At 72.1% G+C, this 55,232-nt stretch carries 49 protein-coding genes and 1 pseudogene (1 of these 50 cut by a window edge); 39 read left to right on the top strand and 11 right to left on the bottom strand.

Annotation, left to right across the window (positions count from 1 at the left end; translation table 11 throughout):
* The first annotated feature begins 141 nt into the window (after positions 1-141).
* On the top strand, positions 142-756 hold the full coding sequence (locus AC07DF_RS16685; protein WP_478971290.1) for a DUF6328 family protein: 615 nt from the start codon (positions 142-144) through the stop codon (positions 754-756).
* An 84-nt stretch (positions 757-840) separates the two neighbouring features.
* On the opposite strand, the gene AC07DF_RS16680 is transcribed toward AC07DF_RS16685, so the two are convergent.
* On the bottom strand, positions 841-1,299 hold the full coding sequence (locus tag AC07DF_RS16680) for an ATP-binding protein (protein ID WP_478971288.1): 459 nt from the start codon (positions 1,297-1,299) through the stop codon (positions 841-843).
* A gap of 213 nt (positions 1,300-1,512) precedes the next feature.
* Here AC07DF_RS16680 and AC07DF_RS16675 point away from each other — a divergent pair, with 213 nt between their 5' ends.
* The gene (locus tag AC07DF_RS16675; protein WP_478971286.1) at positions 1,513-2,373 is read left to right on the top strand and encodes a helix-turn-helix domain-containing protein; all 861 of its coding nucleotides are present in this window, start codon (positions 1,513-1,515) and stop codon (positions 2,371-2,373) included.
* Positions 2,374-2,382: 9 nt separating this feature from the next.
* Complete coding sequence (locus AC07DF_RS16670) at positions 2,383-2,613, top strand: DUF397 domain-containing protein (protein ID WP_478971284.1); 231 nt, start codon at positions 2,383-2,385, stop codon at positions 2,611-2,613.
* Positions 2,614-2,679: 66 nt separating this feature from the next.
* Here AC07DF_RS16670 and AC07DF_RS16665 read toward each other — a convergent pair whose 3' ends face one another.
* A complete protein-coding gene (locus tag AC07DF_RS16665) occupies positions 2,680-3,807 on the bottom strand; it encodes an 8-amino-7-oxononanoate synthase (protein ID WP_478971282.1) in 1,128 nt (375 codons plus the stop codon).
* Positions 3,808-3,957: 150 nt separating this feature from the next.
* Here AC07DF_RS16665 and bioB point away from each other — a divergent pair, with 150 nt between their 5' ends.
* From bioB to AC07DF_RS16635, 6 genes are all read left to right on the top strand, one after another.
* Positions 3,958-5,130: a biotin synthase BioB gene (bioB, locus tag AC07DF_RS16660; protein WP_478971280.1), complete on the top strand. Its 1,173-nt coding sequence runs from the start codon at positions 3,958-3,960 to the stop codon at positions 5,128-5,130.
* Complete coding sequence (locus tag AC07DF_RS16655) at positions 5,123-6,418, top strand: adenosylmethionine--8-amino-7-oxononanoate transaminase (protein ID WP_478971278.1); 1,296 nt, start codon at positions 5,123-5,125, stop codon at positions 6,416-6,418. Before bioB ends, AC07DF_RS16655 begins: the two co-directional genes overlap by 8 nt.
* 1 nt (position 6,419) lies before the next feature.
* Positions 6,420-7,145, top strand: coding sequence for a dethiobiotin synthase (bioD, locus tag AC07DF_RS16650; protein ID WP_478971276.1), 726 nt, complete (start codon positions 6,420-6,422; stop codon positions 7,143-7,145).
* Positions 7,146-7,227: 82 nt separating this feature from the next.
* Complete coding sequence (bla, locus tag AC07DF_RS16645) at positions 7,228-8,127, top strand: class A beta-lactamase (RefSeq protein WP_478971274.1); 900 nt, start codon at positions 7,228-7,230, stop codon at positions 8,125-8,127.
* A gap of 8 nt (positions 8,128-8,135) precedes the next feature.
* Positions 8,136-9,065, top strand: a complete 930-nt coding sequence (locus AC07DF_RS16640; RefSeq protein ID WP_478971272.1) for an endonuclease/exonuclease/phosphatase family protein — start codon at positions 8,136-8,138, stop codon at positions 9,063-9,065.
* 78 nt (positions 9,066-9,143) lie between these two features.
* The gene (locus AC07DF_RS16635; protein ID WP_478971270.1) at positions 9,144-9,818 is read left to right on the top strand and encodes a class I SAM-dependent methyltransferase; all 675 of its coding nucleotides are present in this window, start codon (positions 9,144-9,146) and stop codon (positions 9,816-9,818) included.
* Here AC07DF_RS16635 and AC07DF_RS16630 read toward each other — a convergent pair whose 3' ends face one another.
* Together AC07DF_RS16630 and AC07DF_RS16625 are read right to left on the bottom strand one after the other, a co-directional pair.
* Complete coding sequence (locus AC07DF_RS16630) at positions 9,819-10,193, bottom strand: fic family toxin-antitoxin system, toxin component (RefSeq protein WP_478971268.1); 375 nt, start codon at positions 10,191-10,193, stop codon at positions 9,819-9,821.
* Between the two features lie 4 nt (positions 10,194-10,197).
* Positions 10,198-10,437, bottom strand: a complete 240-nt coding sequence (locus AC07DF_RS16625; protein ID WP_086560028.1) for a toxin-antitoxin system HicB family antitoxin — start codon at positions 10,435-10,437, stop codon at positions 10,198-10,200.
* 135 nt (positions 10,438-10,572) lie between these two features.
* On the opposite strand from AC07DF_RS16625, the gene AC07DF_RS16620 reads away from it, so the two are divergent.
* The 3 genes from AC07DF_RS16620 to AC07DF_RS16610 are packed head-to-tail and all read left to right on the top strand — an operon-like array spanning position 10,573 to position 14,929.
* Positions 10,573-11,415 (top strand): ABC transporter ATP-binding protein, encoded by an 843-nt coding sequence (locus AC07DF_RS16620; RefSeq protein ID WP_478971265.1) that lies wholly within the window; start codon positions 10,573-10,575, stop codon positions 11,413-11,415.
* Positions 11,416-11,418: 3 nt separating this feature from the next.
* Positions 11,419-13,986 carry an ABC transporter permease gene (locus AC07DF_RS16615; RefSeq protein ID WP_478971263.1) on the top strand — a complete coding sequence of 856 codons (2,568 nt, stop codon included), beginning with the start codon at positions 11,419-11,421 and terminating at the stop codon, positions 13,984-13,986.
* Positions 13,987-14,032: 46 nt separating this feature from the next.
* Positions 14,033-14,929, top strand: a complete 897-nt coding sequence (locus AC07DF_RS16610) for an LLM class F420-dependent oxidoreductase (RefSeq protein ID WP_478971261.1) — start codon at positions 14,033-14,035, stop codon at positions 14,927-14,929.
* On the opposite strand, the gene AC07DF_RS16605 is transcribed toward AC07DF_RS16610, so the two are convergent.
* The 3 genes from AC07DF_RS16605 to AC07DF_RS16595 form a co-directional block, all read right to left on the bottom strand.
* Positions 14,926-15,486, bottom strand: a complete 561-nt coding sequence (locus tag AC07DF_RS16605) for a dihydrofolate reductase family protein (protein WP_478971259.1) — start codon at positions 15,484-15,486, stop codon at positions 14,926-14,928. The two genes, AC07DF_RS16610 and AC07DF_RS16605, sit on opposite strands and share 4 nt — an antisense overlap.
* Positions 15,487-15,595: 109 nt before the next feature.
* Positions 15,596-16,273 carry a hypothetical protein gene (locus tag AC07DF_RS16600; RefSeq protein WP_478971257.1) on the bottom strand — a complete coding sequence of 226 codons (678 nt, stop codon included), beginning with the start codon at positions 16,271-16,273 and terminating at the stop codon, positions 15,596-15,598.
* A gap of 48 nt (positions 16,274-16,321) precedes the next feature.
* The gene (locus AC07DF_RS16595; protein WP_478971255.1) at positions 16,322-18,364 is read right to left on the bottom strand and encodes a protein kinase domain-containing protein; all 2,043 of its coding nucleotides are present in this window, start codon (positions 18,362-18,364) and stop codon (positions 16,322-16,324) included.
* A gap of 769 nt (positions 18,365-19,133) precedes the next feature.
* Here AC07DF_RS16595 and AC07DF_RS16590 point away from each other — a divergent pair.
* The 21 genes and pseudogenes from AC07DF_RS16590 (at position 19,134) to AC07DF_RS16490 (ending at position 46,531) form a co-directional block, all read left to right on the top strand.
* Entirely contained in the window at positions 19,134-20,612 is a 1,479-nt protein-coding gene (locus AC07DF_RS16590; protein ID WP_478971253.1) for a sugar transferase, read from the top strand.
* Positions 20,613-20,694: 82 nt separating this feature from the next.
* Positions 20,695-22,020: a nucleotide sugar dehydrogenase gene (locus AC07DF_RS16585; protein ID WP_478971251.1), complete on the top strand. Its 1,326-nt coding sequence runs from the start codon at positions 20,695-20,697 to the stop codon at positions 22,018-22,020.
* A pseudogene (locus AC07DF_RS16580) lies at positions 22,010-23,289 on the top strand (glycosyltransferase family 4 protein). The gene AC07DF_RS16585 and the pseudogene AC07DF_RS16580 overlap by 11 nt, the downstream one beginning before the upstream one ends.
* Entirely contained in the window at positions 23,286-24,653 is a 1,368-nt protein-coding gene (locus AC07DF_RS16575) for a YveK family protein (protein WP_478971249.1), read from the top strand. The pseudogene AC07DF_RS16580 and the gene AC07DF_RS16575 overlap by 4 nt, the downstream one beginning before the upstream one ends.
* The gene (locus tag AC07DF_RS16570) at positions 24,650-26,194 is read left to right on the top strand and encodes a Wzz/FepE/Etk N-terminal domain-containing protein (protein WP_478971247.1); all 1,545 of its coding nucleotides are present in this window, start codon (positions 24,650-24,652) and stop codon (positions 26,192-26,194) included. Before AC07DF_RS16575 ends, AC07DF_RS16570 begins: the two co-directional genes overlap by 4 nt.
* A gap of 3 nt (positions 26,195-26,197) precedes the next feature.
* A complete protein-coding gene (asnB, locus tag AC07DF_RS16565; protein WP_478971245.1) occupies positions 26,198-28,114 on the top strand; it encodes an asparagine synthase (glutamine-hydrolyzing) in 1,917 nt (638 codons plus the stop codon).
* Positions 28,111-30,282: a bi-domain-containing oxidoreductase gene (locus AC07DF_RS16560; RefSeq protein ID WP_478971243.1), complete on the top strand. Its 2,172-nt coding sequence runs from the start codon at positions 28,111-28,113 to the stop codon at positions 30,280-30,282. The genes asnB and AC07DF_RS16560 overlap by 4 nt, the downstream gene beginning before the upstream one ends.
* Complete coding sequence (locus tag AC07DF_RS16555; protein ID WP_478971241.1) at positions 30,279-32,222, top strand: heparinase II/III family protein; 1,944 nt, start codon at positions 30,279-30,281, stop codon at positions 32,220-32,222. Before AC07DF_RS16560 ends, AC07DF_RS16555 begins: the two co-directional genes overlap by 4 nt.
* 8 nt (positions 32,223-32,230) lie before the next feature.
* Positions 32,231-33,754, top strand: a complete 1,524-nt coding sequence (locus AC07DF_RS16550; protein WP_478971239.1) for a right-handed parallel beta-helix repeat-containing protein — start codon at positions 32,231-32,233, stop codon at positions 33,752-33,754.
* A gap of 1 nt (position 33,755) precedes the next feature.
* A complete protein-coding gene (locus tag AC07DF_RS16545) occupies positions 33,756-35,012 on the top strand; it encodes an O-antigen ligase domain-containing protein (RefSeq protein ID WP_478971238.1) in 1,257 nt (418 codons plus the stop codon).
* Positions 35,013-35,014: 2 nt separating this feature from the next.
* Complete coding sequence (locus tag AC07DF_RS16540) at positions 35,015-36,235, top strand: glycosyltransferase (RefSeq protein WP_478971236.1); 1,221 nt, start codon at positions 35,015-35,017, stop codon at positions 36,233-36,235.
* Positions 36,236-37,471 (top strand): class I SAM-dependent methyltransferase, encoded by a 1,236-nt coding sequence (locus tag AC07DF_RS16535; protein ID WP_478971234.1) that lies wholly within the window; start codon positions 36,236-36,238, stop codon positions 37,469-37,471.
* Positions 37,468-38,262 carry a glycosyltransferase family protein gene (locus AC07DF_RS16530; protein ID WP_478971232.1) on the top strand — a complete coding sequence of 265 codons (795 nt, stop codon included), beginning with the start codon at positions 37,468-37,470 and terminating at the stop codon, positions 38,260-38,262. The genes AC07DF_RS16535 and AC07DF_RS16530 overlap by 4 nt, the downstream gene beginning before the upstream one ends.
* Positions 38,259-38,906: a PIG-L deacetylase family protein gene (locus AC07DF_RS16525; RefSeq protein WP_478971230.1), complete on the top strand. Its 648-nt coding sequence runs from the start codon at positions 38,259-38,261 to the stop codon at positions 38,904-38,906. The genes AC07DF_RS16530 and AC07DF_RS16525 overlap by 4 nt, the downstream gene beginning before the upstream one ends.
* A gap of 3 nt (positions 38,907-38,909) precedes the next feature.
* Positions 38,910-39,944 (top strand): NAD-dependent epimerase/dehydratase family protein, encoded by a 1,035-nt coding sequence (locus AC07DF_RS16520; RefSeq protein WP_478971228.1) that lies wholly within the window; start codon positions 38,910-38,912, stop codon positions 39,942-39,944.
* Positions 39,932-41,215: a DUF4910 domain-containing protein gene (locus tag AC07DF_RS16515; RefSeq protein ID WP_478971226.1), complete on the top strand. Its 1,284-nt coding sequence runs from the start codon at positions 39,932-39,934 to the stop codon at positions 41,213-41,215. Before AC07DF_RS16520 ends, AC07DF_RS16515 begins: the two co-directional genes overlap by 13 nt.
* Before the next feature lie 5 nt (positions 41,216-41,220).
* Complete coding sequence (locus tag AC07DF_RS16510) at positions 41,221-42,510, top strand: hypothetical protein (protein WP_478972696.1); 1,290 nt, start codon at positions 41,221-41,223, stop codon at positions 42,508-42,510.
* The gene (locus AC07DF_RS16505; RefSeq protein WP_478971224.1) at positions 42,507-43,454 is read left to right on the top strand and encodes a glycosyltransferase family 2 protein; all 948 of its coding nucleotides are present in this window, start codon (positions 42,507-42,509) and stop codon (positions 43,452-43,454) included. The genes AC07DF_RS16510 and AC07DF_RS16505 overlap by 4 nt, the downstream gene beginning before the upstream one ends.
* Positions 43,451-44,650, top strand: coding sequence for a polysaccharide pyruvyl transferase family protein (locus AC07DF_RS16500; RefSeq protein ID WP_478971222.1), 1,200 nt, complete (start codon positions 43,451-43,453; stop codon positions 44,648-44,650). The genes AC07DF_RS16505 and AC07DF_RS16500 overlap by 4 nt, the downstream gene beginning before the upstream one ends.
* Positions 44,647-45,198 carry a dTDP-4-dehydrorhamnose 3,5-epimerase gene (rfbC, locus tag AC07DF_RS16495; protein WP_478971220.1) on the top strand — a complete coding sequence of 184 codons (552 nt, stop codon included), beginning with the start codon at positions 44,647-44,649 and terminating at the stop codon, positions 45,196-45,198. The genes AC07DF_RS16500 and rfbC overlap by 4 nt, the downstream gene beginning before the upstream one ends.
* 7 nt (positions 45,199-45,205) lie before the next feature.
* Positions 45,206-46,531 (top strand): glutamate-1-semialdehyde 2,1-aminomutase, encoded by a 1,326-nt coding sequence (locus tag AC07DF_RS16490; protein ID WP_478971218.1) that lies wholly within the window; start codon positions 45,206-45,208, stop codon positions 46,529-46,531.
* 40 nt (positions 46,532-46,571) lie between these two features.
* Here the strand turns inward: AC07DF_RS16490 and AC07DF_RS16485 are convergent, their stop codons facing one another.
* Complete coding sequence (locus AC07DF_RS16485; protein WP_478971216.1) at positions 46,572-47,234, bottom strand: phosphatase PAP2 family protein; 663 nt, start codon at positions 47,232-47,234, stop codon at positions 46,572-46,574.
* A gap of 159 nt (positions 47,235-47,393) precedes the next feature.
* Between AC07DF_RS16485 and AC07DF_RS16480 the strand changes: the two genes are divergently transcribed.
* The gene (locus tag AC07DF_RS16480) at positions 47,394-47,819 is read left to right on the top strand and encodes a GNAT family N-acetyltransferase (RefSeq protein WP_478971214.1); all 426 of its coding nucleotides are present in this window, start codon (positions 47,394-47,396) and stop codon (positions 47,817-47,819) included.
* On the opposite strand, the gene AC07DF_RS16475 is transcribed toward AC07DF_RS16480, so the two are convergent.
* The 3 genes from AC07DF_RS16475 to AC07DF_RS16465 are packed head-to-tail and all read right to left on the bottom strand — an operon-like array spanning position 47,816 to position 50,019.
* Complete coding sequence (locus AC07DF_RS16475) at positions 47,816-48,373, bottom strand: TetR/AcrR family transcriptional regulator (protein WP_478972693.1); 558 nt, start codon at positions 48,371-48,373, stop codon at positions 47,816-47,818. The genes AC07DF_RS16480 and AC07DF_RS16475 overlap by 4 nt on opposite strands.
* A 58-nt stretch (positions 48,374-48,431) precedes the next feature.
* The gene (locus AC07DF_RS16470) at positions 48,432-49,823 is read right to left on the bottom strand and encodes an amidase (protein WP_478971212.1); all 1,392 of its coding nucleotides are present in this window, start codon (positions 49,821-49,823) and stop codon (positions 48,432-48,434) included.
* Positions 49,810-50,019 (bottom strand): hypothetical protein, encoded by a 210-nt coding sequence (locus AC07DF_RS16465; RefSeq protein WP_478971210.1) that lies wholly within the window; start codon positions 50,017-50,019, stop codon positions 49,810-49,812. Before AC07DF_RS16465 ends, AC07DF_RS16470 begins: the two co-directional genes overlap by 14 nt.
* Positions 50,020-50,138: 119 nt before the next feature.
* Here AC07DF_RS16465 and AC07DF_RS16460 point away from each other — a divergent pair, with 119 nt between their 5' ends.
* From AC07DF_RS16460 to purB, 5 genes are all read left to right on the top strand, one after another.
* Positions 50,139-51,020 carry an MBL fold metallo-hydrolase gene (locus tag AC07DF_RS16460; protein WP_478971208.1) on the top strand — a complete coding sequence of 294 codons (882 nt, stop codon included), beginning with the start codon at positions 50,139-50,141 and terminating at the stop codon, positions 51,018-51,020.
* 156 nt (positions 51,021-51,176) lie between these two features.
* The gene (locus AC07DF_RS16455; protein ID WP_478971206.1) at positions 51,177-52,517 is read left to right on the top strand and encodes a hemolysin family protein; all 1,341 of its coding nucleotides are present in this window, start codon (positions 51,177-51,179) and stop codon (positions 52,515-52,517) included.
* A complete protein-coding gene (locus AC07DF_RS16450) occupies positions 52,514-53,527 on the top strand; it encodes a hemolysin family protein (protein WP_478971204.1) in 1,014 nt (337 codons plus the stop codon). The genes AC07DF_RS16455 and AC07DF_RS16450 overlap by 4 nt, the downstream gene beginning before the upstream one ends.
* A 60-nt stretch (positions 53,528-53,587) precedes the next feature.
* Entirely contained in the window at positions 53,588-54,361 is a 774-nt protein-coding gene (locus tag AC07DF_RS16445; protein ID WP_478971202.1) for an SGNH/GDSL hydrolase family protein, read from the top strand.
* Positions 54,362-54,545: 184 nt separating this feature from the next.
* A protein-coding gene (gene purB, locus AC07DF_RS16440; RefSeq protein WP_478971200.1) for an adenylosuccinate lyase crosses the window boundary here: on the top strand, positions 54,546-55,232 show its beginning. The gene runs 756 nt beyond the window's last position; 687 of the gene's 1,443 nt are visible here — the first part of the coding sequence; it begins with the start codon at positions 54,546-54,548; the stop codon falls past the right edge of the window.

Raw genomic sequence — 55,232 nt, 5'->3', positions numbered from 1 at the left:
CCTACCCCCCCCACACCCCCCCCCCCCCCCCCCTTCCCCCCCCCCCCCCCCCCCCCCCCCCCCCCCCCCCCCCCCCCCCCCCCCCCCCCCCCCCCCCACGCCGGGAGCGTGACACGCGCTTAAGTGGTTACTCGTCACGTCATGGCCGAGCACAGTCCCTGCACCGCACGCGGCGAGACCCCACTGCAGCGCGCCGACCGCAACTTCGTCGAGCTGCTCCAAGAGCTGCGGGTCACTCAGACGGGTGTACAGATCCTGTTCGCCTTTCTGCTGTCGCTCGCCTTCACCTCGCGCTTCTCGTCCCTCGACACCACCCAGCGGGTCACCTATGTCAGCACGCTGTTGCTGGCGGTCCTGGCCGCGGCGCTGTTCACCGCGCCTGCCGCGCTGCACCGCTCGCTCTTCCAGCAGGGTGCGAAGCCCCGCATCGTGCAGGTCTCTTCGCGACTGGCCACGACCGGCCTGATCGTCCTGGTGTTCGCCTTCAGCGGTTCCGTGCTGCTGGTGGTGGACGTGACGACCAGCAGGGCCGGAGGGATCGCCGCGGGGGTGGCGACCTTCCTGGTCTGCGTCGGACTGTGGGGTGTGCTCCCCCGGCTGGTGCGGCGGGCGGAGCTGCGGGAGGAGACGGACGGCGGCTGCGAGGAGCCGGAGCCCGCCGCTGTCGAGGAGACGGCGCCCCAGGGCACCGGCAGGATCCCCGCACCGCGTCGAGGAGGAGCGTCACGCCGGGAGGTGTCGCCGCGGCGCCGGTGACAGGCTCTGCGGGGAGGGGGCGCGGAGGACGTCGGTCGCGCCGGTGGGGGTGCGGGCGCTGAGGGCCGGCACGCCGCGCTGAGGCTACGGTTCCTGCTGTCCCGCCGCCGTCACGGGCTGGGCCGGGACGGTCCACGGAAGTTCGACGGAGATGGTCTTGCCGCCCTCACGGGTGGGGCGGATCCTGAGCCTGCCGCCGCATTCGGCGGTCAGCCAGCGGATGATGACCAGACCGCGGCCGTTGTCCTGCTGGACCGCGGCGGGGAGCCGTCTGGGCAGCCGCGGGTGGCTGTCCGTGACACCGATGCGCAGCCGTTCGTCGCGGTCGAGCGCGAGGTCCACCGTGAACGTGGGTGACTGCCCGAAGGTGTGCTGGACGGCGTTGGTGGCGAGCTCGGAGATGATGAGCCGGATGGTGTCGGACACTTCCGTGCCCGCCGGCAGGCCCCACTCCGCCAGCGTGTCCACCACGTGGGCACGCGCTGCGGAGACCGAGGCGGGATCGCTCGGCAGAGTGACGGATGTTTCCAAATGGTCTGCCATGGCGACGTCGTCCCTTTCCCACGGGACCGCAGCCCGACACGGAGCGGACGGTTCGAGTACGGTCCCGGACTGGTGCTTCGCCGCCAGAGTGCCACCAGAACACCCGCGAAGGGCGGCGATCCACCAAGATATGCATATATCTGTCGCTCAAAGCGGTGAACTCTACGACGCGAGACCGTATTTGGGTGGCTCGGAAGGAGTAAGGAGAAGCCCATGCAGCACGGTCCCGCGGTGCGCCGCCGGAAACTGGGCGCCGAACTGCGCGCGCTGCGCACCTCGGCGGGCCTCACCAGCGGTGAGGCGGCCCGGCTGGTGGGCTGGCACCAGTCCAAGGTCAGCCGGATCGAGACGGGCACGAGCGGGGTGAAACCGGCCGATGTGCGGTTACTCCTCGACGCCTACGGTGTGACGGACTCCCAACTTCGCGAGCTGCTCCTGGTATTGGCGGGGTCCGACGACAGGGGCGGCAGACACCACTGGTGGCACGCCTACCGCGGGGTGCTGCCGCCGACCTACCGGGACTTCATCAGCCTGGAGTCCCAGGCCACCACGATGCGCACGCTGGAGACCACCGTCGTCCCGGGCCTGCTCCAGACGCCCGAGTACGCGCGTGCGGTGACGAAGGCGGCGGTGGAGGGGCTGCCGGAGGACCGGCTGGACACGCTGGTCGAGGTGCGACTGGCCCGGCAGGACGTACTGCGCGCGGATCCGCCGCTGGAACTGAGCGCCGTCCTGGACGAGGCCGTGCTGCGGCGGGAGGTGGGCGGGCCCGGAGTCATGACCCGGCAGCTGGAACGGCTGGTCGAGGCGGCGCGCCTGCCCCAAGTGCGGCTCCAGGTACTGCCGTTCGCCGCGGGGGCGCACATCGGCGTCACCGGCCCTTTCGTTATTTTCTCATTTTCGAGCACTTCTGATCTGAACGTAGTTGTTCTCGACCACTTGACGAGTAGCCTCTACCTCGAACGGAAAGAAGACCTCCAGGCCTACACGGAGGCCTTCAACGCCCTTCAGATCCACGCCCTTTCGCCCGAGGACTCGTTGGATTACATCGCCGGGACAGCCGCCGGCGCGTAAGGAGGCACCATGCGTGCACTGCCTCGTCATGTTCCCTCAAGCATCGAACTGCACGGTGTGCGGTGGTTGCGCAGCAGCTACAGCACCGGCGCGAACAACTGCGTCGAGACCGCGTGTCCGCAGACCCCACCCTGGGCCGGACTGCTCGCCGTGCGCGACTCCAAGGACCCGGCCGGGCCCGCGCTGCTCTTCTCACCGAGGAGCTGGGCGGAGTTCACGGCCACGGTCGACCGCATCTGACCGTTTTTGATCGGTCCCTCACCGTTCAGTCCGTCATCGTGCGACGCCCGGCCGTGTCACGCCGACTCATGGCCGCGTCTCGCCGATCAGCCGTACAGCGCGTTCGATCTGTTCCCCGGTCAGGTCCGCGCGGGCGGTCAGCCTGAGTCGTGAGATGCCGTCGGGCACGGAAGGAGGACGGAAACAGCCCACGGCCAGGCCCGCCGCGCGGCACTCGGCCGCCCAGCGCACGGCGTCCTCGGGGGAGGGCGCACGCACCGAGACCACCGCGGCGTCCGGACGTACCGCTTCCAGGCCCGCGGCGGTCAGGCGTGCGTGCAGTTCGCTCGCCACCGCGCGGGCCCGTGCCGCCTGTTCCGGTTCGCGGCGCAGCAGTCGCAGGGCCGCCAGGGCCGCCCCCGCCGCCGCGGGGGCGAGTCCGGTGTCGAAGATGAACGTCCGCGCCGCGTTGACCAGGTGGTCGATGACCCGGGCGGGGCCGAGGACGGCTCCGCCCTGGCTGCCGAGCGACTTGGACAGCGTGAGCGTGACGACGAGGTCGTCGGCGCCCGCGAGCCCCGCGGCGTACGGGGCGCCGCGGCCGCCGTCGCCGAGGACACCCAGGCCATGGGCGTCGTCGACGACCAGACCTGCCCCGTGCTCCCGGCAGGCCGCGGCGAGGGCCGCGAGCGGGGCCGCGTCGCCGTCGACCGAGAAGACCGTGTCGGACACCGTGATCGCCGTGCCCACGTGTGCCGAGAGCGCCTTGCGCACGGCGTCCGGTTCGGCGTGCGCCACCACCTGGGTCGAGCCGCGGGCCAGCCGGCAGCCGTCGATGAGCGAGGCGTGGTTGCCCGCGTCGGAGACGATCAGTGAGCCGTGCGGGGCCAGCGCGGTGACCGCCGCGAGGTTGGCCGCGTAGCCGGAGGAGAAGACGAGGGCCGCCTCGGCACCGCAGAATTCGGCCAGTTCCGCTTCCAGTTCCGCGTGCAGTTCGGTACTCCCGGTGACGAGCCGGGAGCCGGTCGAACCGCCGCCCCAGACCCGCGCGGCACGGGCCGCGCCTTCGGTGACCTCGGGGTGCCGGGCCAGTCCCAGGTAGTCGTTGCTCGCCAGATCGAGGAGCGGTGAGGCCGCCGGACGGGGGCGCAGAGTCCGAACGAGTCCGGCGCGGCGGCGCACTCGCGCCTGCTCGTCGATCCAGCCGAACGCCATGGGTGGTCCTCCGGGAATTTTGTAGGCAGTGCACAGACACTAGCGGGACCACCAGCAGGTCAGTATGTGGCAATACCCACACCTCGAAGCGACTCTGTTGTGCGAACTCTCCTTGGCCCGGAGCGGGTCCGTAGGACAGGATCGGCTCTCATGGACCTGCTGAACACGCTGGTGGACAAGGGGCTTCGGCGCGAGCTGCCGACCCGCGAAGAGGCACTCGCCGTCCTCGCGACGTCCGACGACGACCTGCTCGATGTGGTGGCCGCGGCCGGGAAGGTGCGCCGGCACTGGTTCGGCCGACGGGTGAAACTCAACTATCTCGTCAACCTGAAGTCCGGCCTGTGCCCCGAGGACTGCTCCTACTGTTCGCAGCGGCTCGGCTCCCAGGCCGGGATCCTGAAGTACACCTGGCTCAAACCCGACCAGGCCTCCGACGCGGCGGCGGCCGGTGTGGCCGGGGGCGCCAAGCGCGTGTGCCTGGTGGCCAGCGGGCGCGGTCCGACCGACCGGGACGTGGACCGGGTCTCCGACACGATCAAGGCGATCAAGGAGAACAACGAGGGCGTCGAGGTGTGCGCCTGCCTCGGGCTGCTCTCCGACGGGCAGGCCGAGCGGCTGCGCGAGGCGGGAGCCGACGCCTACAACCACAACCTCAACACGTCCGAGGCGACGTACGGGGAGATCACGACCACGCACACGTACGCCGACCGGGTCGACACGGTCGGCAAGGCGCACGCGGCGGGCCTGTCGGCCTGCTCCGGGCTGATCGCCGGCATGGGCGAGAGCGACGAGGACCTCGTGGACGTCGTCTACTCGCTGCGCGAGCTGGACCCGGACTCGGTTCCGGTCAACTTCCTGATCCCGGTCGAGGGCACCCCGCTGGCCAAGGAGTGGAACCTCACCCCGCAGCGCTGCCTCAGGATCCTGGCGATGGTGCGCTTCGTGTGCCCGGACGTCGAGGTGCGCATCGCGGGCGGCCGGGAGGTCCATCTGCGCTCGATGCAGCCGGTCGCCCTGCACCTGGCCAACTCGATCTTCCTCGGCGACTATCTGACCACCGAGGGCCAGGCGGGCAAGGCCGACCTGGAGATGATCGCGGACGCCGGGTTCGAGGTGGAGGGCACCGACCAGGTGACGCTGCCCGAGCACCGGTCCGGCGGCTGCCACGACGGCGGCGGGGTCTGCGGCTCCGAGAATTCCGGAAGCTGCGGCTCCGGCGCCGCCCCGCAGGATTCCGAGCCCCGTACGGCCGCCGATGCCCGGACCGACCTGGTCGCGGTCCGCCGCCGGGGCGCCGGTACGGACCTCGCGCCCAATGCCTGAGCGGACGGCGCCCGAGCTGACGGTGCCCGAGCTGCTGGAGCTCGACCGGCGGCATGTGTGGCATCCGTACGGCCCGATGCCCGGACGGCAGGAACCACTGGTCGTGGAGTCGGCGAGCGGGGTGCGGATGCGGCTCGCCGACGGCTCGGGAGAACTGGTCGACGGCATGTCGTCCTGGTGGTCCGCGATCCACGGCTACAACCACCCGGTGCTCAACGAGGCCGCGCGCGGGCAACTGGGGCGGATGAGCCATGTGATGTTCGGCGGGCTCACCCACGAGCCCGCCGTACGGCTGGCGAAGCTCCTTGTCGACATGTCTCCCGAAGGCCTCGAGCACGTCTTCCTCGCCGACTCGGGGTCCGTGTCGGTCGAGGTCGCGGTCAAGATGTGCCTGCAGTACTGGCGTTCGCTGGGCCGTCCCGGCAAGCGGCGGCTGCTGACCTGGCGCGGCGGCTACCACGGGGACACCTGGCAGCCGATGTCGGTGTGCGATCCCGAGGGCGGGATGCACGACCTGTGGACCGGGGTGCTCCAGCGCCAGGTGTTCGCGGACGCGCCGCCCGCCGAGTACGACGAGGCGTACGCCGAGCACCTGCGCGGCATGGTCGAGCGGCACGCCGACGAGCTGGCCGCGGTGATCGTCGAGCCGGTGGTGCAGGGAGCGGGCGGGATGCGCTTCCACTCCCCCGCCTATCTGCGGGTACTGCGCGAGGCGTGCGACGCGCACGAGGTGCTGCTCGTGTTCGACGAGATCGCGACCGGTTTCGGCCGTACGGGCGCGCTGTTCGCGGCGGAGCACGCGGCCGTGACGCCGGATGTGATGTGCCTGGGCAAGGCGCTGACCGGCGGCTATCTGACCATGGCGGCGACGCTGTGCACCGCGCGGGTGGCCGACGGCATCTCGCGGGGCGAGGTGCCGGTGCTCGCGCACGGCCCGACCTTCATGGGCAATCCGCTGGCGGCGTCCGTGGCCTGTGCCTCGATCGAGCTGCTGCTCGGCCAGGACTGGCTCACGGAGGTCAAGCGGATCGAGGCGGGGCTGCGGGACGGGCTCTCGGCGGCCTCGGAGCTGCCCGGTGTGACGGACGTGCGGGTCCTCGGCGCCATCGGGGTCGTGCAGCTGGAGCACGCCGTGGACATGAAGGCGGCCACCGAGGCGGCCGTACGCGAGGGCGTGTGGCTGCGGCCGTTCCGCGATCTGATCTACACGATGCCGCCGTACGTCACGGGCGACGCCGACGTCGCGCGGATCGCGCGGGCGGTGTGCGCGGCGGCGCGGGAGGGATGACATGTCGGTACTGGTGATCACGGGCACGGGCACGGAGGTCGGCAAGACGGTCGTGACCGCCGCCGTCGCCGCGTCGGCGAGGGCGGCCGGCCGTTCGGTGGCCGTGCTGAAGGCCGCGCAGACGGGCGTACGCCCGGACGAGCCGGGGGACGCCGCCGAGGTCGCGCGGCTCGCGGGCGCCGTGACGACGGCCGAAATCGCCCGGTACCCCGAGCCGTTGGCGCCGGCCACGGCCGCCCGCCGGGCCGGTCGTACCCCGGTGCATCCGCAGGAGGTCGCGGAAGCCGCCGCCAAGCTGGCCACCGAGCACGATCTGGTGCTGGTCGAGGGGGCGGGCGGACTGCTCGTACGGTTCGACGCGGCCGGCGGCACGCTGGCGGACGCGGCCCGGCTGCTGTCGGCGCCGGTGCTGGTCGTGGTGTCGGCGGGGCTCGGTACGTTGAACACGACGGAGCTGACAGCACGCGAACTCCGCTCCCGTGGGCTCGACCTGGCCGGCATCGTGATCGGGAGCTGGCCCGCGGCTCCCGATCTCGCCGCGCGCTGCAATCTCGCGGACCTGCCGGACGTGGCCGGAGCGCCGCTGCTGGGCTCCGTTCCCGCCGGGTCCGGGGCCCTCTCCCCCGCCGCCTTCCGGTCGGCCGCGCCGCACTGGCTGGCGCCTCGGCTGGACGGTACGTGGGACGCGGAGGCGTTCCGGGTGCGGGAGGCGCCCCCGGCGTCCTGAGTCCCGGCGGGCGCGCGGTGAAACCGACGCGGACGTGATCGCGTGTTGAACTACGTACGTGATCACCTCCGGAGGGAACGCCTTGCACGCGACACACTCACGCCCGTCCCGCCGCACGGCCCTCGCCCTGGGCGCGGCCGCCGCTCTCTCGCTCGGCGGCGGCACGGCCCACGCGTTACCCGGTACGGCCGGCGCCACCGCACGGCTGAGGGAGCTCGAACGGGAGCACACCGCCCGGCTGGGCGTCTACGCCCGCAACCTGCGCACGGGCCGGACCGTGGCCTACCGGGCCGACGAACGCTTCCCGATGGCCTCGGTGTTCAAGACGCTGGCCGCCGCAGCCGTCCTGCGGGACCTCGACCGCGACGGCGAGTTCCTGGCCAAGCGCGTCCGCTACACCCAGGACTACGTCGAGAAGTCGGGGTACTCCCCCGTCACCGAGAAGAACGTCGCGACCGGTATGACCGTCGCCGAGCTCTGCGACGCCACCATCCGCTTCAGCGACAACACCGCCGGCAATCTGCTGCTCGTGGAGCTGGGCGGCCCGACCGCCGTCACACGCTTGTGCCGTTCGATCGGTGACGGGGTCACCCGGCTCGACCGGTGGGAGCCCGAGCTCAACTCCGCGGAACCCTGGCGCCTGACCGACACGACCTCCCCGCGCGCCATCGGGCTGACCTACGCCCGTCTGGTGCTCGGCGACGCGCTGGAGCCGAGGGACCGCGCGCGGCTCACCGACTGGCTGCTGCGCAACACCACCAGCACCGAGAAGTTCCGCAAGGCGCTGCCCGCCGACTGGCTGGTCGCCGACAAGACCGGCGGAGGACGGTACGGCAGCAACAACGACGTGGGCATCACCTGGCCGCCGGACGGTTCGCCGATCGTGATGTCCGTCCTGACCACCCAGCCGGAGGAGGACGCCCCGGCCGACAACCCGCTGGTGGCCGAGGCAGCCGCGTTGCTGGCGTCGGAACTCGGCTAGGACGCGGGGTGAGGGGTGGCCGGTCGGGGGACGCCTGGCTCGTCGCGGGCGCCGTCGGTGTCGCCGGGCTGCTGGCCCTGCACTCCGCCGTGCCCAACGGGGTCGGGCGGCTCGGAAGCCTCCTGGAGACGTTCCTGCCGTGGCCGGGTGTGGCCGTGCCTGTGCTCGGTGGCCTCGCCGCGCTCAAGCGGTCGAAGGCGGGGCTGCTCGCCTGCCTGGCCCCGGTGGCCGTCTGGCTCTGGATGTTCGGCGGGCTGTGGTTCTCCTCGCCCCCGGAGTCCTACGACCTGACGGTCGTGCAGCACAACGTGGCCGATGACAACGCCGACCACTCCGGCACCGCTCGGGCTCTGCGCGCCTCGGGTGCGGAGCTGGTGGCCGTCGAGGAGCTGACGCCCGCCGCACGGCCCGCCTACCAGGACGTCCTGGGCGCCTTGCGGCCACACCGGGCGGTCCACGGGACGGTGGGTCTGTGGTCGGCCTGGCCCCTGTCGGACGTACGGCCCGTGGACATCCGGCCGGAGGGCTTTCCGGAGAGCTGGCAGCGCGGCCTGCGGGCCACGGTGTCCGCACCCGGTGGAAAGCTCGCCGTGTACGTGGTCCATCTGCCGTCCGTCCGTCTGGGCCCGACGGGTCTGACGTCGGCGGCCCGTGACGAGAGCGCGGCACTGCTCGGGGCACGGATCGCGGACGACCCGGCCGACCGGCTGCTGCTGGTCGGCGACCTCAACGGCACGGTGCAGGACCGGGGGCTCGGGCCGCTCACCTCCCGGCTGGACGCCCCTCCTTCGGGGTTCGCGTTCAGCTGGCCGGCCTCTTTTCCGGTGGCGCGGATCGACCAGGTGCTGGGGAGAGGGGCCGAGGTGACGGAGGTGTCCGCCCTGGACGCCACCGGGAGTGATCACCTTCCGGTGCTCGGCCGGGTCCGTCCGGGCTAGCCGGGATGGCGGCGGCAGGGGTGCGCGGGGGCCCCGCGGGGGACAATCCCCGTAGGTCCGCCTAGCAGGGAGGTCTCCATGCCGCTCCGCTCCGGCAAGGTGCCGCGGGATGCCGTGCACCATCCGCTGTTCGCCCGCTGCTACGCCCGGGTCAGCGTCACCGCCGAGACCCGGATGGGCGTGGGCCGGATGCGCGAGAGACTGCTCGCCGGGCTGTCCGGGCGGGTGCTCGAGATCGGCGCGGGCAACGGTCTGAACTTCGCGCACTACCCGGGCACCGTCTCGGAGGTCGTGGCCATCGAGCCGGAGCGGCGGCTGCGGCAGCTGGCCGTGGAGGCCGCCCTGCGCGCCGAGGTGCCGGTGGACGTGGTGCCGGGTGCGGCCGAGGCGCTGCCGGTCAAGAGCGAGGGCTTCGACGCGGCGGTGGTGTCGCTGGTGCTGTGCAGTGTGCGGGACGTGCCCCGGGCGCTCGGGGAGCTCCGGCGGGTGCTGCGGCCGGGCGGCGAGGTGCGGTTCTTCGAGCACGGCCGGGGCGGCGGCCGGGTGATGACCTTCAGCCAGCGCGCGCTGGACCGGACGGTGTGGCCGGTTCTGAGCGGGGGCTGCCATCTGTCGCGGGAGCCGGTACGGGCGCTGCGCGACGCCGGTTTCGAACTCGGCCCCTACCGGCAGGTGCTGATGCCGGAGCAGGGGCCGGCCCTGCCCGCGTCCTACTGCGTACTGGGCACGGCATGGCGCCCGGTCAGCTCCTAGTCACAGGCTCCACTGGCGCAGCTCCCGCTCGATGTCCCGCACCGACGCCTCGCCGCTCTTGACGAGCTTGGCGAGGTCGCGGACCTGCTCGGGCGAGGTGACGACCTTGGCGCCGCTGGCCACGAGATACGCGTAGGCGACGGCGGAGGCGAACAGCGCGTTGGAGCGCTCCAGCGCGGGGACGTGGATCAGGAGCTGGAGCAGCGCCGCGGCGCGGGCGTGCGGGCTGTCGTAGACGGGGACGTCGAATATGGCGGCCTGGTGGCGTGCGACGGCGGCGACGAGGGCTCCCCAGTCGGTGACCTGGGGGTCTCCCGGGGTCTTGTGCTCGGCGAGCATCAGCAGCCAGGCGAGATCGATCTGGAGGTTGTTCAAGGGATCAGTGACGACCTTCGCGCGTGCCCTCCCGGTCCCCGCCGAACTCCTCGGCGAAGACGGACTCGTACTGCTTCATGAAGTCGGCGGCGGCCTCCACGAAGGTGTGGCCCACCTCGCCGGTGTCCTGTCTGACCAGCTCTTCGATGTAGCGGTTGACGCTCATGCCGCGGGCCAGGGCGCGTTCGCGGGCGGCCCGGGCAGTGCCCTCGTCCACTCGCACGTTCAGCTGGGTCTTCGCCATACCTCGACGCTAGCGCGGAGACGCTAGCACCGGCAAGGCCGGGACTCCGACTCGCGGAGGATACCGAGTGTGGGCCGCGTCACATTACCCTCGGGCAAGACGACGCAGTCCGGATATCCACCCGAGGAGGCGGCCTTGTCCACACCTGCTGCGGAGCACGCCCCCGGCCTCCCGTCGGCCGACGGGATCGCGGCCCGCGCCCGCGGTCTGACCAAGGCGTACGGCTCCGGCGAGACGACCGTGCTCGCGCTGGACTCGGTGGACGTGGATGTCGCGCGGGGCCGGTTCACCGCCGTGATGGGGCCGTCGGGCTCCGGGAAGTCCACGCTGATGCACTGCCTGGCGGGGCTCGACACCGTCTCGGCCGGCCAGGTGTGGCTCGGCGACACGGAGATCACGGGACTGAAGGAACGCGAGCTGACGCGGCTGCGCCGGGACCGGATCGGATTCATGTTCCAGTCGTTCAACCTCATCCCCACCCTGAACGCGCTGGAGAACATCACCCTGCCCATGGACATCGCGGGCAGGAAGCCCGACGAGAAGTGGCTGGACCAGGTCATCGACACCCTGGGCCTGCGGGACCGGCTCAGTCACCGGCCGTCGCAGCTCTCCGGCGGCCAGCAGCAGCGCGTGGCCTGTGCGCGGGCTCTTGCCTCGCGGCCCGAGCTGATCTTCGCGGACGAGCCGACCGGCAATCTCGACTCGCGGGCCGGTCTGGAGGTGCTCGGCTTTCTGCGCGAGGCGGTGGACCAGCTGGGCCAGACGGTCGTCATGGTCACCCACGACCCCGGCGCCGCCGCCCACTCGGACCTGGTGCTCTTCCTCGGGGACGGGCGGATCGTCGACGAGATGCCGCGGCCGACGGCGGAGGCCGTGCTGGAGCGCATGCGCCTCTTCACCGGGGGTGCCCCCCAGACCCCCGGGTTCGACACGATCCGCACCCGGTTCGAGGACACCCCGGCCGCCGAGGAGAACTGACCCGTGCTCAAGGCGACCCTGAGAAGCTTCCTGGCGTACAAGGGGCGGCTGCTGCTCTCCGCGCTCGCCGTTCTGCTGTCCGTCGCGTTCGTCGCGGGCAGCCTGATCTTCTCGGACACGGTCAGCCGTACGTTCGACCGGCTGTTCGCCTCCACCGCGGCCGATGTCACGGTCAGCCCGAAGGAGGGCCTCGACGAGGCGGTGCCCTCCGGCCGGACGGCCACCCTGCCGGCCGCGCTCGCCGCACGCGTGCGGCAGGTCGACGGGGTCGCGGCGGCCCGGCCAGAGGTGGACGTGGAGGGCCTCACGGTCGCCGACGAGGACAACGAGCCGGTGGGCCCGACCACCGGGGCTCCCACGCTCGGCACCGCCTGGAACCCGACCGAGCGCAGCCCCGTGGAGCTGACCTCCGGCCACGCCCCGCGCGGTCCGGCCGAGGCGCTGCTCGACTCGGAGACCGCCGGCCGCAAGGACGTGCGCATCGGGGACACCCTCACCGTGATCGCGCCGCCCGGGTCGTTCAAGGTCCGGGTCGTCGGCATCGTCACGTTCACCACCACCAACCCCGGCGCCGCCCTGGTCTTCTTCGACACCCGGACCGCGCAGACGAAGCTGCTGGGCAGCCCGGGGGGCGCCACCAGCATCGCGGTCGACGCGGCGGAGGGCGTGAGCGACGCGCAGCTCAAGCAGCGCGTGGCCGCCGCGCTGGGCGCGCACACCTACGACTTCAGGACGGCCGGCGAGCAGGCCGAGTCGGACGTCGAGCAGCTGGGCGGATTCCTCGACGTCATCAAGTACGTGATGGTCGGGTTCGCCGGGATCGCCGTGCTGGTGGGCGTGTTCCTGATCGTCAACACCTTCTCCATGCTCATCGCCCAGCGCACCCGCGAGCTGGGGCTGCTGCGCGCGCTCGGCGCCGACCGGCGCCAGGTCCGCCGCTCGGTCCTCGTCGAAGCCCTCCTGCTCGGTCTGGTCGGCTCCACGCTGGGGCTCGCGGCCGGGATCGGGCTGGCGGCCGGGCTCATCGAACTGATGGGCCTGCTCGGCATGAACATCGACGCCGGCGAGATGGTCATCGGCTGGGTGACGCCCGTGACGGCGTACGTCGTCGGACTCGGGGTCACCTTCGTCGCCGCGTACCTCCCGGCGCGGCGGGCCGCGGGGGTCTCGCCGATGGCCGCGCTCTCCGACGCCGAGGTCGCCGGGGTGGGCCGGCCGCTGCGGGTGCGCGCGGTGGCGGGCGCGGTCGTCGGGGCGGCCGGGGCCGCGGCGCTCGCGGGGTGCGCGGCGGCGACCCGGACCTCGTCGGCGGCGTCGCTGCTGGGGCTGGGTGTCGTCCTGACCCTGATCGCCACCGTGATCGCGGGTCCGCTGCTGGTGCGCCCGGTGATCCGCGTGCTCGGCGCGGCCTTCCCCGCGCTGTTCGGGTCGATCGGCCGGATGAGCCAGCGCAACGCCCTGCGCAACCCCCGCCGTACCGGGGCCACCGCGGCGGCCCTGATGGTGGGTCTCGCCCTGGTGGGCGGGATGTCGGTGGCGAGCGCCTCGATGACCAGGTCGTTCGACCAGCAGATCGACAAGACGCTGGGCGCCGACTTCGTGATCCAGAACACCAACTTCCTGCCGTTCCCGAAGGAGGTCACCGACGAGGTGCGCGGCACCGACGGGGTGGGCCTGGTCGTGCGGGGGCGGTTCACACCGGTCGCGGTGCGGCTTCCGGACGGCGACCGCGTGGAGACGACCGCCGCGGGCTACGATCCGCGGCTCGACGAGGTCGCCAACATCACCTACGCGCAAGGGGACTCCGCGGCGGCGCTCGCGGCCGGGCACCTGGCCATGGACCGGGAATTCGCGCGCGACCACGACGTACGTGTGGGCAGCACCGTCCCGGTGGAGTTCCAGGGCGGACGCAGAGCCGAGCTGACGGTCGGTGCCCTCACCGACCAGGACTCCGCCGAGGGGTTCGGCACACAGGGCGGGCTCTACTTCGGCCTCGCCACCCTGGAGCGGTACGCGCCGGGCGGCCAGGACTCGGCGGTGTACGTCAACGCCGCCCCCGGCACGAGCGACGACGAGCTGCGCGCGCACCTGGAGCGCACCCTGGATCCGTACCCGCAGGTGCAGGTGCGGGACCTGGCCGACTACAAGCAGCTGGTGCACGACCAGATCGCCGTCCTGCTGTACCTGGTGTACGCGCTGCTGGGGCTGGCGATCATCATCGCGGTGCTCGGTGTGGTCAACACCCTCGCCCTGTCGGTCGTCGAGCGCACCCGGGAGATCGGGCTGCTGCGGGCGATCGGGCTGGCCCGGCGTCAGCTGCGGCGGATGATCCGGCTGGAGTCGGTGGTGATCGCGGTGTTCGGCGCGGTCCTGGGGCTCGCGCTGGGGCTGGTGTGGGGCGTGTGCACCCAGCAGGTGCTGGCGCTCCAGGGCATGACGGCCCTCGCGATCCCGTGGGGCACGATCGTCGCGGTGGTGATCGGCTCAGCGGTGGTGGGCGTGGTGGCCGCGCTGCTGCCGGCGTTGCGCGCATCCCGCATGAATGTACTGGCGGCCATCGCGCACGAGTGATGGAATCGCGGCAGTCGCTCAAGTCCCTTCACGGTGAGGAGAGTTCATGCCGCGCCCGTTCCGTTTCGGAATCAACATGCTCACGGCCGCCCCTGGCGAGGAGTGGCGCGCCAAGTGCCGCCGGGCCGAGGAGCTCGGCTACGACGTGATCCTCGTCCCCGACCATCTGGGCATGCCCGCGCCCTTCCCCGCGCTGGTGGCGGCGGCCGAGGCGACCGAGCGGCCGAGGCTCGGCACCTTCACGCTCAACGCCGGATTCTGGAATCCGGCGCTGCTGGCCCGCGAGGTCGCGACGACGGACGCGCTGACGGGCGGGCGTCTGGAGCTCGGGATCGGCACCGGCTACGCACGGGAGGAACACGAGTCGGCCGGGCTGCCGTTCGGCTCGCCGGGCGAGCGGGTGGACCATCTGCGGCGCACCGTAGAGGAGTTGGAGCGCCTGCTGGCCTCCGAGGAGCACCAGCCGCAGACGGCGCAGCGGCCACGGGTGCCGCTGCTGGTCGGCGGGAACGGCGACCGGATGCTGCGGCTGGCCGCCGAGCACGCCGACATAGCGGCGTTCACCGGTGCGCGCACGGCACCCGGCAGCACGACGGGGCAGTTGACACCGATCAGCGCGGACGATCTCGAGGAGCGCGTGGCACGGTATCTGAAGTTCGCGGAGGGCCGCGCGGAGCCGGCCGAGCTGAATCTGCTCGTGCAGGTGGTGATCGGCACCGAGGACCGCGAGGCCGCCATCCAGCCGTTGCTGGACCACGTACCGGGCCTGACGGCGAATGAGGTGCTGGAGCTTCCCGTCACCCTGGTCGGCACGCTGGACGAGATCACCGACCAGGTCCTGTCCCGGCGCGAGCGCTACGGCTTCACGTACCTGACCATCCTGGAGCCGTACATGGAGGCGTTCGCGCCGGTCATCGAACGGTTGCGCGGACAGGCCGGCTAGCGCGTCACACGGTGGCGAAGGTAGACGACTCTCGAAGCGAAGGTGCGGCTCTCGACGAGTTCGAGATCCACCCGGCGCTCGTGCCGGGGGAAGTACGGGATGCCACCGCCGACCAGCACCGGATAGACCATGGTCCGGTACTCGTCGATCAGGCCCGCCCCGGCCGCCTCGGCGGCGAGAGTCGCACCGCCGATCGCGATCTCACCCTCCCCCGGCTCGGCCCGCAGCCGCTCGATCTCCTCCGCCACGCCGCCGGAAGCCAGGCGGGCGTGGCCCTGCACCGTGGACAGCGTGGTGGAGAACACCACCTTGGGGAGCGGCTTCCAGAGCGCGGCCCATTCGTGCCCCGCGTCGTCGAGCGAGGGATCCTGGTCGGCGGTCTCCCAGTACAGCATCGTCTCGTACAGCCGCCGTCCCATCAGGTGGACGCCGACCCCTCGGATCTCGTCGATCCAGAAGCGAAAGACCTCCTCGGGCAACCCCCAGTCGAAGTCGCCGTCCGGCCCGGCGATGTAGCCGTCGAGTGACACGCTCATCGAATAGGTCACGCTGCGCATCAGCAGTCCTCCTCGGTGTCGGGTTCGACAGTACGACCGCCGTACGCCGCGGGACCCGTCGCGACTCGCGGGATCCCCGGGCCGAGCCGGCCGGGCCGGCCGTGCCGGATCAGCGGCAGGTATAGGCGAAGGACGCGGACGCCGTGTGCCGGCTGGGGGACGTGATGACCAGCCGCGCTGTCGCCTTGCTGGTGCCCTTGCCGTGGAAGGTCCACAGCAGGCGGAGGCGTGTCTCGTCCTGTCCTGTACCCAGCCGCTCTTCGCGCGGACCCGAGGCGGTGCCGTCACTGCGGTGCCACTCATAGGTGAGCGTGCCGGCCGCCCCGTTGGTTCCCACCACCGCCACCACCTCGGCTGTCCCGTCGCACTGGACGACGCTGCTCGTCCGTGCCGTCACCTGGGTGATCCGCAGGTCCGCCGTCTGACGTTGCCAGAACAGCCAGGCCAGCACGATCGCCAGGACGGCCGCCGCCAGGCGGTATCTGCGGAGCCGGTGCAGTCGGCCGCGGGGCTGCTGCCGGCTCTTGTGCCGCGCCGTGCCGCGCCAGGTGTCGACGGCGGTGTCCGTCAGCCCCAGGGGCGGGACGCCCGGTCCAAAGTGCAGGACCTCGGACTCGGGCGCCGGCTCGGTACTGGTCCAGTGGTCGTCGAGGACGGTCGGAACGTAGGTGGCGTCGTCGTCGACGTCCCTGATGGTCGGTTGCACATCCGGGTCCTGCAGGGTCGGCTCCAGGCCCGGATCCGGTAAGTCCCACGGCACCACCGGACGCTCGCCGTGGTCCGTCATCCTCGCCCCTCCGTTCAGCTCGCTCTCACAGGCTCCGGTGGACCGGCATCAGCCGGGCTCGCCCTCGACGGCCGCCGGAGCGCCTTGCCGCGGGGTCACTTGGGGCGTCGAAGCGGAACCCGTGCCGGCGCCGCCGGCGGAGTTGCCGGTGCCGGTGCTGCTCTGGCTGGTGGTGCTGAGCGACTGCGAGCTGGAGATGAGCTTCGAGCTCTCCTGCGCACCGGCAGTGGCGCCGGTGTCAGTGCCTGGGCCCACGTTGGCGCCTTGATGGGTGCCGGGGTTGTGCGTCCGGTGGTTGCCCGGTCCAGGGTTGCCGGTCCCGGGGTTGCCCGGTCCGGGGTTGTCCGGCCCGGGGTTGCCCGTCCCCGGGTTGTCCGGCCCGGGGTTGCCCGTCCCCGGGTTGCCCGGTCCTGGGTTGTCCGGCCCGGGGTTGCCCGTCCCCGGGTTGCCCGGTCCAGGGTTGTCCGGCCCGGGGTTGCCCGTGCCCGGGTTGCCCGGTCCTGGGTTGTCCGGGCCGGGGTTGCCACCCGTCCCCGGGTTGCCCGGTCCAGGGCTGTCCGGCCCGGGGTTGGTGCCCGTCCCCGGGTTGCCCGTCCCGCCGTTCCGCTCGTCGGTGTTCCCACCGCCAGGGGGGTTCGTGCCGGTGTGATCGGTGTCGTTCTCCGAGCGGGTGTTCTCGTGGGTGCGGTCGGTGTCGGCCCGGGTGCCGGTCTCCACGTGGCCGCGGGTCTCGGTGTCGCCGGTGCTGGTGCCGTCTTCCGTGCCGGTACCCGCGTCGGGGTTCGTTCCGGTGTCGCCGTCCCCCCTGTTCCTGACCGTGTCGGAGCCGGTGTCACCCGTCTGGGCCCTCGGCTCCGGGCCGCTGTCCTGCGCGCCAGACGTGCCGGTGCTGCCGGAGTCCAAAACCGGCCCGCTCGTGCGGCTGGGCTCGGCGCTCCGCGCCTCCTCCGCCGAACCGGTGTCCTTCCGTACGTCGAGCGTGGTGACGGCCTGCGCGTGAGCACCAGCGTGCGCTTCGGGCCCACCCGTCCAGCCGCTGGGCGCCAGACTCAGCAGCCCCGCCACCGCCACCGCGGCCGCGCCGGTGAGCACATCGCCCCGCCTGTGCAGCCGACCGCGGCGCCGTGCGGTCAGCACGGTACGGGCCAGTTCGGCCGAGGAGCCCACCAGACGAGCGTCCAGGCGTGAGATCGCCGGTGGCACCAGGGCCGCCGCCACCGCGGCCAGCCGACTCTGGCCGCGTTCCTCCCAGTCGGGTCCGTACGCGTTCCCGGCCACCCACTCCAGTTCCCGCAGGAAGTCGAGGGCATTCGGGGGCCGGAGCGCCGGGTCCTTGGCCATGCCGTAGCGGATCAGCCCGCGTACCTCTCCCGGCACCCGGTCGACGGGCACGGGCTCCTCGGCGTGCTGGCGCAGGAAGTCATAGGGTTCCGGCCCCTCGAACGGGCGCACGCCGGTAAGGCACTCGTAGAGGGTGGCGGTCGCCGCATACACATCGCCGGCGGGGGTGGCGGCCTCCATTTTCCACTGTTCCGGAGGCATGTAGGCACAGGTACCGCACAAGTCGTGGCGGTCGCCGGTGCGCGCGGCAATTCCGAAGTCCACCAGCTTGGTCCGGCCGTCCCAGTTCACCAGCACGTTTTCGGGCTTGTAGTCGCGGTGCACCACGCCGACGCCGTGCGCGGCGGCCAGCCCGAACAGGGACCCTTTCAGCACCACGAGTGCGGCCTCGGGATGTGTGGGTCCCTTCTTCAGGAGGGCGCGGAGTGCGGCGCCGTAAACGAGTTCCATGACGATGGCCGCGCCCTGCTCGGCTTCGACGTACTCGTAGAGACGGGTCACATGAGGCGATGTCAGGTCACTGAGAAGCCGCGCCTCGGTTCGCAAAGCAGTGCGAAATTCCGACTTCGAACACAGTTCCTCATTGAGGTACTTGATAGCGACGTTCCGGCCGGTCGCGACATGGCGGGCGACCACCACCCGACCGCTACCGCCTTTGCCCAGCTTCTTCAGATCGACATAGCCAGGGACGGTCCATGAATCGCCACCCCAGCCCCCTTTACACCCGTCGCGCTCACTCGCTCCTGTCACAGTTCCCCCTGAAGTTCAGTCGTACGGAGGCTTCTCCGGCAAGAATTCTCCCAACGGGAAAAGATCCAATGCGGCGAAAAATTTCACAGTTCTGCAACCGTTATCGCTGACGTTAATTCAAGCAGCAGCGACGAAAGGGCTTTTGATGCGGCGGGGCAGAACTGTGATGCGCTTGTGGTGGTTGCGGGCCGGTATTTTGCTCCAGCTCGGGGCCCGGAGGACCTCACGGCCACGCCAGAGCGCGACCCTCGGGGGTGTCCACACGACACCTTCCGGACAGATCCAGTGAGCCGCCGCCCTCCCGGGACCCCTGATCCGCTCCAGGGCCACACCCGTAAGAAGGCCCGCATGACGCGTTCTCGCACGTGCGCGGCCTGCACACCTGACAGCTGCCCAGAGGGTCGGCGTCGCGGCGGCCGTGGGTGGTCACCGGTCGGTGGATCTTGCCTCAAACCTTGAACACAAATTGCACACACCCTCTCTCCATACTGGCCCCGATGGTCTAGATTGACCGTGCTTCAGCTGTTCGGGCACGAGGCGACCCTTAATGATCTATAGGTCCGGCGCTGCACAAAGCCAGTTGGGACGGGCGAGTCCGCTGCCGCCGGGGTGGGTTGTTGAGGCAGCTCCGCAAGGGCTGGGATGTCATGCGCACGACGAGGGGGCGGGGGCCTCCCCGGGGGACGAACGGCACGGGGGGAGGGGGCCTCCTGGGGGGAGGCACAGTGTTGGGCGAACACGTCGAACCACTGGTGAACTGGGGGGTTCTGTGCGGCAAGGGGGATTAGCCAGCCCGTATCCGTCAGCGCGCGGGCGTCTGGCGGACGGGGCGATCAGCCGGCCCGCGATCGATTGGGAGCAGCGGTACCGCCGTACCGTGATCATCAGCGATACCGTGGCCACCGCCTTCGTGGTGGCGGCCATCGGCAACTTCTTCGGGGCGCGGGACGCGGCCAACTGGCACGAGAAGTGGGGAATCCTCGCCTTCGGCACCGAGCTGCTGGTGCTGGGGGCGCTCACGGTGGGCCGGGCGTGGGCTCCGGCGGTGCTCGGCCAGGGCGCTGAGGAATTCCGCAGGCTCGGACGCTCGCTGTTCGCGGCGACCGTCGTACTGGCACTCGGGGGCATCGCCCTCACCTCGCGCAACATCAAGCTCTGGATCTTCGTCGCGATCCCCGCGATCGCGCTCGTCACCATGACCGCGCGCTATCTGCTGCGCCTCGGGCTGCACAAACAGCGGAAGGAAGGCCGGTGCCTGAGACCGGTGCTCGCCGCCGGCAGCCCGGCCACCGTGCACGACCTGATCACCCGGACCCGCAAGTTCCCGCACCTCGGCTGGCGGGTGGACGCGGTCTGCACGACGGACGGTCTCGGGATCGACGGTGATCAACTGGACGGAGTGCCGGTCGTCGGCCGGCTGGCGGACGTCGCGGGCCACGTCCGCCGCGACGGCTACCGGGTCGTCGCGGTCACACCGGACCCGCACTGGTCGCCGGACCGGCTGCAGCGGCTGGCCTGGAACCTCGAGGGCAGCGACGCCGAGATGGTCGTGGCCCCCGTGCTGATGGAGGTGGCCGGCCCACGGCTGCACATCGACGCGGTGCTCGGGATCCCGCTGCTGCGGGTCAGCCTGCCGGCCTTCACCGGGGGCCGCCGCGTGGTCAAAGGGGTCGTCGACCGAGTAGGCGCAACGTTTCTGCTGGTGCTGTTCGCCCCGTTGATGGTGTTCGTCGGGCTGCTCGTGCTGATGGACAGCCGGGGCGGGGTGTTCTACCGCCAGCGCAGGGTGGGCAAGGACGGCCGCGAGTTCACCATTCTCAAGTTCCGCACCATGGTCGCCGGGGCGCACGGGGCACGTGCCGAGCTGGCCGACCGCAACGACGGCGCAGGGCTGCTGTTCAAGCTCCGCCGGGATCCGCGGGTGACCCGGGTGGGAGCGGTGCTGCGCCGGTACTCGCTCGACGAGCTTCCGCAGTTGTTCAACGTGCTCACCGGATCGATGTCGCTCGTCGGTCCGCGGCCGCCGTTACCTGAGGAGTCCGCGGCGTACGGCCCGGACATCCGGCGGCGGCTGCTGGTCAAGCCCGGACTCACCGGCCTGTGGCAGATCAGCGGACGCAGCGACCTGTCGTGGGAGGAGGCGGTCCGGCTGGACCTGCGGTACGTGGAGGACTGGTCGCTGGCCCTGGACACGGTGATCTTGTGGAAAACGCTACGCGCGGTGCTCCACGGGCACGGGGCTTACTGATGCGCGGGGGGAAGCGGCGGGGCGGTCCCGCCGGCGCGCTGAGCGCAGGCCGCAAGGGCCTGCCTGGGGGGAGGAACGGGTCTTGAGAGTCAGTGTTTTCGGGCTCGGCTACGTGGGCTGCGTGTCGGCCGCGTGCCTGGCCGACATGGGCCACGACGTCATCGGGGTGGACGTCAACCAGGTGAAGGTCGACCTGGTCAACGACGGCAAGGCCCCGGTGGTCGAGGAACGGATCGGCGATCTCATCGCCGAGGTCGTGCGGACCGGAGCGTTACGCGCCACCGGTGACGTGCGCGAGGCGATCATGGACAGCGAAGTGTCACTGGTCTGCGTGGGTACGCCGTCGGAACCCAACGGCAGCCTGTGCACCACGTACTTGAAGCGGGTCACCGAGGAGATCGGCGCCGCGCTGGCCGAGAGGGCCGGGCGGGGAGGCCGGCACACCGTGGTGTTCCGCAGCACCATGCTCCCGGGCACCTGCCTGAACCTGCTGGTGCCGATCCTGGAGAAGTCCGTCGGCGGCACGGCCGGGGTGGACATCGGGGTCGCGGTCAACCCTGAGTTCCTGCGCGAGGGCACCAGCGTCCGGGACTTCTTCGACCCGCCCAAGACCGTCATCGGCGAACTCGACCCGGCGAGCGGCGATGCCGTGATGGCGCTGTACGAGGGCCTGCCCGGCGAGGTGTTCCGGGTGCCGGTCCCGACGGCCGAGGCGATCAAGTACGCGGACAACGCCTTCCACGGGCTCAAGATCGGCTTCGCGAACGAGCTGGGCGCGGTGTGCCAGGCGCTCGGCGTGGACTCGCACCAGGTGATGGACGTCTTCCTGGCCGACCGCAAGCTGAACATCAGCCCCGCCTATCTGCGGCCCGGCTTCGCCTTCGGTGGCTCCTGCCTGCCCAAGGACCTGCGCAGCCTGGTCCACGCGGCGCGGCGGGCCGACGTCTCGGTGCCCATCCTCGCCCATGTGCTGCCCTCCAACTCCGACCATCTGCAACGCGCGGTGGAGCTGGTCGAGCGCACCGGCAGGCGCCGGGTGGGCCTGTTCGGGCTGTCCTTCAAGCCCGGCACCGACGACCTCCGGGAGAGCCCGCTCGTCGAGCTGGCGGAGAGGCTCTTCGGCAAGGGGTACGACCTGAAGATCTACGACGCCAACGTGAGCCTCTCCCGGCTGATCGGCGCGAACCGCGAGTACATCGAGACCCGGCTGCCGCACCTGGCGCAGCTGCTCGCCGATTCGGTCGACGAGGTGCTGGAGCACGCCGAGGTGTGCCTCGTCGGGAGCAGCGATCCGGCCGTGCTGTCGGCGCTGCCCCATGGCGACGGCACGGTGATCGTCGATCTCATCCGCCTTCCCGACGCCGAGGCGCGCCGGGCCGAACCGGGGTACGTGGGCCTTGCTTGGTGACAGATCGCCGGATGACACGGCCGGCGGCGAGGGGACGAACCGGCGCGCGCTGATCCTGGTGGAGAACCTGTCGGTGCCGTTCGACCGGCGGGTGTGGCAGGAGTGCACGACGCTGCGCGACGCGGGCTGGGAGGTGCACGTCATCTGTCCCCGGGGGAACAAACGGGACACGGAGCCGGAGGCGGTGATCGACGGGGTGCGGATCCACCGCTATCCGTTGCGCGCGGCCACCGGAGGCCCGGCCGGCTACCTGCGGGAGTACGGATCGGCGTTGTGGCACACGGTCCGGCTGGCCCGGAAGGTCGGCCCGGTCGACGTGGTCCACGCCTGCAACCCGCCCGACCTGCTGTTCCTGCCGGCACTGTGGATGAAGCGGCGCGGCGCGCGGTTCGTCTTCGACCAGCACGACCTGGTACCCGAGCTGTACCTCTCCCGGTTCGACCGCGGCGAGGATCTGCTCTACCGCGCCGTGTGCGCGCTGGAACGGCTGACCTACCGGGCCGCGGACATCGTGCTCGCCACGAACGAGAGCTACCGGGACGTCGCGGTGCGCCGTGGCGGCCGACGGCCAAAGGACGTCTTCGTGGTGCGCAGCGCGCCCGCGACCGACCGATTCCAACCGGTGCCGCCCGAGCCGGAGTTGAAGCGCGGCAAGCCTCATCTGCTCTGCTACCTGGGGGTCATGGGCCCGCAGGACGGCGTCGACTACGCCTTGCGGGCCCTGGCGAAGCTGCGCGACGAGCTCGGGCGGACCGACTGGCACGCGGTGTTCGTCGGCTCCGGCGACGCCTTCGACGCGATGGTGGAGCTGTCCCGGCGGCTCGGGCTCAGCGAGCAGGTGCAGTTCACCGGGCGTATTCCGGACGCCGACCTGGTGCGCTACCTGTCCACCGCGGACGTGTGCCTCTCCCCCGACCCGCGCAATCCGCTCAACGACGTGTCGACCATGAACAAGGTCCTGGAGTACATGGCGATGGGCCGGCCGATCGTCTCGTTCGACCTGAAGGAGGCGCGGGTCTCCGCCGGTGACGCCGCCGTCTACGCGCAGGCCGACGACGAGGCCGAGTTCGCGAAGCTCATCACGCTGCTGCTCGACGATCCGGACAAGCGGGCCCGGATGGGCAGGATCGGCCAGGAGCGGATCAGCGGGCCGCTCTCCTGGCGGAACTCTCAGGCGTCGCTGCTCGCCGCCTACGCCGCTGCCTGCCGTGACCACGCTCCGGTGTCGAGGGCGACCCGTACCAGGCAGGGAAGAGGCCGCACTGTTGAGCGATGAAACAATACGCCTGGTCACGATCGGGCGGATCATCCGCCGGCGCGGGCGGCTGCTCACCATCCTCGCCGTGCTGGGTGCCCTCGTCGGCTACGGCACCTCCCTGCTGTTTCCTCCGCACTACACGACGTCGGCATCGGTTCTGCTGCCGGGGGCGTGGGAGGAGCGCGAGCTGCTGACCCAGGCGGAGATCGCGAGCAGTTCGGTGGTGGTCGACCGCGCTGCCGCAACGCTGGGCTGGAGCGGAGTCAGCGGCGGCGACCTGCGGGATCGGGTGAGCGCCCAGGCCGCAGACGGGAACATCATCAAGATCTCGGGCACGGCCGGCACCCCGGAGCGCGCCCAGCGGCTCTCCGACCAGGTCGCCCGGCAGTTCGTCGCATTCGCCGCGCGGATCGCGGGCGACGACACCGACCCCGAAGCGGCGGAGCGGCCCGAGGCACTGCGGCAGCTGGTGGTGCGGACCAGCCGCCGCATCACCGAGCTGGCCGATGCGGCCGATCCGGGGCAGACCGTGGAGAGCGTGCAGACCCGCACCGAGCTGGCCAAGCTGCGCACCACGCTGCAGGAGGCCGTGAAGAAGCTGGACGAGGCCGACCCGGCCGCCGACAAGGCCGGCATGGTCGTCATGGGCCCCGCGGCCCGGCCGGCCGGCGAGGCACCGCCGACGAGGACGCAGCTCGTCGCCGGCGGGGCCCTGCTGTTCTTCCTGCTCGCGGTCATCGGCCATCTCACCGCCGCGCGGATGAGCCGCCGGCCGCGCACCGAACCGGAGATCGCCGCGGCACTGGGCTCGGAGTCGCTGGGCGCCGTCGACGTACCCGGTGAACCGCCCGCGCACCGGACGGAGGACGGCGGCCAGCGGGCCCGGATCCGCCGGCTGCTGGGCGTCGACGTCCGTTGGGACGTACCGAGTCCGCAGACGTCCGGCGACGAGGCCGGAAGGCGGATCCGCTACCGGCGGGTGTGCGCCCGCCTCCGGGAGAGGCTGCCGGCCCCCCGGCGGCTGCTGGTCGTCGTCCCGGACGGTGACGACATCGCCCACCGGGCCGCCGGGCAGCTCGCCGCCGAGACCGAGAGCGATCCGCTGCTGCGGGTGGTGCGGATTTCGGTGGACCGGCCGATGGTGCCGGACCGCGACCACGAGTCCGGTGCCCTGGTCGTGGTCAGCGCGGGCCGCTGGACCGCGGGGGAACTCACCGGCATCGCCGAGGCGTGTGCCGACGCACGGCAGGAGGTCGTCGGCATCGTCCTCGCCGGCGCGGTCCAGGCCCGGCCGGCGCGGCCCGCCGGCCGTCCCCGGGACACCGCCGCTCCGGCGCTCGCGGTCGGCGACAACGCGGCGGGAGGTTCGCGGTGACGACGAGTACGACGTCGGAGCAGTCGGCCGCCGCTCCGCTGCTGGACCTCCAGGCGCTGGTGGTGGCGGTGCGCAGACGGCGGCGCCTGTGGTGCTCCATGGCGCTGCTGGGGCTGCTCGTCGGCGCGGCGGTGGCGATCCTGCTGCCGCCACCGCCGACCGCGGTGACCAAGGTGCTGGTCGCGCATCAGGAGGACCAGCCGAACGACCCCGGAACGCTGATCCGCACCGACGTCGAGCTGCTGCGAACCACACGGATCGCCGGCCAGGCCCTGCGGTCCCTCGGGTCCCCGGAGAAACCGGAGGACTTCATGCGGGACTACACGGGGACCGGCCTGACCAACAATCTGCTGCGGATCGATGCGACAGGTGACAGCGACGCGGAAGCGGTGGCCCGCGCCAAGGCGCTGGCCGACGCGTTCGTCGCGGACCATGTGAAGCGGATACGGGAAGCCGCGGACGCCGAGGCCAAGACCCTGCTCGACCAGCGTGACCGCATGCGGGACGAACTCGCCCAGGTCAACAAGGCGATCGGAGACGGACCGCCGGACAGCGACCCGAAGGCGTCGGCCGACATGGAGTCGCTCTTCGCCCGCCGGGCCGAACTCACCTCGCGTCTCACCGACTTCGGCCAGCGCGCCGCGGAGGCGCGCATCGGCACGCCCCAGCTCATCGCCGGCACACAGATCGTGGACGCCCCGCACGCGGTGCGGCACTCCCTGCCCAGGGCCGCTGCCACCGACGCCGCGATCGGGCTCGTCCTCGGGCTCGTCCTCGGGCTCGCGGTGGCCGCGGTCGGCACGGTGGTGGCGGACCGCCCCGTGCTGCGCCGGGACATCGCGGCGAACCTCGGCGCCTCGGTCATCGCGGAGCTCCCCCGCCGGTCCGCCGGACCGTGGCGGCGCCGGCGGCTACGGGCGGCGCGGACAAGGCTCACCGCGTCCCTGGCCCGCACCGTGCGCGGCTCCGCGGAACCGGTGTCGCTGCTGGAACTGGGGTGTGCGCGCAGCACGAGCGTGATCGCCCTGGACCTCGCCGGGGCATTGGCGGCGGAGGGGCCGGTGGTGATCGTCGACGGCCTGCCCGGCCGGCAGCTCTCAGGCCGTCGCCCGAAGCCGGGAGACCCGACCGTGGTCAGCGGCGGCGAGCGCGCCCCGGCCGTGCCGCATCAGGAACTCCGGCTCGGGGTCGGCTCGGTGGCACCCGGCACGGCGTGGACCGACCTCCCGTATCTCGGCACGCGGACCGTGCTCGTCGTGCGTGCCGGGCACGGCAGCACGGCATGGCTGCACACCGTGGCCCGGCAACTCGCGGACCAGCGCGTTCAGGTGCTCGGCGTGGTGCTGATCGACCCCGATCCGCGTGACCGGACCGACGGCACGCTGTGGGACGGGCCGCACACGGCGCTGCGCGTCCGCGGCGAGAAACCGGTCCGGCGGAACGGTGGGGGTACCTCCCACGCCGTTCAGGCAGTGGGGGAGGACGGGCGGCTGCCGGTGTGGGCCTCGCGGGGGCCGGACAACGACCAGGAGGCACGGTAGGACATGTGTGGCATAGCGGGTACTTACCGATGGCCGGACGGGAAGGTCGTGACCGACCGGCTCACCGACACCCTCGCCCACCGCGGTCCGGACGGGGCGGGCCGGTACAGCCACGCCGCCGGTGACGGCGAAGTGCACCTCGGGCACCGCCGGCTGGCCATCATCGACCTGTCCGGGACCGGCGCCCAGCCCATGGTCTCGGGCGGCCTCGTCCTGACGTACAACGGCGAGCTGTACAACGCGCCCGAGCTGCGGGCCGAACTGGCGGCTAGCGGGGTGCGCTTCCGCGGTACCTCCGACACCGAGGTGCTGCTGGAGGCCTGGCGGCGCTGGGGCACGGACTGCCTGCCCCGGCTGCGCGGCATGTTCGCGTTCGGGATCTTCGACGAGCGCACCGGTGAACTGGTCCTCGCCCGCGACCAGTTGGGCATCAAGCCGCTGTTCCTGCTCCGGCGCGGCGAGGGGCTGGTGTTCGCCTCCGAGCTCAAGGCCCTCGCCGCCGCCACCGGCGGGGCACTCGAGGTGGACCATGCGGCGCTGGTGGCCTCGCTCCTCTACTACTGGGTGCCGGACTCACGGTGCGCGTACCGCGAAGCGGAGAAGCTGCCACCGGGGAGCTGGCTGCGGATCCGGCCCGACGGCCGGGTGGAGCGCGGCCGTTACTGGCACCTGAAGGACGTCGCCGCCGAGGGCCGGGAGCGGGCCCGCAGCGGTGAACGGCCCGACCTGGCCGCCATCGTCGAGGAGTCGACCCGCCGGCACCTGCTCTCCGACGTACCCGTGGCGACGTTCCTCTCCGGCGGTCTCGACTCCAGCTGGCTGACCGCCCTGGCGGCCCGCCACCAGCCCGGGATCTCCGCCTACACGATCGGATTCCGCGCCGAGGACGCCAAGTTCGAGGCGATGCCGGACGACCTGCGCTACGCCCGGCAGGTGGCCGGGCGGTTCGGCGTCGACCTGCGGGAGATCGAGATCGCCCCGAACGTGCTCGACCTGCTGCCGCGGATGACGTACCACTTGGACGAGCCGATCGGCGACCCCGCCGCGATCAACACGTTCCTGATCTGCCAGGCCGCCCGGGAGGCCGGGGTCAAGGTGATGCTCTCGGGGATGGGCGCCGACGAGCTGTTCGCCGGGTACCGCAAGCACCTGGCCAATCTGCTCGCGCTGCGTTATCAGCGGGTTCCGCGGCCGGTTCGGCGCGGGGTGTACGCGGCCGTCGGCCGGCTGCCGGTCGCCACCAGCCGCAGGGGGCTGCGTTCTGTGCGGTTCGCGAAGCGATTCCTGTCCTTCGCCGATCTGCCGGAGGAGACCGCGTTCCGGCGCAGCTACACCATGTACGACCGGGACGAGCTGCTCGGCCTGATCAACCCGGATCTGGCAGGCACGGTCGACGACGTGCTCACCGAGCACCGGGACATCTACGAGGACAACCACCTCGACGACTTCGTGAACCGCATGTGCCTGGGCGATGCCCGGATGTTCCTGCCGGGCCTGAACCTCACCTACACCGACCGGTCGAGCATGGCCGCGTCGACCGAAGTGCGGGTGCCGTACGTGGACGTCGAGGTGGTGAAGGCCGCCTTCGCCTTTCCCGGCGATCGCAAGATCGTCGGCCGGCAGGGCAAGGCCGTGCTGAAGGAGGCGGCCACCTCGATCCTGCCCACTGAGATCGTCTACCGGCCCAAGGGCCTGTTCAGCGCCCCGCTGCGGGCCTGGATGAGCCGGGATCTCGCGCCGCTGGTGCGCGAGGTGATCAACGACGGCGAGCTCGTCCGCTCCGGGTTCCTGCGCCGGGACGCGCTGCGGCGCATGGTCGCCGAGGACACCGCCGGGCAGCAGGACTTCTCCAAGCATCTATGGCATGTGCTGACCCTCGAGTACTGGTACCGCGGCGCGACTTCTGGGGAGTTTGAGTGAAGCAGGTCGTACAGAACTACAAGAGCGGCGAGCTGGCGGTGCTCGACGTGCCGGTGCCGGGGTGCAAGCCGGGCGGTGTGCTGGTCCGCACCGCCTACTCGCTGATCTCCACCGGGACCGAGCTGATGAAGGTGTCCGAGGCCGGCATGTCGATGCTGGGCAAGGCCCGCTCCCGCCCGGACCAGGTGGCCAAGGTCATGCAGAGCGTGGCCACCAACGGGGTGCCCGCCACCTACCGCAAGGTGATGGGCAAGCTGGACTCCTACACGCCGCTGGGCTATTCGCTGTGCGGGGTGGTCGAGCAGGTCGGCGCCGGGATCGACGATGTGAAGGCCGGCGACCTGGTGGCCTGCGCCGGCAACGAGCACGCGCTGCACGCCGAGCTGAACTGGGTGCCGAAGAACCTCTACGTCCCGGTGCCGGGTGGCCTCGAACCGCGGCACGCGGCCTTCGGCACCGTCGGCTCGATCGCGATGCAGGGCGTCCGCCAGGGCGAGCCGCAGCTCGGCGAGGTGGCCCTGGTCATCGGACTCGGGCTGATCGGGCAGCTGGTGGTGCAGCTACTGGTCGCCTCGGGAGTGCGCGTGGTCGGCGTCGACCCCGACCCGGTCCGCTGCGAGCTCGCCGAGCGCCTGGGCGCCGCGGCCTGCGGCGATCCCGAGTCGGCGGCCGTGGAAGCCGCCGTCGCCGAACTCACCGACGGCCACGGCGTGGACCAGGTGTATCTGGCCGCCGGCGGCGGAAGCAACCAGCCCGTCGAGCTGGCCGCCCGGCTGTGCCGGGACCGTGGCCGGGTCGTCGACATCGGCAAGTGCCGTCTGGACCTGCCGTGGAACGCGTACTACGAGAAGGAGCTCGACGTCCGGTTCTCCCGCAGTTACGGCCCCGGGCGCTACGACCCGGAGTACGAGCTGGAGGGCCGGGACTACCCGATCGGCTATGTGCGCTGGACCGAGCGGCGCAACCTGGCGTGCTTCCTCGATCTCGTCGCCCGCGGCCGGGTCGACGTGGACCCGCTGATCTCCCACATCGCCGACTTCGACGACGCCGTCGAGACGTACCGGAGTCTGAAGGACGGCGAGCTGAAGGCCGTGGCCGTGCTGTTCCGGTACCCCGAACACGCGGTGGAAGCCGAGGCTCCGGCGGTGGCCGTTCCCTCGGTGGACGTGAAACGGAGTCCGGCCCGGGCCGCCGGGACGCCGGTGCGGCTGGCGTTCGTCGGCGCCGGGAACTACGCCACGTCGATGCTCCTGCCGCACCTGGCCGGACGCGACGGCGTCGAGCTGTCCACGGTCGTCACCACGACTGCGCTGTCCGGGGCCAACGCGCAGCGGAAGTTCGGCTTCGCCGAGGCGACCACCGACCTGGACGCGGTGCTCGGCGACGAGTCCATCGACGCGGTGTTCGTGGTCACCCGGCACAGCTCGCACGCCGACCTGACCCGCAAGGCGCTGCTGGCCGGCAAGGCGGTGTTCGTGGAGAAGCCGCTGGCCCTCACCGAGGACGAGCTGGCCGGCGTGCTCGCCGCGGTGGAGGAGTCCGGCAACGACCGGCTGCAGGTCGGCTTCAACCGCCGGTTCGCGCCGCTGCTCCAGGAGGCCCGGAAGCGGTTCGGCGCCCGGACCGGTCCGGCGAGCCTGCGCTATCTGGTCAACGCGGGCCGGCTGCAGCACGGCAGCTGGTACCTCCGGCAGGGCACCGAGGGCTCTCGGTTCGCCGGCGAGGGCGGGCACTTCATCGATACGGCGAGCTGGCTGCTCGAGGCCGACCCGGTCTCGGTGTACGCGGTCGCCACGTCCGGCAACGAGGACCTTCAGGTGGTGCTGCGCTATCCGGACGGGTCCACCGCCACCATCAGCTACGTCACCAACGGCGCGCCGGGCTTCCCCAAGGAGACGCTGGACCTGGTCGCCGACGGCAAGGCGCTGCGGCTCGACGACTTCGTCCGTGCCTCGGTCCACGGCCGCAAGCGATGGGTCAGTTCGCGGCTGCCCCAGGCCCGGGACAAGGGACAGAACGCCGAACTGGCCGCGTTCGTCAGGGCTGTGCGCAGCGGCGGGCCGATGCCGGTGCCGCTGGAGTCGCTGGTCGCCACCACGTCGGCCACCCTCGCGGTGCGGGCCGGCCTGGCAGCCGGTGCCCCGGTGACGTTGGCGGCGTCGCGATGACCATGAGTGCGGGTTGGTACTTACGTCGGCTGTCCCGGATGGGACCGCGGGAGGTCGGCGGCCGGGTGGGCGACGCGGTGCGCAGGCGGCGGTGGCGGTCGGCGCCGCCGGACTGCCCGAGCGTGACCGGCGCCCGTTTCACCGCGGTCCTGCCCGCGGGGACGCTCGACGCGGTGCCACCGGACGCCGCGAAACGTCTCGTCGCCGAGGCGGACCGGCTGATGGCCGGGCACGCCGAGTTCTTCGGAGTGGCCCGCGACGACCTGGCCGACCCGGACTGGTGGTACGACCCGAAGACCGGGCGCCGGGCCCCGTCGGGCTACGCCTTCGACGTGCCGTACCGCAGCGAGGACGCGGTCGGGGACATCAAGCAGATCTGGGAGCCGTCCCGGCACCAGTACCTCACCGTGCTGGCCGCCGCCTACGCGATCACCGGGGACGAGCGGTACGCCGACCGCGTGGCCGCGCACCTGCGGTCATGGTGGGCGGCCAACCCCCCGTTGCGCGGGGTGCACTGGGTCAGCGGCATCGAGCTGGGCATCCGGCTGCTGTCCTGGGTGTGGATCCGCCGGCTCCTCGACGGCTGGCCCGGCGCGGCCGGGCTGTTCGAGGGCAACCCGGTGGCGCTGAACCAGATCTGGCACCACCAGCGCTGGCTGGCCGCCTTCCCCAGCAGGGGGTCGTCGGCGAACAACCACGTCATCGCCGAAGCCGCCGGGCAGTTCGCGGCGGCCTGCGCGTTCGGCTGGTTCCCCTCCTCGGCGCGCTGGCGGACCGACGCGCTGCGGTCGCTGGAGCGGCACCTGCGAAGCAACACCTTCCACTCCGGCCTCAACCGCGAGCTGGCCAGCGAGTACCACGGACTGGTGCTGGAGCTCGGCCTGGCCGCGGTGGCAGAAGCCGATGCCGCGGGTGTGCCGGTCCCCGCGACCGTCCGCCTCGTGCTGCTGCGGATGACCGACGCCCTCGCGGCCGTCGTGGACAACCGGCTGCGGCCGCCGCGCCAGGGGGACGCGGACGACGGGCACGGCCTGGTCGTGGACGGGGCGGGCACCGACCGCTGGGCCTCGCTGCTGGCCACCGGGGACGCGGTGTTCGGCCGGCTCGACTGGTGGCCCGCGGTGACCGGCACCGATGTGCGCACCCCGCTGCTGGCCGCGCTCATCAGGCCCACTGAACCTGCCGTGTCCCGCCCGGTGAGCCGACCTGCCCACTTCGCGGATGCGGGCATGACCATCCTGCGCGGTCCCGGGGAGATCTGGTGCCGCTGCGACGGTGGTCCGCACGGGTTCCTGTCCATCGCCGCGCACGCCCACGCGGACGCGCTGTCCGTGGAGGTCCGGCACGACGGGGTCGATGTGCTCGCCGACCCGGGGACGTACTGCTACCACGGGCAGCCCGAGTGGCGGCGGTACTTCCGGTCGACCCTCGGCCACAACACCCTCCAACTGGACGGCGCCGACCAGTCCGTCTCCGGCGGTCCGTTCCTGTGGACCCGGCACGCCGAGACCCGCGTCCTGGACGCCCGCACCTCCGGCGAGGGCGTGGCCCGCTGGAGCGCCGAGCACGACGGCTACCAGGGCTCCGTGCACAGCCGCCGGGTGGAGCTGACGGCCGCGAGCCAGGAGCTGCGGGTGGTCGACGAGGTCCGGGGCGGCCGCCGGGCCGTGCGTCTCGCGTTCCACCTCGGCCCGGCGATCACCGCGGACCTGGAGGGAGACCGGGCCGTGCTCACCTGGACCCGGGACGGCGAGGACCGCTCCGCCGTCCTCGACCTGCCCGGGCGGCTGACCTGGCGGGCGCACCGCGGCGAGACCGACCCGCCGCTCGGCTGGTACTCGGCCGGCTTCGGACGCAAGGAACCCGCCACCACGCTGGTCGGCACCGGCTTCGCCGACGGCGCGGAAGGGTTCACCACCGTACTCACGTTCCGCCGCTAGGGGGGCTCGTGGTGATCAAGTGGCGGCTCCGGGCGTTATCGGCGGCACCGCTGGCCCTGGCCCTGCTGGCGGCGACCGGCTGTGACAGCCCGTCGGGCGCCGGGGCGAAGCCGGCCGCCGCGCCGTCGACCACGCCCGTGGCCCGGGTGTGCGCCGAGCCCGCGGCCGGGCCGGCGAAGGCGCCGGCGGGCGCGGTGACGGTCGACCCCGCGGTGGTCGGTGACCTGGCCGCGAAGACGAAGAGCAACCCCGAGAACACCACGTTCTGGCTGAGGCCGGGCAAGCACCAGCTCGAGCCGGACCGCTACGCCCAGGTCGTCCCCAAGAAGGGGAACAGCTACCTCGGCGCGCCGGGGGCGGTGCTCGACGGCCGGAAGACCAACCAGTACGCGTTCGGCGGCACCGCCCGCGACGTCACCGTCCGCCACCTGACCGTGCAGGGTTTCGTCGCGCCGCACAACGAGGGCGTGGTCAACCACGACTCGGCCGACGGGTGGGTGATCGAGCACGCGACGATCCAGAACAACTCCGGCGCCGGGCTGATGGCCGGTGCCCGCCAGCGGGTCCGCGCCAGCTGCCTGCGCGGCAACGGGCAGTACGGAATGAACGCGTACAAGACCGGTGGCCGTCTCAGCGGCCTGGTGGTCGAGGGCAACGAGATCGTGGGCAACAACACCGACGACTGGGAGCGGCGGCGGCAGGGCTGCGGCTGCACCGGAGGCGTCAAGTTCTGGGCCGTCGACGGCGCCGACGTGCGCGGCAACTGGGTGCACGACAACCGCGGAGCCGGGTTGTGGGCGGACACCAACAACAACGACTTCCGCATCGAGGGCAACGTGCTCGAGGCCAACGACGGTGCCGCGCTGATCTACGAGACCAGCTACAACGCGGTCATCCGGAAGAACACGATCCGCCGGAACAACCGGGTCGAGGGCCGCAGATCAGCCGATCGCGGCGACACCTTCCCGTTCGCGACCGTCTATCTCTCCGAGTCCGGCGGCGAACCACGGATCCGGGCCCGCACGGACAAGATCGAGATCTACCGGAACGTGCTGGAGGACAACTGGTCCGGGATCACCCTCTGGGAGAACGCCGACCGGTTCTGCAACAGCCCGGCCAACACCTCCTCCGGTGACTGCACCCTGCTGGTGAAGGACACCGACCGCTGCGCGCGGCCGGCGATCGCCTCGGCACCGCTCTACGCCGACTGCCGGTGGAAGACCCAGCGGGTGGACATCCACCACAACCGCTTCGTGCTGGACACCTCCGTCGTCGGGTGCACGGTGAAGTGCGACCGCATGGCGGTGCTGGCCAACTACGGCACCTATCCGGACTGGTCGCCCTACAAGGGCGAGCGGGTGGCGGAGGCGATCACTCGCGAGCAGCGCAACCGCTGGCACGACAACTTCTACGTCGGGCCTTGGAAGTTCGTCGCCCACGACCCGAGCCGGGTGCTCGACTTCGGGCAGTGGCAGGGCGCGCCGTACCAGCAGGACGCGGGCAGCACCTTCCGCGCGCGGGACGGTGGTTGAGATGAGCCCGGACCACACGGACCACACGGACCACACGGACCACAGGTCGAGGATCGTCGGTACGGCCTGGGGGCTGCTGATCCTCAACACGCTCGGCTCAGCCGGGGCGAAGACCATCGTCCCGCTGCCGCGCTCCCTCATCCAGATGGTCACCATGGGCGCGCTGGTCGCCGCGTTCGCGCTGGCGCTCGCCGTCAACCTCCGGCTGCGCATCCGGGCCAGTGCCTTCGTGTTCCTGCTCACCCTGCTGCTGGTACCGAGCGTGATCTCCAGCGCCAACCTGGAGTCCGGCTTTGGGGCGCTGTTCCGCTGCGCCCGGCTGGCGCTCTTCGTCGGCACGCTGTGGCTGCTCAGCCGCTGGTGGGACGGCGGCCTGACCTTCGTCCGGCATCACATCCGGATGTACTTCGCGGTGCTCGGGTCGGTGGCCGCGGGCCTGGTCATCTCACCGGGCGCGGCCCTGCCCGAGCTCTACGGCGGGCGGCTGGTCGGCGCGTTGTGGCCGCTCACCCCGCCTCAGATCGGCCAGTACGCCGCGGTGATCACCGGACTCGCCGTGCTGCTCGTGCTGGGCCGCCGGACCGACAGGGGCAGCGCGGCGGTGGTCGTCGTGCCGGCACTGGTCCTGCTCGCGCTGACCCATACCCGGACGGCCACTCTCGGCCTGTTCACCGGGCTGGCGTTGGCGATCGGCTCGCTCGTCCTGACCAGTGCCGCCGCCCGCCGGTTCTTCGCCTGGGCGGTGCTGTGCGCCGCCGTGGCCGCGGTGGGGTTCTCCTCCGCGCTGCAGGCCTGGTTCCTGCGGGGCCAGAGCCAGGAGAACTTCACCAGCCTCACGGGCCGGGCCAAGGTCTGGGACGCCCTGCTGGCGGCGCCCCGGTCGACCTCGGAGTTCCTGTTCGGCGCGGGTCTGGGCGACAAGTCGTTCGGCGGGCTGCCGATCGACAACAGCTGGCTGGCCGTCTACCACGAGCAGGGGATGACCGGTGTGGTCCTGGTGGCGGCGATCATCATCGTGCTGGGCGGGGTCGCGTTGCTGCGGCCGCCGTCGCTGCAGAGGGCCTGCGCGATCTTCCTGATCAGCTACTGCGCGATCGCGTCGTACACCGAGGCCGGGCTGGGCGACGCCTCGCCGTATCTGCTGCATCTGGCCGTGGCGGCCTCACTGCTGGCGGCACCTGCCGAGACCCCTCCCTCGACGCCCGAAGTCCCCGTACGACGTACCCCGCGCTGGGCCCGGACATCGGAGGTGACCTGAGCATGCACGTCCTCGTGGTGCACAACCGCTACGCCTCGGCACAGCCGAGCGGGGAGAACAAGGTCGTCGACCAGGAGGTGGCGCTGCTGCGCGGGGCCGGGCACCGGGTCGAGGTGTTCGAGCGGCGCAGCGACACCATCGCCGACCGGTCCCTCCTGGCCAAGGCCGCTGTGCCACTCCTCGTGCCGTGGAACCCGGCGGTGCGTACGGAGCTCGCCGCCATGCTGCGCGCCGGGCGGCCGGACGTGGTGCACGTGCACAACGTCTTCCCGCTCCTGTCACCGGCGGTGCTGGCCGCCTGCGCCGACGCCGGTGTGCCGGCCGTCGCCACGCTGCACAACTACACCCAGGTCTGCCCGCCCGGAACGCTGCAGCGGGACGGCCGGCCGTGCACCGAGTGCGTCGGGGCGACGCCGCTGCCCGCCGTCCGGCACGGCTGCTACCGCGGCTCCCGCCTTGCGACGGTGCCGCTCGCGGTCAGCCTGTCGGTCAACCGGCGGCGCTGGTGGTCCGGCGTGGAGCGGTTCTTCTGCATCTCCGCGGCACAGCGCGACGTCCTGGTGCGGGCCGGCATGCCGCCCGGGCGGCTGGCGGTGAAGCACAACTTCGTGCCCGACCCCGGCACTTGCCGAGAGGGCGCGGGCGAACATCTGCTCTATCTCGGCCGGCTCGCGGAGGCCAAGGGCGTGCGGCTGCTCATGGCCGCGTGGGACGAGATCGCGGCGAACGGCGGTGTGGGCGTTCCGCTCGTGATCGCCGGCTCGGGGCCACTGGAGCCGGAGGTGACCGCCTGGGCGGCGGACCGGGACGACGTGCGCTACGTCGGCCTGTACGACACGGCGGAGTGCCGGGAGGCCGTCGCGCGCGCCGTCGCCGTGGTGGCTCCTTCGACATGGCTGGAGGCGTTCGGCCTGGTGGTCGTGGAGGCGATGGCGGCGGGGGTCCCGACCGTCGCCGCCGGCCACGGTGCCTTCGTCGAACTCGTCGAGGACGGGGTCACCGGGCTGCTGCACGAGCCGGGTGACCCCGCCTCGCTCGCGGATCGCCTGCGCCGGATCACGGCGGAGCGAGCCCGCAACCGGGAGATGGGCCGGGCGGCCCGGCGCCGCTACGAGCAGGGCTTCAGCCCGGCCGTCGGCCTGGAGCGCCTGGTGGAGGGGTACCGCTCCGCGATCGCGGGGCGGACGGAATCGATCGGGGACCGAATCAATGGGGGGCAGTAAATGACACGATGCCGACTCTGCGGCTCGGCGGCGCTGGCGAGCGTCGTCGATCTCGGGGCGACACCGCCGTGCGAGAGCTTTCTCGCCGCGGACCAGCTGGACCGGCCGGAGCCGGCGTACCCGCTGCACCTGCGGGTCTGCACCGACTGCTGGCTGGCGCAGATCCCGCCGCTGATCACGCCGGAGGAGACGTTCGAGGAGTACGCGTACTTCTCCTCTTTTTCGACCTCCTGGGTGGAGCACGCGCGCACCTTCGTCGCCGACGCCGTGCGGCGGGTGGATCTCGGCCCCGACGCCTTCGTCGTGGAGGTCGCCAGCAACGACGGGTACCTGCTGAAGCACGTGGTGGACCGGGGGATCCGCTGCCTGGGCATCGAGCCGTCGGTGAACGTCGGCGCCGCGGCGCGGGACGCGGGTGTGCCCACGCTCACGGAGTTCCTGAGCCCGGACACCGGCTCGGCGGTCCGCGAAGAGCACGGCCCGGCGGACCTGGTCGTGGCCAACAACGTGTACGCGCACATCCCCGACGTCGTCGGGTTCACCCAGGGGCTTCGGGCCCTGGTCGCCGACGACGGCTGGGTCTCCATCGAGGTGCAGCACCTGCTGACCCTGATCGAGGAGAACCAGTACGACACGATCTACCACGAGCACTTCCAGTACTACACGGTAGCGTCCGCGACCCGGGCGCTGGCGAGCGGCGGACTCACCCTCGTGGACGTCGAGTTGCTGCCCACGCACGGCGGCTCCATCCGGCTGTGGGCCCGGCCGGCCGAGGTGGCCGGCGAGCCGGCGCGGCGGGTGGCGGACGTGCTGGCCCGGGAGAAGGCCGCCGGGCTGCAGGAACTGTCCGGGTACGCCGAGTTCTCGGCCCGGGTGGCCAAGGTGCGCCGGGACCTGCTCAAGTTCCTCATCGAGGCGGCCGAACGCGGCGAGACGGTCGTCGGCTACGGCGCCCCGGGCAAGGGCAACACGCTGCTCAACCACTGCGGCATCCGTCCCGACCTGCTCGCGTACACGGTCGACCGGAACCCGTACAAGCACGGCCGGTTCACACCGGGCACCCGCATCCCGATCCTGCCGCCCGAGCGGATAGCCGCCGACAAACCGGACTACGTGCTCGTCCTCCCCTGGAACCTGCGGGCCGAGCTGGTCGAGCAGCTGTCCTTCGTGCAGGACTGGGGCGGCCGGCTGGTCTTCCCCATCCCGGAACTGAGCATTGTCGAGGTCAAGGCATGAAGGTCGTACTGTTCTGCGGCGGTTACGGGATGCGGATGCGCAGCGGTGCCGCGGACGACGTGCCCAAGCCGATGGCGATGGTCGGCCCCAGACCGCTGATCTGGCACGTCATGCGCTACTACGCGCACTACGGGCACACGGAGTTCATCCTGTGCCTCGGGTACGGCGCCCACCACATCAAGGACTTTTTCCTCAACTACGAGGAGACGACGTCCAACGACTTCGTGCTGCGGGGCGGGCGGACCGAGCTGCTGTCCACCGACATCGCCGACTGGACGATCACGTTCGCGCAGACCGGCATCGAGTCACCCATCGGGGAGCGGCTGCGCCGGGTGCGGCACCACCTGGACGGCGACGAGATGTTCCTCGCCAACTACGCCGACGTCCTCACCGACGCCCCACTGCCGGAGATGATCGACCGGTTCGCGCAGCGCGACGCGGGTGCGTCGATGATGGTGGTGCCGCCGCAGTCCTCGTTCCACTGCGTGGACCTGGGCGAGGACGGCCTGGTCGGGGGCATCACCGCGGTGAGCGACATGCCGCTGTGGGAGAACGGCGGCTACTTCGTGCTCCGCCAGGAGGTCTTCGACCACATCCCGGAGAACGGGGACCTGGTCGCCGACGGGTGCGCCCAACTGGCCAAACGGGGGCGGCTGGTGGCGCACCAGCACCGCGGCTTCTGGAAGCCGACCGACACCGTGAAGGAACGGGCCGCGCTCGACGACGCCTACGCCCGGGGCGACCGTCCGTGGGCCGTGTGGGAGCAGGACGGCGTCGGAGCCGGGGCGTGATCCGGCTCGGGGCCGGGCCCCTGGACCGGATCGTCGCGGTGGGCGCGCACTGCGACGACATCGCCATCGGCGCGGGCGGCACGCTGCTCGCGATGTGCCTCGCGCGGCCTGGCCTGCGTGTCGACGCGCTGGTGCTCTCCGGCGGCGGTACCGACCGGGAGCAGGAGGAGCGGGCCGCGCTCGCCGCCTTCTGCCCGGGCGCCGACCTGCGGCTCACCGTGCACAAGCTGCCGGACGGCCGGCTGCCCGCGTACTGGGAGGAGGCGAAGGCCGCGGTCCAGGAACTGCGCGGACAGACCGAGCCGGATCTGATCCTGGCCCCGCGCACCGATGACGCGCACCAGGACCACCGCGGCCTGGCGCGGCTCATACCCACCGCGTTCCGCGATCACCTCGTGCTCGGCTACGAGATCGTCAAGTGGGACGGCGACCTCGGCCGTCCGTCCGCGTACCAGCCGCTGGCGCCGGAGATCGCCGAGCGGAAGGTGCGGCTGCTGCAGGAGCACTACCCCTCGCAGCGGCACCGGCCCTGGTACGACCGGGAGGCCTTCCTCGGGCTGGCCCGGATCCGCGGCATCGAATGCCAGGCGCGCTACGCCGAGGCGTTCGCCGTCACCAAACTCACGCTCCATCTGGGGGGATGAACCATGCGCGTACTGCTGACCGGACACCAGGGCTACCTGGGCACCGTGATGGCCCCGGTCCTCGCGGCCGCCGGACACGATGTCGTCGGTCTTGACGCCGGCCTGTTCGCCGACTGCGTGCTGGGCGAGCCGCCCGCGGACCCTTCGGGGCACCGGGTGGACCTGCGCGATGTCACGGCCGAACACGTGGCCGGGGTCGACGCCGTGATCCACCTGGCCGCGCTGTCCAACGACCCGTTGGGCTCGCTGGCGCCGGAGCTCACCTACGACATCAACCACCACGCGTCCGTGCGCCTCGCGCGGCTGGCCCGCGACGCCGGGGTGCGGCGCTTCCTGTACGCGTCGACCTGCTCGGTCTACGGGGCGGCAGGCGACCCCGACTTGTCGAACTTGGTGGGCGAGGACGCCCCGCTGCGCCCGGTGACGCCGTACGCGGAGTCCAAGGTGCGGGTGGAGGACGACCTGCACGCGCTGGCCGACGGCGACTTCAGCCCGGTGTACATGCGCAACGCCACCGCTTTCGGCTACTCCCCCAGGCTGCGCGCCGACATCGTGCTGAACAACCTGGTGGGCCACGCGCTGCTGTCCGGTGAGGTGCTGGTGCTCTCCGACGGCACCCCATGGCGCCCGCTGGTGCACGCCGCCGACATCGCACGGGCCTTCACGGCCGCTCTGACGGCGCCACGCGAGGCGGTGCACGACCGGGCGTTCAACATCGGCAGCGAGACCAACAACGTCACCGTCGCCGAGATCGCCGAACAGGTCGCCGAGGCGGTGTCCGGCGCGAAGGTGAGGATCACCGGGGAGAACGGCGCCGACCCGCGCTCGTACCGCGTGGACTTCTCCCGGTTCCGCGCCGCGATCCCCGGTTTCGACTGCGAGTGGTCGGTCAAGCAGGGCGCGCTCGAACTCGCCGACGCCTACCGGAAGTTCGACCTGACCCGGGAGAACTTCGAGCAGCGCTTCACCCGTCTCGCCGTGCTGCGCGCGGCGTCCGGCGCCGGCACCGTCGACGACACCCTGCGGTGGCGCCGGTGACAGCGGTCGGCGAGGAGATGCACGCGCTGGTGGAGCGGCTGTACCCGCTCTGCCGGAGCATCACCGGCGACGGTGTGCGCGCCACCCTGGACATCGTCGGCGAGTACGTCCCGCTCCAGGTGCACGAGGTGCCGACCGGGACGCAGGTGCTCGACTGGACGGTGCCGCAGGAGTGGAACATCCGGGACGCGTACATCGCCGACTCCGCCGGCAACCGGGTCGTCGACTTCGCCGCGTCCAGCCTGCACGTGCTCGGCTACAGCGTGCCGGTGTCGACGGCCATGCCGCTCGCCGAGCTGCGCGAACACCTGCACACCCTGCCGGAACACCCGGCGTGGGTGCCCTACCGCACCAGCTATTACAAGCCGCAATGGGGCTTCTGCCTGGCCCAGGAGACCTTGGACGCGCTGCCGGAGGGCGATTACGAGGTACGGATCGACTCCACCCTCGCCGACGGCCATCTCACCTACGCCGAGCACGTGGTCCCCGGCCACGTCGCCGACGAGGTGATCGTCTCCTGCCATGTCTGCCACCCGTCGCTGGCCAACGACAACCTGGCCGGCATCGCGGTGGCGACGTTCCTGGCCCGGGCGCTGGCGGAGGAGAAGCCGCACTACACCTACCGGTTCATCTACGCGCCCGGCACCATCGGGGCGATCACCTGGCTGGCCCGCAACGCGGAGCGGATCGAGCGGGTCAAACACGGCCTCGTGCTCGCCTGCGCGGGCGACTCGGGACAGCTGACGTACAAGCGGAGCAGGCGCGGCGACGCGGAGATCGACCGAGTGCTGCGGCATGTGCTGGCCGCCTCCGAACGCCCGCACAGCATCAACGAGTTCACTCCGTACGGCTACGACGAGCGGCAGTTCTGCTCGCCCGGGTTCGACCTCGGCGTGGGCTCGCTCAGCCGCACGCCGTACGCGGGCTACCCCGAGTACCACACCTCCGCGGACAACCCCGGCTTCGTCTCCCCCGAGACGATGGCGGACACGCTCGCCGTCTGCCGTGAGGCGTTCGCCGTCCTCGACCGCAACCGGAGGTACCTCAACCTCAGCCCCTACGGCGAACCGCAGCTCGGCCGGCGCGGGTTGTACGACGCGCTCGGCGGGCGCAGCGACACCAAGCAGGCCCAGATGGCCATGCTCTGGGTGCTCAGCCTCTCCGACGGCGAGCACAGCCTGCTGGACGTCACCGAGCGGTCCGGGCTGCCGTTCGACACCGTCGCCGCCGCGGCCGACGCCCTGCACGGCGCCGGTCTGATCAAGGCATGACCCGGATGGCCACCGAGGAGGAGAAGGCGACGGCACCGGCGGGATCCGCCCGGCGGGCCTTCGCCGGCCGGCTGTCCTGGGGACTGGCCGACCAGGCGGCCTCCAGCATCAGCAACTTCGCGGTGGGGATCTGTGTGGCCCGCTCGCTGGGCGTGACCGCGTTCGGCGTGTTCAGCCTCGCCTGGGTGACGTACGGAGTGGTGCTCAACGTCTCCCGCGGGCTGGCCACCGATCCGCTCGTGGTGCGCTTCAGCGGCGTGTCCGACGCGTCCTGGCGGGGGGCGGTGGCCCGGTCGTCGGGTACCGCCCTCGGCGTCGGTGCCGCCATCGGCGCGGCCTGTCTGGTGGTCGGTCTCGCGCTCGGCGGGCGCGTGGGGCCCGCGTTCGCCTGCCTGGGCGTCATGCTGCCGGGGCTGCTGCTCCAGGATTCCTGGCGGTACGCGTTCTTCGCCGCGGGCACCGGGCGGAAGGCGTTCGTCAACGACGTCGTGTGGGGCGTCGCGCTCGTCCCGGCCATGGTGGTGGCGGCCCGCGTGGGCAGCGTGGCCGCCTTCGTGCTCGCCTGGGGCGCGTCCGCCACGGTGGCCGCCGCGTACGGCTACGTCCAGTCCGGCATCCTGCCCCGGACGGCCCGGGCACGCGCCTGGCTGCGCGAGCAACGCGACCTCGGCTACCGGTACCTCGTCGAGAACGTCAGCCTCAGCGGCGCGAGCCAGCTGCGTGCGTACGGGCTCGGCGTGATCGCCGGGGTCGGCGCGGTGGGCGCGGTCCGGGGCGCCGAGCTCCTGCTCGGCCCTTTCCTCGCCGTGCTGATGGGGCTGTCGCTGGTCACCGTCGCGGAGGCGGCACGGGTGCTGCGGCGGGCCCCGCACCGCCTCGGCAGGTTCTGCCTCCTGCTGGGCGGTGGGCAGGCCGTCGCCGCGCTGCTGTGGGGCGGGGCGCTGCTGCTGATGCCGGACCGGCTCGGCGAGCTCGTGCTCGGCGACGTCTGGCACTTGGCCGCACAGCTCATCGTGCCGGTCACCCTCGGCGTCGCGGGCGCCGGCCTCGGCACCGGCGCGGCGGCCGGGCTGCGCGCGCTCGCCGCGGCCCGGCGCAGCCTGCGCTGCCAGCTCTTCGCCTCCGCCTGCTACGTCGTCGGCGGGCTCGGCGGAGCGGCCCTGGCCGGCACGGTCGGCTCGGCCTGGGGCGTCGCCGCCGCGACCCTCGCCGGTTCGGCCGTGTGGTGGCTGCAGTTGCGGTCCGCCCTGCGCGAGCACCTGAAGGAACCCATCCCTGAAGTGAGGACGTCATGACCGCCCATCCCCGGCTGAGCATCGGCCTGCCCGTGTACAACGGCGAGGAGTACTTGGCCGAATCGCTCGACGCCCTGCTCGGCCAGACCTACGAGGACTTCGAGCTGGTCATCTCCGACAACGCCTCGACCGACGGGACCGAGGACATCTGCCGCAAGTACGCGGCGCAGGACTCACGCGTCCGGTACATCCGGCTGCTTCGGAACATCGGCGCCGCGCCGAACCACAACTACGTGTTCACCGAGTGCCGCGGCGAGCTGTTCAAATGGGCCTCGCACGACGACCTCTACGCCCGGGACCTGCTGCGGCGCTGCGTGGAGGCGCTGGACGCGCGGCCGGACGTGGTCCTCGCGCACTCCGACCAGGCGGTCATCGACGGCGAAGGACAGGTGACGGTCCCCTACGAGTACGGGCTCGCCACCGCTTCCCCGCACGCGCCGGAGCGCTTCCGCAGCTTCCTGTTCGAGCCCGGTGGCGACGACTTCTACGGGGTGATGCGCGCCGACACGCTGCGCCGGGTGAAGCCGCACGACAGCTATCACCACGCGGACCGCACGTTCGTCGCCGAGATCGTCCTGCACGGGCCCTTCCACCAGGTGCCGGAGGTCATGTACTTCCGCCGCGACCACCCCACCCGCGCCGAGCGGGCGAACCCTTCCAAGCGCTCCCGGTGCGTCAACCTGGACCCGCGCCGGGCGGGCCGGCTGCACCCGACGCCCCGGCTGCTCGCCGAGTACGTCGGGGGCTTTGTCTCGGCGATCCGGCGGGCGCCGCTGTCCGCGGCCGACCGGCGCGCCTGCTACCGCCACTTGGCCGCGTGGATGACCAGCCGGGTCCGGCCGGGGGCGGGCGAGCGGGTGGAGGACCGCGCCCCGGTCGACCCGGCCAGGCTCACCGTCTCCGTCGACGACCTCGTCGCAGGACGCGAGGGGCGGCGGCCATGAGAACTCCCGTACACGTCGGGGTGTTCGGCCTGCTCGGCTCCGGCAACCTCGGCAACGACGGGTCGCTCGAAGCCGTACTCGGGTACCTCCGCGCCGAGCATCCGGACGCGGTCGTGGACGCGCTGTGCGGCGGACCCGAGGTCGTCACGGCCCGGTACGGGATCGCCGCGACGCGGCTGCACTGGTACCGCGGGGAGTACCGGACCGCGTCCCGTGCGGGCGCGATCGTGGGCAAGGGGCTGGGCAAACTCGTCGACGTCGTCCGCACCGCCGCCTGGGTGCGCCGGCACGACGTGGTGATCGTGCCGGGCATGGGCGTCCTCGAGGCCACGTTGCCGCTGCGGCCGTGGGGCTTCCCGTACTCGCTGTTCCTGCTCTGCGCGACCGGCCGGCTGTTCGGCACCAAGGTCGCGCTGGTCGGCGCCGGCGCCGCCCCGATCCGCGACCGGGCGACCCGGGCCCTGGTGCGCCGGTCGGCGCGGCTGGCCGCCTACCGGTCGTACCGTGACACCCTGTCCCGCGACGCGATGCGGGAGATGGGCGTGGACACCGCGCGCGACGAGGTCCACCCGGACCTCGCGTTCGCCCTGCCGGCGCCCCCGGCGAGCGGGCCGTCGGGCCCGCCGGGCCTGGTCTGCGTCGGCGTCATGGACTTCCACGGCGCCAACGACGACCGTGCCCGTGCCGAGGAGATCCACCGCCGCTACCTCGACGGCACAACGCGCTTCGTCCGCGCGCTGGTCGAGGACGGCAGGCCGGTGCGGCTGCTCACCGGCGACGCGTGCGACGCGTCGGTGGTCGCCGCGATCCTCGACGCGGTGGACTCGCCGCTGGTCACGGCCGCGGAGGCGGCCTCGCTGGCCGACCTGATGAAGGAGACGGCGGCGGCCGACACCGTGGTGGCGACCCGGTATCACAACCTGGTCTGCGCGCTGAAGACCGGAACGCCGACCCTCGCCCTCACCTACGCGGCGAAGAGCGACGCCCTCATGGACCGGATGGGCCTTGCCGCGTACTGCCATCCGGCCCGTGCGGTCGACGCCGACCGGCTGCTGGAGCAGTTCCGTGCGCTGGAGAAGCGCTCGGCGGAGCTACGGCAGACCCTGGCGGAGCGGAACCAGGCCGCCGCCCGGCAACTCGCAGTCCACTTCACCGCCTTGACGGCAGCCCTGTTCCCAGCGAAGGAGACTCCATGAAGGCGACCGAAGTCCCGGAGGTGTCGGGCGCGTTCCTCTTCGAGCCGACTCCCTACGCCGACGAACGCGGCTTCTTCTGCCGCACCTTCGACGCCGACGTGATCCGCTCGGTGGGCCTCGACCCGGACGCCTTCGTCCAGGACAGCGTGTCCCGCTCGGTCCGGGGCGTGCTGCGCGGCCTGCACCTGCGCTCCGGCAAGGGCGAGGCCAAGCTGGTGCGGTGCTCGTACGGGAGGATCTTCGACGTCGTCGTGGACCTGCGCACGGACTCACCGACCTACCGCAACGTGGCCACCTTCGAGCTGTCCGGCGAGACGCAGACGACCCTGTACATCCCGGCGGGGTGCGCGCACGGCTTCCAGGCGCTGACCGAGACCGCCGACACCTCGTACCGGATCGACCGCCCGCACGATCCGGCCGAGGACGTGACGATCGCCTTCGACGACCCGGAGCTCGCGATCCGCTGGCCGCTGCCGGCCACATCGATGTCCCAGCGGGACCGGGAGGCCCCGAGCCTCGCCGAGGTCCTGAAGCAGAGAGAGAGCTGAAGTCAGCGTGGACACTGAGGAGTTCCTCCTGCCCCGGTCGCGGGCGGCGAACGAGCGGCTGCACGCCCTGGTCCCCGGGGGCGCGCACACCTACGCCAAGGGCGACGACCAGTACCCCGAGAACCTGGCCCCGGTCATCAGCCACGGCCGCGGTGCCCATGTGTGGGACGTCGACGGCAACCGCTACGTCGAGTACGGGTCCGGCCTGCGGTCGGTCAGCCTCGGCCACGCCCACCCGCGCGTGACCGAGGCGGTGCGGCGGGAGATCGACCGCGGCAGCAACTTCGTCCGGCCGTCCGTCGTGGAGGTCGAGGCCGCGGAACGCTTCCTGGCCACGGTGCCGACCGCCGAGATGGTGAAGTTCGCGAAGAACGGCTCCGACGCCACCACCGCCGCGGTGCGTCTCGCCCGCGCCGCCACCGGGCGCCCGCGGGTGGCCGTCTGCGCCGACCATCCGTTCTTCTCCGTCGACGACTGGTTCATCGGCACCACGCCGATGTCCGCCGGCATCCCGGCGGCCACCACCGACCTCACCGTGGCGTTCCCCTACGGCGACCTGGCCGCCACAGAGGAGCTGCTCACCCGGTATCAGGGGGAGGTCGCCTGCCTGATCCTCGAACCGGCCACCCACACCGAGCCGCCACCCGGCTACCTCGCCGGCCTGCGCGCGCTGGCCGACCGGCACGGCTGCGTACTGGTCTTCGACGAGATGATCACCGGCCTCCGCTGGTCCGAGGCGGGTGCCCAGGGCCTGTACGGCGTCGTCCCCGACCTCTCCACGTTCGGCAAGGCGCTGGGCAACGGGTTCGCCGTCTCCGCGCTGGCCGGGCGCCGCGAGCTGATGGAGCGGGGCGGGCTGCGGCACTCCGGCGACCGGGTGTTCCTGCTGTCCACCACGCACGGCGCGGAAACGCACTCCCTGGCGGCCGCGATGGCCGTGCAGGCCACCTACGTCGAAGAGGGGATCACCGCCCGGCTGCACGCGCTCGGCGAACGGTTGGCGGCCGGTGTCCGCGAGGCCGCGGCGAGCATGGGCGTCGGCGACCACGTCGTCGTCCGGGGCCGGGCCAGCAACCTGGTCTTCGCCACCCTCGACGAGAACCGGCAGCCGTCGCAGGAGTACCGCACCCTGTTCCTGCGCCGGCTCCTCGCGGGCGGGGTGCTGGCCCCGTCGTTCGTGGTGAGCAGCGCGCTCGACGATGACGACATCGATCACACCGTCGACGTGGTGGCCCAGGCGTGTGCGGTGTACCGGAAGGCACTGGACGCCGCCGACCCCACCCCCTGGCTGGCCGGGCGGCCGGTGAAGCCGGTGTTCCGCCGCTCGGTATGAACGTGACGCGGCATCAATGACGGTCCCGCTTGACGCGGCATCAATGACGGTCCCGTCGACCGGCGTCGGCCACCCGGTCGACCAGCCACGCGGTCGCCGGTACCACCGCCAGCGCGGTGCACCAGCCGCCGAGGACGTCGGTCGGGTAGTGCGCGCCGAGGGCGACCTGCGCCCAGCCCATGGCGACCCCGGCGACGAGCGCCGCGGCGAGCACGAGCACCGTGCCGGCCGTCCTGCCGAGGCCGAGCCGGCCGGTCGCGAGCAGCGCCGCCACGAGGGCGAGCGCGGTGAGGAAGGCGGTGTGCCCGCTCGGGTAGGACAGGTTGTCGGCGCCGTGAATGGTGCGTCCCACCAGAGGCTTGAGCAGCTTCGTCGCCCCCACGGTCAAGCCTGTGCCCGCGACGACGAACGCCGCCGCGCGAGGGTGCCGAAGCAGCAGACAGCCTGTCACGGTGGCCACGACCAGCGCCGCCGCTCCCAAGGGCTCCGCCAGGAAGTCCGTGGCCAGAGCGAAGTACCGCCACGGCGGCCGCGCACCGTCCACCGCCGGCTGGATCCACCCGTCCACGGTGCCGGGCTCGCTGTGCCCGGCGTACAGGGCCCCGAGCGCGACGACCACCAGCGCGGCGAGGGTCGCGATCAGCCCGAGCCACCCGCGCGGTGCCGCAGGCAGCACCGCGGGCGCCGACCGGTGGGCCCCCATCACAATTGGGCGCCAACTCCCCACGAACGAGCCCCCCGTCGTGTCCGACTCTGCCCGCGCGGGCGCCGCCAGTCTCCGGTGTCCACCCTAACCAACGGGCGGTTCACCGGTACGGAAACCGGTTCGCCAGACAGGCCGGCCGTCTGCTTGGCTCGCCCCATGAGCGATCTTCACATCCGCTGCGCGACCCTCTCGGACATCGACACCGTGCTGCGGTTCTGGCGCGAAGCCGCGGAAGGAACCAGCATCAGCGACGACCACGACGGAGTGGCCCGCCTCATCACACGAGACCCCGAAGCCCTGCTCCTCGCCGAGCGCGACGGTCTCCTCACCGGCACCGTCATAGCCGGCTTCGACGGATGGCGATGCTCCGCCTACCGACTCGCCGTGCACCCGGACCACCGCCGGCAAGGTATCGCCACCGCCCTCCTGGAAGCCGCCGAACAGCGCTTCGCCGCCCTGGGCGGGCGACGCGTCGACGCCATGGTCCTGGAGGCCAACGAACAGGCCCATCACACCTGGGCCGCGGCCGGCTACCGGCGCGAGGACCACTGGCGGCGCTGGGTCAAGCCCCTCATCGGCTAGGGAGTGTCTCCGGCCGGGCCGAGGACCCCGGCCACCAGCCGCTGGGCGTACGCGGCGTCGAGGCCGTCCGGGCGGAAGAGGATGCGGTACATCACGGGTGCGACGACCCGGTCGATCACCGTCTCGACGTCGGGTGTCCGCTCCCCGCGTCCGGCCGCGCGGGCGAGGACGAGGCCGATCTGCTCGGCGGCGTAGGCCGAGCACTGGCCGGCGTTGCCGCCGTCCGGGTCGCCGAGCAGGGCGTCGCGGATGTAGGCGCGGCCGGCGGGCGAGGCCATCTCGTCGAGGAACTGCTCGGCCCAGGCCGTCAGGTCGGCCGGCAGGGTGCCGTGGTCGCCGGGCGTGGTGTCGGGCCGCAGGCGCTCGACCGCCACGTCCGACAGCAGTGCCGTCAGGTCGCCCCAGCGGCGGTAGATCGTCGACGGTGTCACGCCCGCGCGCTGGGCGACCAGCGGCACCGTCAGGGCGTCCCGGCCCAGCTCCGAGGCGAGTTCGCGCACGGCGGCGTGCACCGATGCCTGGACCCGGGCGCTGCGGCCGCCGGGGCGCACCATCTGTCTGCTCACGGCACCCACCTTAAAGCGAACCCTTTGCGTCTGGTGCGGTTCTCGTTCAGGCCGCGGGCGCGAGCCGGCGGGCAGGCCGGGTCTGTTCGTAGGCGTGGCCGACCCGCAGGAGCAGCTTCTCCGCGAGCGGCCGGCCGAGGAGTTGCATGCCGATCGGCAGGCCCTCGGAGTCATGGCCGACCGGTACGGACAGGGACGGCACGCCGGTGATGTTGGCGGGGGCGGAGAGCCGCACATAGGCGTCCGAGACGCCCTCGACGGTGCCGTCGGCCCAGGTGATCGTCTCCTGGCCGGCCGGGACCGCGGTCGCGGGGAGGGTGGGGGCGGCGATCAGGTCGACGTCGCGCAGCATGCTCGCCCACTCCCGCCGCATGAGGGTGCGGGAGCGCTGGGCCCGCAAGTAGTCGCCGGCGGGCATCAGTTCCCCGGCCTCCAGGAGGATGCGGACATCGGCCTGGTAGAGCTCGGGGACCGTGCGCAGGGTGCTCTCGTGGTAGGCGGTGGCCTCGGGCACCATCAGGCCCCACTGGGTGGCCTGGATGTAGCGGGTCATGGGGATCTGGACGTCGACGAGCCGGGCGCCGAGATCCCGGAGCCGGTCGATCGCGTTGCGGACGGCGGCTTCCACCTCCGCGTCGACGTGGTCGAAGTACCAGGTGCGCGGCACGCCGATGCGCAGTCCGGTCAGGTCGGTGCCCTCGGCCGGCCGGTGGTCCGCCGGGGGTGTGGTCAGGGAGGCGGGGTCACGGGGGTCGTGGCCGGCCAGGGCGTCGAGGACCAGGCCCGCGTCCTCGACGGTGCGGGTGATCGGGCCGACGTGGTCCAGGGACCAGGACAGCGAGGTGACGCCGTGGCGCGGGACGAGGCCGTAGGTCGGCTTGAGGCCGACGACCCCGTTGAGAGCGGCGGGGACGCGGATGGATCCGCCGGTGTCGGTGCCCAGGGCGAAGGTGGCGGTGCCCGCGGCGACGGCGACCGCGGATCCGCCGCTGGAGCCGCCGGCGACCCGGTCGCGGTCCCAGGCGTTGCCGGTCTGCGGGGTGGTCAGCCCGTAGGCGAACTCGTGGGTGTGGGTCTTGCCGACCAGGACGGCTCCGGCCGCGGACAGACGGGCGGCGACGGTGCTGTCGGTGTGCGCGCGATGGCCGGCCCTGACCCGGGAACTGGCCGACGTCGCCAGTCCGGCCGTGTCGATCAGGTCCTTCAGCCCCATCGGGATGCCGTGCAGCGGACCGCGGTGCCGGCCGGCCGCGATGTCCTGCTCGGCTTCGAGCGCGGCCCGGCGGGCGTGCTCGGCGGTGACGGTGACATAGGCCCCGAGCCGCGGCTCCACCTCTTCGACGCGCTCCAGCACGGAGTCCGCCAGCTCGACGGGGGACAGCCGCCGCGCCCGGATCTGGTCGGCGGCGGCGCCGAGGGTCAGTTCATACGGCTGCATCGTGAGCCTCCTGTGCCGCGCGATAGGCGGGGGCGGGCGGGGTGTCGCCGAAGTCGAGCTCGCGCAGGACGGCGACCACGGAGTGGATGTGGTCGGCGGTGGCAGCGACCGCGGCGTGCCGGTCGGCCGGCAGGACGAGCCCGGCGCGGTGGGCCCAGCGGGCTGCTTCCGGGGGTGTGAGTTCGGTGCGGGCCATGAGCTCCCCTGTGAGCGATAAAAGCTAACTGTTTGCGTTAGTGGACTGTAGGACCTACGGTCGGCTTAACACAAACCGATTGCTTTAACAGCTCGCTGCAAGCGCTCGAGGAGACACCGATGACCACATGGGCCGTGGGCGACCTCACCATCCACCGCATCGACGAGGTCCTGCTGCCGCCCGCCACCGGACCGTGGCTGCTGCCCGACGCCACACCGGACGTCGTGGCGGGGCAGGACTGGCTGCACCCCCACTTCGCGGACGACGACGGCGTCCTGCGCCTGGACAGCCACAGCTTCGCGTTCACCGCCGGCGGGTTGCGCGTCCTGGTCGACACGGGCATCGGCAACGGCAAGCAGCGGGCCGATCCCGCCTGGCACGACCTCGACACCGACTACCTGCGACGCCTCATCGCCGCCGGATTCCCCCCGGACTCGGTGGACTTGGTGATCCTCACCCATCTGCACGCCGACCACGTCGGCTGGAACACCCGGGAGGTGAACGGCACCTGGGTGCCCACCTTCCCGCACGCCCGCTACCTGACCTCCCGCGTCGAGCGGGAGTTCTGGGCCGGGTACGCCATGGACGAGGCCCGCGCGCAGATGTTCCGCGACTCCGTGATCCCGGTGGAGGAAGCGGGGCGGCTCGATCTCGTCGACGTCCCCGCCGAGGGCCTCGAAGTCGCCCAGGGCCTGCGCCTGATCCCGACTCCGGGGCACACCCCCGGCCACCTCGCCGTAGAACTGACCAGTCATGGACGGAGGGCGCTGATCACCGGCGACTGCGTCCACCACCCCGTCCAGCTCGCCCACCCCGGCATCGGAGCCTGTGTCGACATCGCCCCCGGGCAGTCCGAGACCTCGCGCCGGGGGCTGCTTGACTCCCTGGCCGGTACGGACACCCTCCTCCTGGGCACCCACTTCGCGCCGCCCACCGCCGGCCGGGTCGTCGCCCACGAGGGCGCCTACCGGCTCGCGCCCGCCCCCGCCGACTCGCCCTGAGCAACCCCGCGGAAGGACTTTGCCCATCCTTTACCCTTGGATGGCCACTCGGTTCTGCATGAAAGGTTGTGAGCGTCCGCCCATGGGCGTGCCTCCCAGTTCGCGACACCGCGCGTTCCGCCCCGTCCTGGAGAACCATGGAACGGGGGTGAACCGATGACCGAAGTGCTCCTCCTCCTGGCGGCGATCCTGCTCTCGCTCGCCTGCGGCGCCTTCGTGGCCGCCGAGTTCTCCCTCACCACGGTCGAGCGCGCCGAGCTGGAGCGGGCGGTGGAGCGCGGCGAGCGAGGCGCGCAGGGCGCGCTGAAGGCCGTACGGAGCCTGACGTTCCAGCTGTCCGGGGCGCAGCTCGGCATCACCGTCACGAACCTGGTCGTCGGCATGCTCGCCGAGCCGTCGATCGCGGCGCTGATCGCCGGACCGCTGGAGGACGTGGGCGTCTCGCGCTCGGCGTCGCACACCCTCGCGCTGGTGCTCGGCACGGCCGCTTCGACGGTGTTCCTGATGGTGGTCGGCGAGCTGGTTCCCAAGAACTGGGCGATCTCCTCCCCGCTGACCGTCGCCAAGACCGTGGGCAACGCCCAGCGCTGGTTCAGCGCCGCGTTCCGGCCCTTCATCACCCACCTCAACAACACGGCGAACCGGGTGGTGCGCCGGATCGGTGTGGAGCCCGCCGAGGAGCTGGCGTCGGCCCGCGGGCCGCAGGAGCTCGCGGCGCTGGCCCGCCACTCGGCCAAGGAAGGGGCGCTGGAGGCCGACACCGCCGAGCTGTTCGTGCGGACGCTGAACCTCGCCGACCTGACCGCCGAGAACGTGATGACGCCCCGGGTCCAGGTCGTCGCCCTGGAGGTGCAGGCCACCCTGGAGGACGTGGCGAACGCGACCCGGGCGACCGGTCTTTCGCGGTTCCCCGTCTACCGCGGCACCCTCGACTCGGTCGTCGGCACCGCGCACGTCAAGGACGTACTGGCGGTACCGGCCGAGCGCCGGACCCGGATCTTCGTCTCCGAGCTGATGCGCGAACCGCTGCTGGTCCCGGAGACGCTCACCGTCGACCGGCTCCTGGACCGGCTCTCCGGCAAGCGCACGATGGCCGTCGTGATCGACGAGTACGGCGGTACGGCGGGCGTGGCCACCCTGGAGGACATCGTCGAGGAGGTGGTCGGCGAGGTGCGCGACGAGCACGACCCGCACGAGCTGCCCGATCTCGCCCCGGCCGGCACGGACGAGGCCGGCCACGCCCTGTACTCGGCCGACGGCTCCGCGCGCGTGGACCACCTGGAGCGGGTCGGCCTGCGTGCGCCGGAGGGTCCGTACGAGACGCTCGCCGGGCTGGTGGCGACGGTGCTCGGCCGGATACCGGCCGCAGGTGACACCCTCGAGGTCGCCGGCTGGCGGATGGAGGTCCTGGACGCGGCGGGCCGCCGGGCGGCGCGTGTCCGGCTGCGGGCGCCGCTCGACGACGAGAAGCCCGACGAGAAGGGAGCCGAGCTGTGACCGCCGTACAACTGCTGATCGGTCTGGCGACGCTCGTCGTCAACGCCTTCTTCGTCGGCGCCGAGTTCGCGCTGATCTCGGTGCGCCGCAGCCAGATCGAGCCCTACGCCGACCGGGGCGACCGGCGCGCCAAGAGCGTGCTGTGGGGCCTGGAGCACGTGTCGGCGCTGATGGCGGCCGCGCAGCTCGGCATCACGCTGTGCACGCTGGTGCTGGGCGTGGTGGCCGAGCCGGCGATCGCGCATCTGCTGGAGCCGCTGTTCCACGCGGCGGGCGTCCCCGAGGGGGCGGGGCACGCAATATCGTTCGTGATCGCGTTGGCTCTGGCCACGTATCTGCACATGCTGCTCGGCGAGATGGTGCCGAAGAACATCGCGCTCGCCGAGCCGGTGCGCAGCGCGCTGGCGCTCGGCCCGCCCCTGGTGGCGCTGTCCCGGGCGCTGCGCCCGGTGATCTTCACGATCAACGCCTTCGCCAACACACTGCTGAAGCTGCTGCGCGTGGAGGCCAGGGAGGAGGTCGCCGCCTCCTACTCGGACGCGGAGATAGCGCAGATCGTGAAGGACTCCAGTGAGGCCGGCCTGATCGACGACCGCGCCCAGGAGCGGCTGCACGACGCGCTGGAGCTGGGCCGCCGCCCGGTGCGGGACGTGGTGCTGCCGCTGGAGAGGGTGGTGTACGCGAGCGTGGGCGTCACTCCGGACGAGCTGGAGCAGCTCACGGCGGAGTCCGGGTTCTCCCGCTTCCCGGTGGTGGACGAGGGGCGGCGGATCGTCGGCTATCTGCATGTGAAGGACGCCCTGGAGGCCCTCGGGCGCGAGGTGCCGTTCCGGCTGCGGGACATGCGGCCCATCGCACGCGTGCGGGAGCACACACCGCTGGACGACGTTCTCACCGCCATGCGCGGCAGCCGTACGCATCTCGCGGCGGTTCTCGGGGCGGACGGCCGGCTGGCCGGGCTCGTGACCATGGAGGACGTACTGCGGGAGCTGTTCGGCCAGCGGACGTGAGCGGACTCTCGCCGGCCGACCGACTGCTGGGTATGTGCACGGGATATTATTTCCGTCGCCATGCACACGAACCCCACCCACAGCAGCCTCGTCGCGGTCGGCGACTCCTTCACCGAGGGCATGTCGGACCTGTTGCCCGACGGCACCTACCGCGGCTGGGCCGACCTGCTCGCCGCGCGGATGGCGGCCGGCACACCCGGCTTCCGCTACGCCAACCTCGCGGTGCGCGGCAAGCTGATCCAGCAGATCGTCGACGAGCAGGTGGACGTGGCGGCGGCCATGCAGCCCGATGTGATCACCCTGGTCGGCGGGCTCAACGACACACTGCGGCCCAAGTGCGACATGGGCCGGGTGCGCGCCCTCCTGGAGGAGGCCGTCGAGCGGCTGGCCCCGTCGTGCAAGCAGCTGGTGCTGATGCGCAGCCCGGGCCGGCGGGGCCCTGTCCTGGAGCGGTTCCGGCCGCGCATGGAGGAGCTGTTCGCCTGCGTCGACGAGCTCGCCGACCGGCACGGCGCGCTCGTCGTCGACCTGTACGGCGCCCCCTCGCTCGGCGACCCCCGGCTGTGGGACGTGGACCGGCTGCATCTGACGGCCGAGGGCCACCGCCGGGTCGCCGAGGCGGTGTGGCAGACGCTCGGCTACGAGCCCGAGGACACCGAGTGGCGCACGCCGATGCCGACGACGCTGCCGCCGGGCTGGGTCATGCGCCGCGCGGCGGACGTGCGGTTCGCCCGGCAGTACCTGCTGCCCTGGATAGGCCGCCGCCTGACGGGCCGCTCCTCGGGCGACGGCCTGCCGCCGAAGCGCCCCGAACTGCTGCCTTACGAGCTGTAGGACCTCGTGAACACCCGCGTGATCAACGTCAGGGGCCGGCCGCACGACTTCGGCCCACGGCTGGAGCTCGGACCCGCGGGCCGAGCTCGCCGAGCTCCACTCGTAGGTTCTCGCAGGCTCTCGTAGGTTCCGACGAAAAGGCCCGTGCGCTGGCCTGCACGAATCGCCAGTAGAATCCGTCCACGTGACTTCCGCTCCCGCCAAGCCCCGCATCCCGAACGTCCTCGCCGGACGGTACGCCTCCGCCGAGCTCGCCACGCTCTGGTCCCCCGAGCAGAAGGTGAGGCTGGAGCGGCAGCTCTGGCTCGCTGTGCTGCGCGCCCAGAAGGACCTCGGGATCGAGGTGCCGGACGCGGCGCTCGCCGACTACGAGCGTGTTCTCGACACCGTCGACCTGGCCTCCATCGCCGAGCGCGAGAAGGTCACCCGGCACGACGTGAAGGCGCGGATCGAGGAGTTCAACGACCTCGCCGGGCACGAGCACGTGCACAAGGGCATGACCTCCCGCGACCTCACCGAGAACGTCGAGCAGCTGCAGGTCCGGCTCTCGCTGGAGCTGATGCGCGACCGCGCGGTCGCCGTCCTGGCGCGGCTGGGCAAGCTGGCCGGCGAGTACGGCGAGCTGGTCATGGCCGGCCGCTCGCACAACGTCGCCGCGCAGGCCACCACCCTCGGCAAGCGCTTCGCGACCGCCACCGACGAGCTGCTGGTGGCCTACGGCCGCGTCGAGGAGCTGCTGGGCCGCTATCCGCTGCGCGGCATCAAGGGCCCGGTCGGCACCGCGCAGGACATGCTGGACCTGCTGGGCGGAGACGCCGCGAAGCTCGCGGAGCTGGAGCAGCGGATCGCCACCCACCTGGGCTTCTCGCAG

Source organism: Streptomyces sp. NPDC044719 (assembly GCF_056433405.1).
Note: the sequence above shows the minus strand (reverse complement) of the source record. Positions and strands in the feature narration are given on the sequence as shown.

Bases quoted from the DNA above. Each gene is read 5' to 3' on its own strand.
- AC07DF_RS16610 (WP_478971261.1), top strand. From the start codon at position 14,033: ATGCCGCGCCCGTTCCGTTTCGGAATCAACATGCTCACGGCCGCCCCT.
- AC07DF_RS16635 (WP_478971270.1), top strand. From the start codon at position 9,144: ATGCCGCTCCGCTCCGGCAAGGTGCCGCGGGATGCCGTGCACCATCCG.
- AC07DF_RS16455 (WP_478971206.1), top strand. From the start codon at position 51,177: ATGACCGAAGTGCTCCTCCTCCTGGCGGCGATCCTGCTCTCGCTCGCC.
- AC07DF_RS16555 (WP_478971241.1), top strand. From the start codon at position 30,279: ATGACCATGAGTGCGGGTTGGTACTTACGTCGGCTGTCCCGGATGGGA.
- AC07DF_RS16520 (WP_478971228.1), top strand. From the start codon at position 38,910: ATGCGCGTACTGCTGACCGGACACCAGGGCTACCTGGGCACCGTGATG.
- AC07DF_RS16510 (WP_478972696.1), top strand. From the start codon at position 41,221: ATGGCCACCGAGGAGGAGAAGGCGACGGCACCGGCGGGATCCGCCCGG.
- AC07DF_RS16460 (WP_478971208.1), top strand. From the start codon at position 50,139: ATGACCACATGGGCCGTGGGCGACCTCACCATCCACCGCATCGACGAG.
- AC07DF_RS16500 (WP_478971222.1), top strand. From the start codon at position 43,451: ATGAGAACTCCCGTACACGTCGGGGTGTTCGGCCTGCTCGGCTCCGGC.
- AC07DF_RS16670 (WP_478971284.1), top strand. From the start codon at position 2,383: ATGCGTGCACTGCCTCGTCATGTTCCCTCAAGCATCGAACTGCACGGT.
- rfbC (WP_478971220.1), top strand. From the start codon at position 44,647: ATGAAGGCGACCGAAGTCCCGGAGGTGTCGGGCGCGTTCCTCTTCGAG.
- AC07DF_RS16675 (WP_478971286.1), top strand. From the start codon at position 1,513: ATGCAGCACGGTCCCGCGGTGCGCCGCCGGAAACTGGGCGCCGAACTG.
- AC07DF_RS16535 (WP_478971234.1), top strand. From the start codon at position 36,236: ATGACACGATGCCGACTCTGCGGCTCGGCGGCGCTGGCGAGCGTCGTC.
- AC07DF_RS16545 (WP_478971238.1), top strand. From the start codon at position 33,756: ATGAGCCCGGACCACACGGACCACACGGACCACACGGACCACAGGTCG.
- AC07DF_RS16470 (WP_478971212.1), bottom strand. From the start codon at position 49,823: ATGCAGCCGTATGAACTGACCCTCGGCGCCGCCGCCGACCAGATCCGG.
- AC07DF_RS16475 (WP_478972693.1), bottom strand. From the start codon at position 48,373: ATGGTGCGCCCCGGCGGCCGCAGCGCCCGGGTCCAGGCATCGGTGCAC.
- AC07DF_RS16530 (WP_478971232.1), top strand. From the start codon at position 37,468: ATGAAGGTCGTACTGTTCTGCGGCGGTTACGGGATGCGGATGCGCAGC.
- AC07DF_RS16625 (WP_086560028.1), bottom strand. From the start codon at position 10,437: ATGGCGAAGACCCAGCTGAACGTGCGAGTGGACGAGGGCACTGCCCGG.
- AC07DF_RS16600 (WP_478971257.1), bottom strand. From the start codon at position 16,273: ATGACGGACCACGGCGAGCGTCCGGTGGTGCCGTGGGACTTACCGGAT.
- AC07DF_RS16480 (WP_478971214.1), top strand. From the start codon at position 47,394: ATGAGCGATCTTCACATCCGCTGCGCGACCCTCTCGGACATCGACACC.
- AC07DF_RS16685 (WP_478971290.1), top strand. From the start codon at position 142: ATGGCCGAGCACAGTCCCTGCACCGCACGCGGCGAGACCCCACTGCAG.
- asnB (WP_478971245.1), top strand. From the start codon at position 26,198: ATGTGTGGCATAGCGGGTACTTACCGATGGCCGGACGGGAAGGTCGTG.
- AC07DF_RS16665 (WP_478971282.1), bottom strand. From the start codon at position 3,807: ATGGCGTTCGGCTGGATCGACGAGCAGGCGCGAGTGCGCCGCCGCGCC.
- AC07DF_RS16655 (WP_478971278.1), top strand. From the start codon at position 5,123: ATGCCTGAGCGGACGGCGCCCGAGCTGACGGTGCCCGAGCTGCTGGAG.
- AC07DF_RS16445 (WP_478971202.1), top strand. From the start codon at position 53,588: ATGCACACGAACCCCACCCACAGCAGCCTCGTCGCGGTCGGCGACTCC.
- AC07DF_RS16505 (WP_478971224.1), top strand. From the start codon at position 42,507: ATGACCGCCCATCCCCGGCTGAGCATCGGCCTGCCCGTGTACAACGGC.
- AC07DF_RS16680 (WP_478971288.1), bottom strand. From the start codon at position 1,299: ATGGCAGACCATTTGGAAACATCCGTCACTCTGCCGAGCGATCCCGCC.
- AC07DF_RS16465 (WP_478971210.1), bottom strand. From the start codon at position 50,019: ATGGCCCGCACCGAACTCACACCCCCGGAAGCAGCCCGCTGGGCCCAC.
- AC07DF_RS16605 (WP_478971259.1), bottom strand. From the start codon at position 15,486: ATGCGCAGCGTGACCTATTCGATGAGCGTGTCACTCGACGGCTACATC.
- bioB (WP_478971280.1), top strand. From the start codon at position 3,958: ATGGACCTGCTGAACACGCTGGTGGACAAGGGGCTTCGGCGCGAGCTG.
- AC07DF_RS16540 (WP_478971236.1), top strand. From the start codon at position 35,015: ATGCACGTCCTCGTGGTGCACAACCGCTACGCCTCGGCACAGCCGAGC.
- AC07DF_RS16485 (WP_478971216.1), bottom strand. From the start codon at position 47,234: ATGGGGGCCCACCGGTCGGCGCCCGCGGTGCTGCCTGCGGCACCGCGC.
- bioD (WP_478971276.1), top strand. From the start codon at position 6,420: ATGTCGGTACTGGTGATCACGGGCACGGGCACGGAGGTCGGCAAGACG.